Annotated in this window: 52 protein-coding genes and 6 pseudogenes (1 of these 58 cut by a window edge); 38 read left to right on the forward strand and 20 right to left on the reverse strand. The window is 68.8% G+C overall.

The window, feature by feature from the left end:
* Positions 1 to 131: 131 nt before the first annotated feature.
* Positions 132 to 1005: pseudogene (locus ACFU5F_RS28915) on the forward strand (IS5 family transposase).
* Here the strand turns inward: ACFU5F_RS28915 and ACFU5F_RS28920 are convergent.
* Entirely contained in the window at positions 989 to 2707 is a 1719-nt protein-coding gene (locus ACFU5F_RS28920; RefSeq protein ID WP_383893290.1) for an HAD-IC family P-type ATPase, read from the reverse strand. The pseudogene ACFU5F_RS28915 and the gene ACFU5F_RS28920 overlap by 17 nt on opposite strands.
* A 310-nt stretch (positions 2708 to 3017) precedes the next feature.
* Here ACFU5F_RS28920 and ACFU5F_RS28925 point away from each other — a divergent pair, with 310 nt between their 5' ends.
* Positions 3018 to 3923, forward strand: a complete 906-nt coding sequence (locus tag ACFU5F_RS28925) for a universal stress protein (protein ID WP_383893293.1) — start codon at positions 3018 to 3020, stop codon at positions 3921 to 3923.
* Positions 3924 to 4476: 553 nt separating this feature from the next.
* Here the strand turns inward: ACFU5F_RS28925 and ACFU5F_RS28930 are convergent.
* The 3 genes from ACFU5F_RS28930 to ACFU5F_RS28940 all read right to left on the reverse strand — a co-directional run bounded on the left by ACFU5F_RS28930 (position 4477) and on the right by ACFU5F_RS28940 (position 7951).
* The gene (locus ACFU5F_RS28930; RefSeq protein WP_383893296.1) at positions 4477 to 5829 is read right to left on the reverse strand and encodes a hypothetical protein; all 1353 of its coding nucleotides are present in this window, start codon (positions 5827 to 5829) and stop codon (positions 4477 to 4479) included.
* 509 nt (positions 5830 to 6338) lie between these two features.
* On the reverse strand, positions 6339 to 6998 hold the full coding sequence (locus ACFU5F_RS28935) for a response regulator (RefSeq protein ID WP_383893299.1): 660 nt from the start codon (positions 6996 to 6998) through the stop codon (positions 6339 to 6341).
* Complete coding sequence (locus tag ACFU5F_RS28940) at positions 6995 to 7951, reverse strand: histidine kinase (RefSeq protein WP_383893301.1); 957 nt, start codon at positions 7949 to 7951, stop codon at positions 6995 to 6997. Before ACFU5F_RS28940 ends, ACFU5F_RS28935 begins: the two co-directional genes overlap by 4 nt.
* A gap of 1017 nt (positions 7952 to 8968) precedes the next feature.
* Here ACFU5F_RS28940 and ACFU5F_RS28945 point away from each other — a divergent pair.
* From ACFU5F_RS28945 to ACFU5F_RS28955, 3 genes are all read left to right on the forward strand, one after another.
* Complete coding sequence (locus tag ACFU5F_RS28945) at positions 8969 to 9856, forward strand: universal stress protein (protein ID WP_383893304.1); 888 nt, start codon at positions 8969 to 8971, stop codon at positions 9854 to 9856.
* Positions 9857 to 9955: 99 nt separating this feature from the next.
* Positions 9956 to 12523 carry a cation-translocating P-type ATPase gene (locus ACFU5F_RS28950; protein ID WP_383893307.1) on the forward strand — a complete coding sequence of 856 codons (2568 nt, stop codon included), beginning with the start codon at positions 9956 to 9958 and terminating at the stop codon, positions 12521 to 12523.
* 491 nt (positions 12524 to 13014) lie between these two features.
* Entirely contained in the window at positions 13015 to 13488 is a 474-nt protein-coding gene (locus tag ACFU5F_RS28955; protein ID WP_383893310.1) for a universal stress protein, read from the forward strand.
* A gap of 13 nt (positions 13489 to 13501) precedes the next feature.
* Here the strand turns inward: ACFU5F_RS28955 and ACFU5F_RS28960 are convergent.
* The 3 genes and pseudogenes from ACFU5F_RS28960 to ACFU5F_RS28970 all read right to left on the reverse strand — a co-directional run.
* A pseudogene (locus ACFU5F_RS28960) lies at positions 13502 to 13720 on the reverse strand (IS5/IS1182 family transposase); the annotation flags it as partial.
* A 43-nt stretch (positions 13721 to 13763) separates the two neighbouring features.
* Positions 13764 to 15422 carry a cation:proton antiporter gene (locus ACFU5F_RS28965; protein ID WP_383893313.1) on the reverse strand — a complete coding sequence of 553 codons (1659 nt, stop codon included), beginning with the start codon at positions 15420 to 15422 and terminating at the stop codon, positions 13764 to 13766.
* Between the two features lie 73 nt (positions 15423 to 15495).
* Positions 15496 to 16368 (reverse strand): universal stress protein, encoded by an 873-nt coding sequence (locus ACFU5F_RS28970; RefSeq protein ID WP_383893316.1) that lies wholly within the window; start codon positions 16366 to 16368, stop codon positions 15496 to 15498.
* A 562-nt stretch (positions 16369 to 16930) separates the two neighbouring features.
* On the opposite strand from ACFU5F_RS28970, the gene ACFU5F_RS28975 reads away from it, so the two are divergent.
* The 20 genes and pseudogenes from ACFU5F_RS28975 to ACFU5F_RS29070 form a co-directional block, all read left to right on the forward strand.
* Positions 16931 to 18085: a calcium/sodium antiporter gene (locus ACFU5F_RS28975; RefSeq protein ID WP_383893319.1), complete on the forward strand. Its 1155-nt coding sequence runs from the start codon at positions 16931 to 16933 to the stop codon at positions 18083 to 18085.
* A gap of 319 nt (positions 18086 to 18404) precedes the next feature.
* Positions 18405 to 19514, forward strand: coding sequence for an AI-2E family transporter (locus ACFU5F_RS28980; RefSeq protein WP_383893321.1), 1110 nt, complete (start codon positions 18405 to 18407; stop codon positions 19512 to 19514).
* 132 nt (positions 19515 to 19646) lie between these two features.
* Positions 19647 to 20522, forward strand: a complete 876-nt coding sequence (locus tag ACFU5F_RS28985; protein ID WP_383893324.1) for a universal stress protein — start codon at positions 19647 to 19649, stop codon at positions 20520 to 20522.
* A 193-nt stretch (positions 20523 to 20715) separates the two neighbouring features.
* A complete protein-coding gene (locus ACFU5F_RS28990) occupies positions 20716 to 21570 on the forward strand; it encodes a DMT family transporter (RefSeq protein ID WP_383893327.1) in 855 nt (284 codons plus the stop codon).
* Positions 21571 to 21923: 353 nt separating this feature from the next.
* The gene (locus ACFU5F_RS28995) at positions 21924 to 22070 is read left to right on the forward strand and encodes a hypothetical protein (RefSeq protein ID WP_383893330.1); all 147 of its coding nucleotides are present in this window, start codon (positions 21924 to 21926) and stop codon (positions 22068 to 22070) included.
* The gene (gene mbhE, locus ACFU5F_RS29000) at positions 22067 to 24790 is read left to right on the forward strand and encodes a hydrogen gas-evolving membrane-bound hydrogenase subunit E (RefSeq protein ID WP_383893333.1); all 2724 of its coding nucleotides are present in this window, start codon (positions 22067 to 22069) and stop codon (positions 24788 to 24790) included. Before ACFU5F_RS28995 ends, mbhE begins: the two co-directional genes overlap by 4 nt.
* Positions 24784 to 25125, forward strand: coding sequence for a sodium:proton antiporter (locus tag ACFU5F_RS29005; protein WP_383893336.1), 342 nt, complete (start codon positions 24784 to 24786; stop codon positions 25123 to 25125). Before mbhE ends, ACFU5F_RS29005 begins: the two co-directional genes overlap by 7 nt.
* The gene (locus ACFU5F_RS29010) at positions 25122 to 26606 is read left to right on the forward strand and encodes a monovalent cation/H+ antiporter subunit D family protein (RefSeq protein ID WP_383893339.1); all 1485 of its coding nucleotides are present in this window, start codon (positions 25122 to 25124) and stop codon (positions 26604 to 26606) included. The genes ACFU5F_RS29005 and ACFU5F_RS29010 overlap by 4 nt, the downstream gene beginning before the upstream one ends.
* Entirely contained in the window at positions 26603 to 26983 is a 381-nt protein-coding gene (locus tag ACFU5F_RS29015; RefSeq protein WP_383893342.1) for a Na+/H+ antiporter subunit E, read from the forward strand. Before ACFU5F_RS29010 ends, ACFU5F_RS29015 begins: the two co-directional genes overlap by 4 nt.
* Complete coding sequence (locus ACFU5F_RS29020; protein WP_383893344.1) at positions 26980 to 27240, forward strand: monovalent cation/H+ antiporter complex subunit F; 261 nt, start codon at positions 26980 to 26982, stop codon at positions 27238 to 27240. Before ACFU5F_RS29015 ends, ACFU5F_RS29020 begins: the two co-directional genes overlap by 4 nt.
* Entirely contained in the window at positions 27237 to 27569 is a 333-nt protein-coding gene (locus tag ACFU5F_RS29025; protein WP_383893347.1) for a cation:proton antiporter, read from the forward strand. Before ACFU5F_RS29020 ends, ACFU5F_RS29025 begins: the two co-directional genes overlap by 4 nt.
* A 63-nt stretch (positions 27570 to 27632) precedes the next feature.
* The gene (locus ACFU5F_RS29030) at positions 27633 to 28259 is read left to right on the forward strand and encodes a universal stress protein (RefSeq protein ID WP_383893350.1); all 627 of its coding nucleotides are present in this window, start codon (positions 27633 to 27635) and stop codon (positions 28257 to 28259) included.
* A gap of 671 nt (positions 28260 to 28930) precedes the next feature.
* Positions 28931 to 30303: pseudogene (locus tag ACFU5F_RS29035) on the forward strand (transposase domain-containing protein).
* 319 nt (positions 30304 to 30622) lie between these two features.
* Positions 30623 to 31972 (forward strand): nodulation protein NfeD, encoded by a 1350-nt coding sequence (locus ACFU5F_RS29040; protein ID WP_383893353.1) that lies wholly within the window; start codon positions 30623 to 30625, stop codon positions 31970 to 31972.
* Positions 31969 to 32763, forward strand: coding sequence for a slipin family protein (locus ACFU5F_RS29045; protein ID WP_383893355.1), 795 nt, complete (start codon positions 31969 to 31971; stop codon positions 32761 to 32763). Before ACFU5F_RS29040 ends, ACFU5F_RS29045 begins: the two co-directional genes overlap by 4 nt.
* Before the next feature lie 22 nt (positions 32764 to 32785).
* A complete protein-coding gene (locus ACFU5F_RS29050; RefSeq protein ID WP_383893358.1) occupies positions 32786 to 33241 on the forward strand; it encodes a DUF3040 domain-containing protein in 456 nt (151 codons plus the stop codon).
* A 127-nt stretch (positions 33242 to 33368) separates the two neighbouring features.
* Complete coding sequence (locus ACFU5F_RS29055; protein ID WP_383893361.1) at positions 33369 to 33554, forward strand: IS3 family transposase; 186 nt, start codon at positions 33369 to 33371, stop codon at positions 33552 to 33554.
* 88 nt (positions 33555 to 33642) lie between these two features.
* A pseudogene (locus ACFU5F_RS29060) lies at positions 33643 to 33987 on the forward strand (IS5 family transposase); the annotation flags it as partial.
* A 1088-nt stretch (positions 33988 to 35075) separates the two neighbouring features.
* Positions 35076 to 35336 (forward strand): hypothetical protein, encoded by a 261-nt coding sequence (locus tag ACFU5F_RS29065; RefSeq protein ID WP_383893364.1) that lies wholly within the window; start codon positions 35076 to 35078, stop codon positions 35334 to 35336.
* Positions 35337 to 35560: 224 nt separating this feature from the next.
* Positions 35561 to 35662 (forward strand): annotated as a pseudogene (locus ACFU5F_RS29070) (IS481 family transposase); the annotation flags it as partial.
* A 28-nt stretch (positions 35663 to 35690) separates the two neighbouring features.
* Here ACFU5F_RS29070 and ACFU5F_RS29075 read toward each other — a convergent pair.
* From ACFU5F_RS29075 to ACFU5F_RS29085, 3 genes are all read right to left on the reverse strand, one after another.
* Positions 35691 to 36011 (reverse strand): IS3 family transposase, encoded by a 321-nt coding sequence (locus ACFU5F_RS29075; RefSeq protein WP_383893367.1) that lies wholly within the window; start codon positions 36009 to 36011, stop codon positions 35691 to 35693.
* The gene (locus tag ACFU5F_RS29080; protein WP_383893370.1) at positions 36008 to 36316 is read right to left on the reverse strand and encodes a transposase; all 309 of its coding nucleotides are present in this window, start codon (positions 36314 to 36316) and stop codon (positions 36008 to 36010) included. The genes ACFU5F_RS29075 and ACFU5F_RS29080 overlap by 4 nt, the downstream gene beginning before the upstream one ends.
* 66 nt (positions 36317 to 36382) lie before the next feature.
* Positions 36383 to 36505, reverse strand: a complete 123-nt coding sequence (locus ACFU5F_RS29085) for a hypothetical protein (RefSeq protein ID WP_383893374.1) — start codon at positions 36503 to 36505, stop codon at positions 36383 to 36385.
* Positions 36506 to 36905: 400 nt separating this feature from the next.
* Between ACFU5F_RS29085 and ACFU5F_RS29090 the strand changes: the two genes are divergently transcribed.
* Together ACFU5F_RS29090 and ACFU5F_RS29095 are read left to right on the forward strand one after the other, a co-directional pair.
* Positions 36906 to 37376: a universal stress protein gene (locus tag ACFU5F_RS29090; RefSeq protein ID WP_383893376.1), complete on the forward strand. Its 471-nt coding sequence runs from the start codon at positions 36906 to 36908 to the stop codon at positions 37374 to 37376.
* A gap of 581 nt (positions 37377 to 37957) precedes the next feature.
* Positions 37958 to 38116 (forward strand): hypothetical protein, encoded by a 159-nt coding sequence (locus tag ACFU5F_RS29095; protein WP_383893379.1) that lies wholly within the window; start codon positions 37958 to 37960, stop codon positions 38114 to 38116.
* A gap of 638 nt (positions 38117 to 38754) precedes the next feature.
* On the opposite strand, the gene ACFU5F_RS29100 is transcribed toward ACFU5F_RS29095, so the two are convergent.
* The 3 genes from ACFU5F_RS29100 to ACFU5F_RS29110 all read right to left on the reverse strand — a co-directional run bounded on the left by ACFU5F_RS29100 (position 38755) and on the right by ACFU5F_RS29110 (position 40962).
* Positions 38755 to 39810, reverse strand: coding sequence for a universal stress protein (locus ACFU5F_RS29100; protein WP_383893382.1), 1056 nt, complete (start codon positions 39808 to 39810; stop codon positions 38755 to 38757).
* 128 nt (positions 39811 to 39938) lie between these two features.
* Positions 39939 to 40490 (reverse strand): retropepsin-like aspartic protease, encoded by a 552-nt coding sequence (locus ACFU5F_RS29105; protein WP_383893385.1) that lies wholly within the window; start codon positions 40488 to 40490, stop codon positions 39939 to 39941.
* A gap of 22 nt (positions 40491 to 40512) precedes the next feature.
* Positions 40513 to 40962: a transposase gene (locus tag ACFU5F_RS29110; protein ID WP_383893388.1), complete on the reverse strand. Its 450-nt coding sequence runs from the start codon at positions 40960 to 40962 to the stop codon at positions 40513 to 40515.
* A 185-nt stretch (positions 40963 to 41147) separates the two neighbouring features.
* On the opposite strand from ACFU5F_RS29110, the gene ACFU5F_RS29115 reads away from it, so the two are divergent.
* Positions 41148 to 41834, forward strand: a complete 687-nt coding sequence (locus tag ACFU5F_RS29115) for a hypothetical protein (protein ID WP_383893391.1) — start codon at positions 41148 to 41150, stop codon at positions 41832 to 41834.
* Positions 41835 to 41889: 55 nt separating this feature from the next.
* On the opposite strand, the gene ACFU5F_RS29120 is transcribed toward ACFU5F_RS29115, so the two are convergent.
* Positions 41890 to 43218 carry a hypothetical protein gene (locus tag ACFU5F_RS29120; RefSeq protein ID WP_383893394.1) on the reverse strand — a complete coding sequence of 443 codons (1329 nt, stop codon included), beginning with the start codon at positions 43216 to 43218 and terminating at the stop codon, positions 41890 to 41892.
* A 169-nt stretch (positions 43219 to 43387) separates the two neighbouring features.
* Here ACFU5F_RS29120 and ACFU5F_RS29125 point away from each other — a divergent pair, with 169 nt between their 5' ends.
* The 5 genes from ACFU5F_RS29125 to ACFU5F_RS29145 are packed head-to-tail and all read left to right on the forward strand — an operon-like array spanning position 43388 to position 46040.
* On the forward strand, positions 43388 to 43537 hold the full coding sequence (locus ACFU5F_RS29125; RefSeq protein WP_167358666.1) for a hypothetical protein: 150 nt from the start codon (positions 43388 to 43390) through the stop codon (positions 43535 to 43537).
* 20 nt (positions 43538 to 43557) lie between these two features.
* Positions 43558 to 44088: a JmjC domain-containing protein gene (locus ACFU5F_RS29130; RefSeq protein WP_383893397.1), complete on the forward strand. Its 531-nt coding sequence runs from the start codon at positions 43558 to 43560 to the stop codon at positions 44086 to 44088.
* 14 nt (positions 44089 to 44102) lie between these two features.
* The gene (locus ACFU5F_RS29135; RefSeq protein ID WP_383893400.1) at positions 44103 to 44321 is read left to right on the forward strand and encodes a winged helix domain-containing protein; all 219 of its coding nucleotides are present in this window, start codon (positions 44103 to 44105) and stop codon (positions 44319 to 44321) included.
* Positions 44318 to 45226 (forward strand): aldo/keto reductase, encoded by a 909-nt coding sequence (locus ACFU5F_RS29140; RefSeq protein ID WP_383893403.1) that lies wholly within the window; start codon positions 44318 to 44320, stop codon positions 45224 to 45226. The genes ACFU5F_RS29135 and ACFU5F_RS29140 overlap by 4 nt, the downstream gene beginning before the upstream one ends.
* Before the next feature lie 19 nt (positions 45227 to 45245).
* Positions 45246 to 46040: a hypothetical protein gene (locus tag ACFU5F_RS29145; RefSeq protein ID WP_383893406.1), complete on the forward strand. Its 795-nt coding sequence runs from the start codon at positions 45246 to 45248 to the stop codon at positions 46038 to 46040.
* Between the two features lie 138 nt (positions 46041 to 46178).
* Here ACFU5F_RS29145 and ACFU5F_RS29150 read toward each other — a convergent pair whose 3' ends face one another.
* The gene (locus ACFU5F_RS29150) at positions 46179 to 46547 is read right to left on the reverse strand and encodes a hypothetical protein (protein ID WP_383893408.1); all 369 of its coding nucleotides are present in this window, start codon (positions 46545 to 46547) and stop codon (positions 46179 to 46181) included.
* A 21-nt stretch (positions 46548 to 46568) separates the two neighbouring features.
* Positions 46569 to 47231 (reverse strand): hypothetical protein, encoded by a 663-nt coding sequence (locus ACFU5F_RS29155; protein ID WP_383893410.1) that lies wholly within the window; start codon positions 47229 to 47231, stop codon positions 46569 to 46571.
* Positions 47232 to 48274: 1043 nt separating this feature from the next.
* Here ACFU5F_RS29155 and ACFU5F_RS29160 point away from each other — a divergent pair.
* A complete protein-coding gene (locus tag ACFU5F_RS29160) occupies positions 48275 to 49465 on the forward strand; it encodes an RICIN domain-containing protein (protein ID WP_383893413.1) in 1191 nt (396 codons plus the stop codon).
* 51 nt (positions 49466 to 49516) lie between these two features.
* On the opposite strand, the gene ACFU5F_RS29165 is transcribed toward ACFU5F_RS29160, so the two are convergent.
* Both ACFU5F_RS29165 and ACFU5F_RS29170 read right to left on the reverse strand, forming a co-directional pair.
* A complete protein-coding gene (locus tag ACFU5F_RS29165) occupies positions 49517 to 50068 on the reverse strand; it encodes a hypothetical protein (protein WP_383893416.1) in 552 nt (183 codons plus the stop codon).
* A gap of 43 nt (positions 50069 to 50111) precedes the next feature.
* Positions 50112 to 51203, reverse strand: a complete 1092-nt coding sequence (locus tag ACFU5F_RS29170; RefSeq protein WP_383893419.1) for a hypothetical protein — start codon at positions 51201 to 51203, stop codon at positions 50112 to 50114.
* Positions 51204 to 51606: 403 nt separating this feature from the next.
* Between ACFU5F_RS29170 and ACFU5F_RS29175 the strand changes: the two genes are divergently transcribed.
* From ACFU5F_RS29175 to ACFU5F_RS29185, 3 genes are all read left to right on the forward strand, one after another.
* Positions 51607 to 52326 (forward strand): hypothetical protein, encoded by a 720-nt coding sequence (locus ACFU5F_RS29175; protein WP_383893421.1) that lies wholly within the window; start codon positions 51607 to 51609, stop codon positions 52324 to 52326.
* Positions 52327 to 52377: 51 nt separating this feature from the next.
* Positions 52378 to 54027: an FG-GAP-like repeat-containing protein gene (locus ACFU5F_RS29180; protein ID WP_383893423.1), complete on the forward strand. Its 1650-nt coding sequence runs from the start codon at positions 52378 to 52380 to the stop codon at positions 54025 to 54027.
* A 406-nt stretch (positions 54028 to 54433) separates the two neighbouring features.
* The gene (locus ACFU5F_RS29185) at positions 54434 to 55093 is read left to right on the forward strand and encodes an HNH endonuclease family protein (RefSeq protein WP_383893426.1); all 660 of its coding nucleotides are present in this window, start codon (positions 54434 to 54436) and stop codon (positions 55091 to 55093) included.
* 242 nt (positions 55094 to 55335) lie between these two features.
* Here ACFU5F_RS29185 and ACFU5F_RS29190 read toward each other — a convergent pair whose 3' ends face one another.
* Both ACFU5F_RS29190 and ACFU5F_RS29195 read right to left on the reverse strand, forming a co-directional pair.
* Positions 55336 to 55749 (reverse strand): hypothetical protein, encoded by a 414-nt coding sequence (locus ACFU5F_RS29190; RefSeq protein WP_383893431.1) that lies wholly within the window; start codon positions 55747 to 55749, stop codon positions 55336 to 55338.
* Positions 55738 to 56073 (reverse strand): annotated as a pseudogene (locus ACFU5F_RS29195) (ATP-dependent DNA ligase); the annotation flags it as partial. The pseudogene ACFU5F_RS29195 and the gene ACFU5F_RS29190, both read right to left, overlap by 12 nt.
* A gap of 267 nt (positions 56074 to 56340) precedes the next feature.
* On the opposite strand from ACFU5F_RS29195, the gene ACFU5F_RS29200 reads away from it, so the two are divergent.
* Positions 56341 to 56395 carry the 5' end (the start) of a hypothetical protein gene (locus ACFU5F_RS29200; RefSeq protein ID WP_383893429.1) on the forward strand. 1154 nt of this gene lie beyond the right edge of the window, so the window shows 55 of its 1209 coding nt (coding positions 1-55); the start codon lies at positions 56341 to 56343; the stop codon falls past the right edge of the window.

Raw genomic sequence — 56395 nt, forward strand, 5'->3', positions numbered from 1 at the left:
GACCCATTCGCCCATCGCCACATGACGAGTCTGGCCCTGCCGCTGACGCGGCAGGGCCAGAACCCAAGATCTTCATGAGCCTTCTAGGGTCTGTTGCGAAAGTGGATCTTGTTCGTTGATGATCATGTCCTGTGGGACGTGGGGATCTGACGAACGGCCAGTGGGCCCGGCTGGAGCCGTTGTTGCCGCTGGGCATCAAGCCGGGTCGTCCGCAGGTGTGGACGCGGCGGCAGCTCATAGATGGCATACGGTGGCGGACCCGGACCGGGGCTCCCTGGCGCGACGTGCCGGAACGCTATGGGCCGTGGGACCGGGTCTATGACCTGTTCCGGCGCTGGCAGCGGGACGGGACCTGGGCGAGGATCCTCACTCAGCTTCAGGCCAAGGCGGACGCCAAGGGCCTGATCACCTGGGACGTGAACGTCGACTCCACCTCTGCCGGGCCCACCAGCACGCCGCCGGAGCGGCGAAAAGGGGGACCTCCAGAAGGAACCGCCCGGCGGCGTCTTCGTCGAGCCGGCCGACCACGCCCTCGGACGATCCCGCGGCGGACTGACTAGCAAGATCCACCTCGCGGTCGAGCAGGGGCAAAAGCCCTTGTCCGTCCTGATCACGGCCGGGCAGCGGGGTGATTCCCCGCAGTTCGAAGCGGTCCTGGAAGCCATCCGGGTCCCGAGGCTGGGGCTCGGCAGGCCGCGCAGGCGTCCGGACCGGGTCCGGGCCGACAAGGCGTACGACTCTCACGGCAACCGCTCCTACCTGCGCAGACGCCGGATCAAGGCCACCATCCCGGTTCCGGCGGACCGTGTCCGCAACCGCCTCAAGCGCGGATCGCGCGGTGGGCGGCCGCCGACGTTCGACAAGGACGACTACAAGCAGCGGCACGCGGTCGAGTGCGGGATCAACCGCCTCAAGCGCCACCGGGCCGTCGCCACTCGCTACGACAAACTCGCCGTCCGCTTCGAAGCGACCGTGCTGGTCGCAGCCATTAACGAGTGGCTGTGACCAGCACTTTCGCAACAGACCCTAGTGCGAGGATCCTCAGCCATGCCGGCCAGCCGATAGGAGCGGTGCGGAAAAGGCTGTTCATGGTCGGCAGGTAGGTCAGGGCGAGCTGACCGGCCGTCTGGGCGACCACCCCGCCGGCGATCCATCGGTTGCTGAAGACTCCGATGCGCCATGCGGGACGGGTGAGCGGGCGGCAGCTGAACAGGTAGAACAGTTCGACGGCGACGACCAGGTTCACTGCCGCGGTCCGCGCCTCGGCGATCTGGGCGCCCATCGCCTGCTCCCATGCGAACAGCCACCATGCGCCGCCGACGATCAGGGCGGAGACCAGCAGGATGCGGACGGCGAGGGTTCCGGTCAGCAGCGGCCTGCCGGGGTCTCGGGGTGGCCGGTGCATGATCCCGGCCTCCTTCGGTTCGAAGGCGAGGGTTGGGCCGAGCAGCACGGCGGTGGTCATGTTGATCCACAGGATCTGGGTGGGCAGGATCGGCAGCGCGGTGCCGAACAGGATGACCAGGCCCTGCCCAAGACTCGTGGGCAGCACCCACACGATGAACTTGGTGAGGTTGTCGAAGACTCCGCGGCCCTCCTCGACGGCGGCTTCGATGGTGGCGAAATCATCGTCGGTGAGCACCATGTCGGCGGCTTCCTTAGCCACCTCGGTGCCGCCCCGGCCCATGGCGATCCGGATGTTGGCTTGACGCAGCGCCGGGGCGTCGTTGACGCCGTCGCCGGTCATGGCCACCACCTGGCCCCGCGCCTGGAGCGCCTCGACGAGCCGGAGTTTCTGCTCGGGCGAGACCCGTGCCAGCACCCTGGCTCGATCTACCGTCTCCGGATACTCCTCGACGGGCAGCGCCTCCAGGTGCGCGCCGGTGAGCACGTTCCCCCTCCGCCGGTCCTCGAGAAGGCCGAGTCGGTAGGCGATGGCCGTGGCCGTGCCCACATGGTCGCCAGTGATCATTTTGACCGTGACACCGGCGGTGTGGCAGGCGTGCACCGCGTCGGCGGCTGCGGCACGGGGCGGGTCGAGCATCGCCTGCATCCCGGTCAGCACCAAGGAGTCGGACAGTTCCTGCTCACCGAAAGGGACCGGGTCAGTCGCGGAGCGCATGGCGGTGGCCAGGACACGTAGCCCTTGGACCGCGAGATTTTCGGCAACACGCAGAGCGGCGTCCCGGTCCACAGGAGCGAGGGTGCCATCGGCGCTCATCTGGCCGGTACACAGTCCGACGACCCGTTCGGCAGCCCCCTTGACCAGCGTCAGGTGCTCACCGCTCTCCCGTGCACGGTGGAGGGTTGCCATGGACTGGCGCTCCGAACCGAAGGGGACCGCGTCGACGCGCGGGTACAAGGCGGCGAGGTCTTCCGTGTCGAGACCAGCCTTGGCAGCGGATACCAGCAGGGCCGCCTCCGTAGGGTCACCGACCACCTGCCACCGGCCGTCCTCCTGGGTGAGCGCGGCATCACTGCACAACGCACCGCCCGACAAGCACCAGAAAAGCGCCTGACTCGCACGGTCGCCGACTGTGACCACGGTGCCGTCGCCGGCGTGCAGTTCACCCTCGGGGACGTAGCTCGAGCCGCTCACGGTGAAGCCATCCTGCGGGGTCCACACCGCTTGTACGGTCATCTGGTTCTCGGTCAGCGTGCCGGTCTTGTCCGAGCAGATGACCGTGGTGCTGCCCGCCCAGGACACAGCGCCCGGCACCTGCCGGGGCCGACAAGTCGTGTCCTGCCGCACGCACCGCGGGGAACAAGTGCCTACGGCCGCGCCTTGCCGCAGACGTCCGCGTACAACTTCCATCATCATGGCCGCGCGGCCGCCCGGCCAATCGGTCTCCCCTCACAGCACGACACCACAGCGTTGACGGCCGCCTTGGTGGCCGCGCAGTCGTCCCCCCCTGGGCGACGGGACCAGGCGTCGAACGGCAGTCGGCTTGCAAGGTGCCTGCGGCTGAGAAACCGTGGTGGGAAAGGATTCCGAACCTGTACAGAGGGTGAAGCGGATGACGCCTGCCCGCCCGCCGGACTGCGTCAGGCTCGTCATGGCAGGGGCCGACGGCTCACCGTCGAGCCTCGAGGCTGTTGAGACCGCGGCCCATGAAGCGGAGCTGCGCAGGTGCGCGCTGCGGTTGGTGCACGCCTTCTTCTGGCCGGCCATGCACCCGCCGCCCGGCCCGTCGCCGCTGGGGCCGCCCGACGGTGGACTGCGTGAGATGGTGGGACGGGTCGTTGCCGAGGCCGTGCAGCGCGCGCGCACGGCAGCGCCTGACGTGGAGACCACCAATGCCGTGATCGCCGGTGAGCCGTTGTCGGTGCTGGAGCGCCAGTCACGAACCGCGGAACTGATCGTGGTCGGCAGCCGCGGCCTGGGCGGCTTCGCCGGGCTGCTGCTGGGCTCGACAGCCGTGCACCTGGCCGCTCACAGCCACTGCCCTGTCATGGTGGTCCGCGGCCGGAAGGATCCCGCGGGCGACGTCCTGCTCGGCGCCGACGGCTCCCCGGCCGGCAGAGCGGCAGTCGGCTTCGCCTTCGCCGAGGCGTCCCTGCGGCGCGCGCACCTGATCGCCGTCCACGCCTGGCCCCCGAAGACTGAGCGGGCCCTCGGCCCGCAGGACCCGCTGGCCTCGGTCTTCGACGAGGACCGTCTGCACGATGGGGCCGCGCGGCAACTGTCCGAGGCGCTGGCAGGCTGGCAGGAGAAGTACCCCGACGTTCTCGTGCATCGCCGCCTGGTGAAGGCCGGTCCACGCGAGGCGCTGATCAGGGCCAGTGGCAGTGCCCAGCTCGTGGTGGTCGGGGCACGCGGCCGAGGCGGGGTCTCCGGCCTGCTGCTGGGCTCGGTAAGCCAGGCACTCCTGCACCATGCGCAGTGCCCGGTCACGGTCGTCCGGGGAACCGGTGAGCAGTGAGGGTGTCAGCGGACGGTCCGCCGCGACGGGCGGCAGCGGCGAGATACAGCGAGTTGGCCGCGGTCTACTCCACATCGGCGGCTGCAGGGAGGCGGAACAGAAGGAGTCCCAGTGTCAGCAGCAGGAGGCCACGGTGGGGGAGTAGTACCGCTGGCCGGACAGCACGGTCACGCGTAGCGGGGCCAGCTGGCTTTGTCCGCGAGATTGAGATTGGACAGCAGTTGTTCAGCACTTCGGACAGCACCGGGGTGGGCTCTCGATTCGAACAGCGAGCAGTTGCAACGAGCGCCGTAAGAGCATCGGGTCAATCGCCAGGTTGCTCGGTGCTCCCTTGGTGCCTTCACACCCGACTTGCGCGAACTGCGCGCTGGCCGCATCCCCGGAACAGCTGCTGGCCGGTACGCCGTGTTCCCTCGGCCCTCACCGCACCAAGGGCGGCGCACTCCAGCTCGGTTCCCGTGCCGCCGGATGGGGTTACAGCCACCAGTGGACCGGCGCGGGTGGCGCCACCCGCCGACCGGGGATCAGTGCCGGTCGGCGGGAGTGCGAGTGATCAGCTAGCGTCTTCCTCGGCGGCGATCTGTGCCTGCGCTTCGGCGCTGTCGGTGCCGGCGGCGCGGTTGCCGTAGCCGCGGTGGATGACCATGAGTTGGTCTTGCGTGCCGTTCTTGTCGCGGTAGACGACGACCGCTGGTCCGGCGCCGCTGGTGTGGCCGGGGAACTTCTGGTCGTCGGTCCAGGGGCCGCTGCCGGGCTTGTAGCTGGTCCACCACAGGTTCTGGTCCCCGTTGCCGTGGCCGCGGTGGACGCAGTAGAGCCTGTTGTCGAAGACTGCCAGGCCGGGCCCTTCCAGGCTGGAGTGGGCGCGGAACTTGTTGTCCGAGCCCCAGCCCCCGGCGCTCGTGTAGGTGGTGTGCCACAGGGAGGTGTCGTTGCCGCTGCCTCGGTGGACCATGTGGAGCGTGCTGCCATACACCGCCAGTGCAGGGTTCGAGGCTGTGGAGTGGCGGGGGAGCGGGGTGTCTTGGGTCCAGCCTCCGGCGCTGGTGAAGGTGGTGTGCCACAGCGTGCTGTCAGAGGTGGCGCCCTTGTGGACGCAGTGCAGCTTCTCGTCGTACACCGCCAGGGCCGGGCCGACAGAGCTGGAATGGGCGCCGAGCGGCCTGTCTGCGGACCAGCCACGGCCGTCGAAGGTGGTGTGCCACAACTTGGTGTCGCTGCCGTGCCCGCGGTGAACGCAGTGCAGCTTCCCGTCGTACACCGCCAGGGCCGGGCCGGCGGCGCTGGAGTGGGCGCCGAACTCCGTGTCCACAGACCAGCCGTTGTCGGGGTCGAACGAGGTCCACCACAGCTGCTGGTCGTCGAAGCCGCGGTGGACGAGGATCAGACGGCCGTTGAACACCGCCGCCGCCGGGTTCGCGGCGCTGGCATGGGCCGGGAACATGGTGTCCTCGTTCCACTGAAAGTGACCGGTATCCGCGCTCCGACCGAACACCGTCCACCACAAGTTGGGGTCCTCGGAGGGATTGATACCGATCGGGATGAGCATCGTCGGCGAGATCCACGGCGAGACCAGCTTGCAGCCATACCCCCTCGACACCGCCTGCACCCAGACCTTCTGCGCCATGGCCGCCAGAGTGACCAGCGTCGACAGGGGCTCCTTGAGAGCTTCGCCGAGGATGTCCGCGAGGAGGTCCTTGATCTCCAGGTACGCGTCCACCGCCGCCTGGTTCAGGTGAACCTCAAACCCCCACCACTTCGCCTCGAACCGAACGGTGGCGCCCAGCGCCTCCAGCTCCTTGCGTGCGTGCTCCGCCCTTTCCACCAGCTCCGGCGGTGGCGTGTCGTAGAGCCCGCTGTTCTGCGGCGCGCTGTCCTGGGACTCGGTGGACTGGTCAATGGCCATGGTTTCCCTCTCCATTGGCGAGTGTCGTACCGGCCTGCCCGGGCTCGTGACTCGAGGATCCGGGCGGAGATCAGGATGCACACATAGCGCAGTGCAATGACTGCATAGAGTCACTGATTGGCCTCAGGGCTACTCAATCTGGCGGAAAACAGCCACGACCAGCCATACGGTGAAAACCGAGCCGGCTGTCACCAGGCGCGGACGGGAGCGACGGCGCACGCGCCCGCCCACGGCGGTGTCCTACCTGGCCTTGAGCCCCGGCACCGCGCCGAGCCACGGCCTTTCCTGCCAGGCAGTCCGCTTCCACTGGCTGTTCCCGACTGCCCCGGCCCTGCCCTCAAATCGAACGCCGACAGGGCTGAGCGCTGTCCGAAGTGCTGAACAATTGCTGTCCAAACTCAACTCGTAGACAAGGCCAGCCAGCGGCCTGGCGACGCGCAGTCCGGCCGGTGGGGGCGTTCCGACGCGTCCCGGCTGGGGCCGGAAGACGCCGGGAAGGTGGGTGCGGGTCACGGTTCGATGAGTCCGGCACGGATGGCGTAGCGGGTGAGTTCCAGGCGATCTTTGAGGCCGAGTTTGTTGAGCAGGTTGGCGCGGTGACGCTCTACCGTCTTGACACTGATCACGAGGAGGTCGGCGATCTGCTGCGAGGTATGGCCCTCGGCGACGAGTTTGAGGACCTCCTCCTCGCGGTCGGTGATGGCCCTGGCGGGCGGGGGGCGTCCTTGCCTGGCGTGGTCGAGGTAGTCGCGGATGAGGGCATTGACGGCGCCGGGATAGAGGAAGGGTTCGCCGCGTATGGTCGCGCGGCAGGCTTCGACGAGGTCGCGGTCGGCGACCGACTTCAGAACGTAGCCGGAGGCGCCGGCGGCCAGGGCTTCGAAGAAGTACTGCTCGTTGTCGTACATGGTCAGGATGAGGATGCGCACATCCGGCCGGGTGCGGGAAAGTTCACGGGCGGCTTGCAGGCCAGTCAGGCGGGGCATGGCGATGTCGAGGACGGCCAGATCGGGGTGGTGATTGCGGGCGGCTTCGAGGGCTTCGGCGCCGTCGCCTGCTTCGGCGACCACGGTCAGGTCGGGCTCGGCGTCGAGGATGAGACGGACTCCGCGGCGGACCAACTGGTGGTCGTCGGCGAGCAGGATGCGGATGGGCGTCGCCTCGGTCATAGTCGGTTACTCCGATGGGGCATGGGGATGGTCAGGTGTATCTCGGTGCCGCCGTCAGGGCCGGGTCGGAGGGCGAGGTCGGCGCCGATGAGCAGGGCGCGTTCGCGCATGCCGCGGATGCCGGCGCCTTCGGTGAGGCCATCGAGGCCGCGGCCGTCGTCCCGCACACGCAGCTCAATCCCGGCGGGACCCTGTTGGAGGGTGAGGTCGACGATGCGGGCGCCGGAGTGGCGGGCGGCGTTGGTCAGGCTTTCCTGAGCGACGCGGTAGACGACGAGTTCGGTGTCGTGGTCCAGGGCCGGAAGGTTGGCGTCGATGTGGTGACGTACGGTGATCGTGGGGCCGGTGAACTCGGCGGCAAGGGATTTGAGGGCGCTGATCAGCCCGAGTTCTTCCAGGACGCCCGGGCGCAGCCGACGGGCGACGCGGCGGATCTCGTCCAGGCTGGCGCGGGTGGTCTCCTGTGCTTGGTGCAGCTGCTCGCGCAGGGGTTCGGGGGACTGGTCGGCGACGTGTTTGAGGCTGAGTAGCACGGCGGTGAGGCTCTGGCCGATCTCATCGTGGAGTTCCTGGGCGATGCGGTGGCGTTCGGCTTCCTGCGCTGACAGGGCGCGGCCGCTGCTGGCGGCTCGTTCGGCTTCCAGACGGCCGATCATGGCGTTGAAGGCTGTGACCAGTTCTGCGATCTCGCCGTACCCTGAGGCGGTCGGCCTGGGGCGGGGACGCAGTAGGTCGACGGTGGCCATACTGTGAGCCAGCCGCCGCAGGGGGGCCAGTCCGAGGCGCAGCAGGAAGGCGTTGGCGATCAGCATCACGGCCAGTCCTGCCCCCAGGATGGCCGCCTCGGCCAGCAGTACCGGGGCGGAGACGGTTAGGGGCCCGAGGAGCAGCAGAGTCAACGCGGCGAGCAGGACCACCGCGTTGAGCATGAAAATTCGCCAGAACAGTGACACAGTGCGTCACCTCCCTGGTGCGGTGTTCGCCTCGCCCGCACTGTTGCGTACGACGCCCTGGCGGCCCGCCGCGTCGGCCTCTACTGCCAGCGTCTACGCCCGGGCGGGCAGTGTCCATCGGGTCTGTCACCCATGAGGGACGAGCGGCGCGTCGGTGAGAGGGGCCATCTACAGCGTGCACCTCTGCGGGGGCTTCGCGGCCGGTGAGGAAGAGCGGACGGCGAGGGCGGCCGGCTATGAGCCGGGCGTTGCCGGACTGCCAGTGGATCCACGCGGTGGCGCCGCCCGCTGAGACGACCCGGCCGCTCCGGGCAAAGGATCTCCTCGGCCCGTGCGGCACTTTCGTAGTGGAGCTTCCAGAACTGTACGACCCGATGGTAGCGGGCGGCGCTCGATCCCGATCCGGCCTTGGCACCCAGCTGATTGCCTTGCGCGCGCGATGGACGGTTCGCAGTCGACGGTGCCGACGTCCATCGCTTCCGCCCGCGCTGCGGCGAGTTCGGCCAGCGGCATGACCTGGACAGGCTACCCGCACGCGCCCGGTTCTCCGGCACGGCCGCCCGTTCGATCCGCCCCCTCCGACTCTGCCGCCCACAAGTGCGTACACCTCGCCCCTGCCACGCGTGATCACGCTCCGTCGAACATGCGAGACCGTCGGCGAGGTGCAGGGGAGACCGCATCGGCGCACCACAACGGCATCTCTTGCGGAGCCGTCTGAGAGCGAGTCACTCAGTGCTGGCAGCAGGTTCAGCGAGCCATTGATCGTTTGCCTGCTGCACATGAGCAGAGCCCGGGCAGTTGAGCAGGGCTCCGGCCAGGAGGACCACCGACGACGGCCGCGCGGCCCATTGGCGTCACGGGGAAAGTGGAGCAACCGTGGTAGTAGGAGGCCGGGTGGATGATGACGGTGCAGTTCCACAGCTTCGTGCGGTGGCCCGGCACGAGTGAGGGCCGCAGGCCAGTCGGCCATGCCCATGCGTGGCGTGTCGGATGCGCCCCGGGGATCGGGGGACTGGGGTGAACGCGCCGGTCGTGGTGGGTGTGGACGGTTCGTCGTCGAGTCTGGACGCGGTCGATCTTGCGGCACGTGAGGCGAAGGTGCGCGGGTGCGGGTTGACAGTGGTGCACGCACTCAGCTGGCCGAAGAAACATGCGCCGCCCGGCACATCGCCGCTGGGCCAGCCCGAGGGCGGGTTGCGCGACATGATCGGCCGGATGGTGGCCGAGGCGGTGGAGCGTGCGCGTTCCGCAGAACCAGAGGTGCAGGTCACCAATGCTGTGGTCACAGGTGAGCCGCTGACGGTGCTGCAGGGCCAGTCAAGTAAGGCCGCACTGGTCGTGGTCGGCAGCCGGGGGCTGGGAGGTTTCGCGGGGCTGCTTTTGGGGTCGACCGCGGTGCATCTGGCAGCGCACAGCCACTGCCCGGTCCTCGTGGTGCGGGAACAGCCGCGCACCGCGCGTCAAATCCTGCTGGGTGTCGACGGCTCGCCCGTCGGCGATGCTGCGGTCGAGTTCGCGTTCGCGGAAGCCGCGCTGCGGGGATCGCCGTTGAGGGCGCTCCACGCCTGGACCATGTGGAGTGCATCCATGCCCGCATTGCAGGACGATTCGATGCCGTACACGAACCCAGCGGGCGAGCTGGAGGATGCCGAGGAGCGTCTGATGGCAGAGGCGCTTGCCGGCCGCAGCGAGAAGTATCCGGGCGTTGCGGTCGAGCACACAGTGGTGCGGGGCGGTGCTCGTGAGGCGCTCATTGAGGCGAGCAGGGATGCCGGACTGCTCGTCGTTGGTGCCCGTGGCCGGGGCGGATTCGCCGGCTTGCTGCTGGGCTCGGTCAGCCAGGCCCTCCTGCAACACGCGCACTGCCCCGTCGCGGTAGTCCGGGGCTCCGATGCGCACCGGTGAGGCCACTCGCCCGCGCGGCGAGCGAGACGCGGACGACGGGGAGTGGGCGTGGTGAAGGAGTCACCGCATCGGCCTGGTTCCCCGCCCGGGCACCGTCGGGTGCGGGGCACCCGGTGGCAGGTCGATGATCCCTACACGCTTACGGCAGCGGAAGTGCTCAGGCAACTGGACGTCGACGCTGAGCTGGGGCTGGACACCGTGGAGGTCACGCGGCGCCGCTCGCTCGTGGGCCGAAACGCGCTCGCGGGGCGCAGGAAAGTGTCGGCTTGGGCCATCCTTGTCGACCAGGTCCGCAGCGCCGTCGTGGTGCTGCTGGCCGTGGCGGCGGTGGCCGCGCTGGTGATCGGTGAAGTGGTGGAGGCTGCGGCGGTCGCCGTGGTGCTCGTCATCAACACCATCGTCGGGTTCGCCACCGAGCTGCGCGCGGTGCGTTCCATGGAGGCACTGCGCCGGCTCGCCGCCACCGTCGCCGATGTCGAGCGTGATGACCGCCGTGACGAGCTCGACGCGGTCGAGCTCGTGCCGGGCGACATCATCTCGGTCGAGGGCGGTGATCGCGTTCCCGCGGACGCGCGTCTAATCGAGGCCAGCGACCTCACCGTCGACGAAGCGGCGCTGACCGGGGAAAGCGAGCCTGTTGCCAAGACGGTGGACGCCGTGGCCGCCGACGCCCCGCTGGCCGAGCGCGCAGGCATGCTCTACCTCGGTACCATCGTGCGCACCGGCCGCGGCCGGGCGGTCGTGGTGGCCACCGGCACCGCAACCGAAGTCGGCCGCATCGCCGAGCTGGCCGCCTCGACCGAGACGATGCAGGCACCGCTGCAGGCAGGGCTGGAGCGGCTGGGCCGCACGCTGTCCCTGGTCGTCGTCGGCGTGGCCGGCGCACTGGCCGGACTCGCCCTGCTGCGCGGCCTCGATGTCCACGAGATCATCGAGGTGTCGATCGCGCTGGCCGTCGCCATCGTCCCCGAGGGCCTGCCCGCCGTCGCCACCCTCACCCTCACGGTCGGCATGCGGCGCATGGCCCGTCATCGAGCCCTGGTGCGCCGGCTGCCCACCGTGGAGACCCTCGGCAGCACCACCGTGATCGCTTCCGACAAGACCGGCACGCTCACCGCCAACCGCATGGAAGTCGTCGATGTCACCGTGGCCGAGGGCGCCGACGAGCGGCGGCTGTGGGAGAGCGCAGCCCTGTGCAACGACGCTGACATCGCCCCCGACGGCGAACCGGTGGGCGACCCCACCGAGGTCGCCCTGCTCCGTGCTGCCCAGGATGCGGGCACCGACTGGCGGCACCTGAGGGAGCGGCACCCGCGCCGCGACGAGGTCCCCTTCGATCCCGCGACCAAACGCATGGCGGTGGTCACCGACTCCCAGGTACACACCAAGGGCGCCCCCGAAGTCCTCCTCGACCCGCACCGCCGTGGCGAACTCCTCGCCGCCGCCGACGACATGGGCGGCCGGGCCCTGCGCACCCTCGCCATCGCCACCGGTCCCGCCCCCGCCGCCCCCGCCGACGACAATGAGCTGTTCGCCGCCGCCGCCGACGTGCTCGGGATCGTGGGTCTCGCCGACCCGCCCCGCCCGGCCGCCATCGAGGCCGTCGCCGTCTGTCACCGGGCGGGCATCCGGGTCATCATGATCACCGGTGACCAGCCCCGAACCGCTGCGGCCGTCGCCGACCAGCTCGGACTCCGCGCCCAGCCGGCCGTCACCGGTGCCGAACTCGACCGCCTCGACGACACCGCACTGGCCCGCGTCATCGACCAGACCGACGTGTACGCCCGGGTCGCACCCGAGCACAAGCTCCGCCTCGTCCAGGCTCTCCAGGCAGCCGGCCACACCGTCGCCGTCACCGGCGACGGCGTGAACGACACCCCTGCCCTGCGTCAGGCCGACGTCGGCATCGCCATGGGCCGCACCGGCACCGATGCCGCCCGTGAAGCCGCCGACATCGTGCTCACCACCGACGACTTCGGCACCATCGAACACGCCGTCGTGGAAGGCCGCCGGGTCTTCGACAACATCCGCCGCTTCGGGCAGTACCTGTTCTCCTGGCACCTCTCCGTCGTCCTCGTCGTGACCGCCGCCATCGCGCTCGGCTGGCCCGCGCCCCTGGCCGGCCTCATGATCCTGTGGAACAACATCATCATCGATGTCATCCCGTCCTTCGCCCTCGCGCTCGAACCCAGCAACGACGACGCCATGCGCCACCCGCCCCGCCCGAAGAACGAACCCGTCCTCGGCGCCGCCACTCTGCGACGGATCCTCACGCAGGGCGCCCTCGTCGGGAGCGTCGGCCTGACCAGCTACCTCCTGGCCACCACCACCATGAACCTCGACCTCGACACCGCGAGAACCATGACCTTCGTGACCCTCACCACCGCACAGCTTCTCGCCGTCTTCAACGCCCGCACCGACACCGGCTCCGGCTTCCGCGGCGCCACCGCCAACCCCTACCTGTGGGCGGCACTCGCCCTCACCACCGCCCTGGAAGCCCTCGCCCTCACCGTCCCCGGACTCCGCGACCTCCTCGGTCTCACCACACTCGGCGCCGCTTCCTGGACCACAGCCATCGCACTCGCCACCCTCCCCCTCCTCCTCACCCAGTCGACACGGGTCCTGCGCGCCACCCGAGGAAGGGAAGCCGTCCGACAGCACACCTAAGTTCTAGCTAGATGTGGTCGGCTGGGACGAGGGTGCAGTTGCCGTCGGCGCGGTCGAGGCCGATGGCCGGCTCGACCGGACCAGACTCTCGGGCGTCGTGTTGAGCAGAGTGCCGGTCAGTCGGTTCACACCATGCGCCGTCAGCGGCCAGTTTATGGATCTGATCCACGGGTGGACACCAGAACGCATCCGACCGGTGAGCGTGCACGGGGGTGTGCTGGTCGCCGAACTGGCTCGAGGTCTCGCCAGAGATCCCATACACACCACCCCAGCGGGCCGGTGAGGCCGCCACCGGCGCTGCGCCGCACCAGGTCCGACCGCCGCCGTGTTCATCTGGACGCCTTCTTGCCGCCGGTTCGCCCATGTGCTGCCGGACGGAGGGCACGTGTCATCGATGTGAAGCGGCAGCAGGCGACGTGAGCGACGCCGACCGGGATGGCAGATGATTGCTTTCTAGCCTGGAAAGGCTGACTCTCGCGAAGAGCCCAGGCATGAAGAGACCGCGGCCACCCCGCCGCATCGTCGTCGGAGTGGATGGCTCCCCAGCCTCATACGAGGCCCTGCGGTGGGCGGTGCAGCAGGCACAACTGACCGGCGCGAGGCTGGAAGCCTGGGGCGTCTACGACGTGCCCGGAGCAGCGGGCTGGTCCGGGCACGTCGTGGATGCCACTTATGACGCGGTGCAGGCCAGACAGGCGCTGTCCGACGAGATTCGCGCCGTACTCGCCCGGGCGGATGATGTGCCTCTGGAAGAACACGTGTCCCCAGGAAACCCGGCCAGGGTACTGACCGAGGCATCGGAGGGCGCGGACTTGCTGGTCGTGGGCAGCAGGGGCAGGGGAGGGTTCGCGAGCCTCCTGCTGGGCTCCGTCAGTCAGCAGTGCGCCATGCACGCCGCCTGCCCGGTTGTCATCGTCCGCTCCGCCACCTTCGACGCGGAATCGGGAACGGAGAGCGACTCCTGACGCTCGTATCGGCTCATGTGCCCACTGCTGAGTTCTTGCGGGTGGAGGTCATGCAGTGGGCGGGCCGGAGGAAGGCGGCGGGCATGTCAGCACCGAGTCTCCCAGCCAGCGAGGACCGTGCGGCCAGGCGATGGCGGACTCAGCGGCCCACCCGACCTTGCCCAGTCCCGATGCCGCGCGGCTGACTGCGCCGGGCTATCGTCGGGACGATGCCGCGCTCGTGCAGGCGGCGATACTGGGAAGATCCCTGACGCGGCAAGCAGCAAGGGTCCCGTTCACGCCTGCGCGTCGGTATCTCCGTCGTCGCTTGGCCGCAGGAGCTGGTCGAGGACCTCGGCGGTTGCCCTGGCTGCCAAAGGATACGGCTCCAGGACGACGTCAGCACCTGCGCGCTCGAGCTGCTCGGCGTCGCGCGGGGAGCGGGCGGTGAGCACCACTTTCCCCCGGTAGCCGTGGTGCCGCAGACCGTGGACGAGAGCCTTGCCGGTCTCCGGCAGAGGCATGGTACTGATGACGCAGCGCGCCTGGGAGAGGGGCAGAGATTCGAGGAAGTGCATGTCCTCCGCGCTGCCGAACACAGCGGTGACACCTTCCCGGGCACTGCTGGCGACACGGTGGGGGTCGTAGTCCACGGCCAGAACACGGTGGCCGGCCCGGCCGAGCCGGTCGGCGATGGCCCCGCCGAAGCGGCCCAGACCGTAGAGGATGACGTCGATCTCCCTCTCGTGCCGTTCGAGGTCCCTCTTCCGGGCCCCAGTCCGTTCCAGCACGGTCAGCCACCGTTCGAGTCGAGCGTAGATCTGCTGGCTGTAGAGGATCAGATAGGTGGATCCGCCGATGGTGATCAGACCGACCACGGTGATGAGGCTGAGCGTGGCCCCGGTGATGTGACCGAGGCTGAGGCCCAGGGCGGTGAGGATGAGGGAGAACTCGGAGATCTGGGCCACCGTGAGCCCGGCCAGGAAGCCCACACGCACCGGGTAGCGCATGGCTGACATGATCAGCAGGACGATCAGAGGGTTGCCGACGAGGACGAAAACGGAGAACACGGCCGCGACGGCGAGCTGCCGAGTGGCGTCGGTGAACTCCAGCCGGGCGCCCAGTTCGAGGAAAAAGAACAGCAGCAGGAAGTCACGCAGACTGACCAGCCGTGCGCCCAGGGCGTCCCGGTACGGCGTGGTGGCGAGCGAGACCCCCGCGAGGAACGCCCCGACCTCCGTGCTGAACTCCAGCCAGTCGCTCAGCGTGGCCACCGACACCGCGTAGGCCACGCCGAACAGGACGAGCAGTTCCTGGGAGCGGGCCACCTGGTGCAGCACCTTCGGCAGCACATAGCGCGTGAGCAGGGCCACGCCAGCCATAAGTCCCAGACCCTTGGCGAAGACCAGGGCCATGTCCATGGCCAGGTTGGCGCCGGCCCGGCGGCCGAACGCAGTCAGGGCGATCATCACCAGGACCACGACGATGTCCTGGACGATGAGGAAGCCGACCGCGATGCGCCCGTGAAGCTGCTCCAGCTCCCGTTTGTCCGACAGCAGCTTCACGATGATGATCGTGGACGAGAAGGTCAGCGCCACCGCCACGTACAGGGCCGTCACCATGTCCATGCTGAGCCCGATGGCGATCAGATAGCCGACGACCGAGGTGAACAGGACCTGGCCGAGACCGGTCGCCAGGGCGATCGGCCCGGTAGTACGGATCAGGTGCAGGTCGAGCCGGAGTCCGACCAGGAACAGCAGGATCGCGATCCCCATACGCGCCAGCAACTCGATCGTGCCGTCCGCCCCCACCCAACCGAAGCCGGTCGGGCCGACCAGGATGCCCACGGCGATGAACCCGACAATCAGCGGCTGACGCAGCCGGACGGCCAGCAGCCCGACCATCGCGGAGACCGCCAGGACGACGGCGATCAGAGCGAACCCGTTCAGCTCCATGGCTCCCGTCCGTTCACGGCGAGACGCGGGCGCGGCCGGTTCCAGCGAAGCACGAGGGCTCCTGACAGCTCAGTCACCCTCCTGGCCCTCGAACGACCAGAACATCGCACAGCACCCGCCGCATCACATGCTGCGCGACACTGCCGAGGAGGGCGTGCTCCAGCTTCGAGCGTGCCCCCGTCCCGACCACGACCAGGTCGGCCTCGTGGAGGCCGGCGAGGTCTGGGATGGTGCGTGCGGGATCCCCCGAGGTGACCAGCGGACGCACTCCTGCCGGAAGCGGCAGAGCCCTCACCATGCGCTCGATACGCGGCCGGACCTCATCCAGACACTCCTGACGCAAGCGCGTCAGCTCCTGTTCGCTCACCCCGTTCATCCGCAGCATGTGCTCGCCCGGTGCGACACAGGTATGCACTGCCCAGTGCTCCGCACCGGGGCTTAGCGCGATCCCGCATCGCGCCGCCGCAAGAGAGAACTCGTGCGTGTCCACCGCGAGCAGAACCCTGCGGTAATCCTCATCAGGCGACCCTCTGACCACGAGCACCGGGGCCCTGCTCGCGCGGACCAGGTTCTCCGGCGTGGTGCCGAGCAGCGCGTCGGCCAGCCGGTCCACGCCATGCGCACCCACGACCAGAAGATCAGCACCCCGGCGCTCCACCTCCAGCACGAGCGTGGGGCTCACCCTCCCGGAACGCACTACCACCTCCACGCGCTCCGCACCCGCGTACTGACGCGCATGCCCCGCCAGCCGGGTCCGAACGTCCTCCACGAGATCGGTGTCGAGGCGAGGCGACACAACGCACACAGACGTGACTCGCGCCCCGTGCAGCCGACCGAGCCGTACCGCCCGGCCCACGGCGCGGCTCCCGTAAAGGGACAGGTCAGTAGCCGCCACCACCTGACGGAGCCACGACACGCCCATAGGGCATCGCCCTCCAACCGCCATACGCCGCCATTGCCACGTCCAGGTCGCACACCCGGGCACTTGCGCCTGACCGGCTCACCGAACCCACGGACCCGTCGCGCCCTACTCGAACACCAACATTCCGCAGGCCGGTGCGCCTCGCCAGCCGAGGGATGGGCCCCATCCAGGCCGACTTTGGCCTGGCGGCGAGAGAGGGACCTGCCGCGATCGTGGGAGCAAAGGGCGGGGAGCATGCTCGCATCCCGTGACCCCCTTCGGGCTTGTCTGGGCGATGCCCCACGCCGAGCGGACAGCTCGCGGTGGTCGGGCGGGTGCTCGTAGCCGGACCGGTACCGGCGACCGCACGGCCCACCTCGGTCTCCTCCTGCCTGGCGCCCTTCCGAAGCAATCTCCCCGTTTGCTGACATAAGCGACATAAGATCCGGCTAGATGCCCAGATCCCCCGGCCAATGGGACTCGCAGCCATGCCCTCACCGTCAGCCCCTGCTCTGTTGCACCCTTCCCTGTCATCCCTTGACGCCTGGCGTGGCCCGCGTCGTCGGTGTGCAGGGCCTGAAGGATCACGTGGGCGAGAGTGAACGCGATGGCGGTCCTCATCCTGGTGGTGGGCCTTGTACTTCTGGCAGCCGGAGGGGAGTCGCTCGTCCGGGGAGCCAGCTCGCTGGCCCGAACCATCGGGATGTCCTCGTTGATGGTGGGTCTGACCGTGGTGTCTTTCGCCACGTCGGCACCGGAGCTGGCAGTCAGTGCCGGCGCGGTGTTCAGCGGCCATCCCAGTCTTGCCGTGGGGAACGTCCTGGGCAGCAACATCGCCAACGTCCTACTCGTCCTTGGGTTGTCGGCGCTGTTCACGCCGCTGATCGTGCGGTCTCGCATCGTCCGCACCGACATCCCGGTGATGGTGGCACTGTCGACAGGACTGCTCCTCGTCGTACTCGACGGCACCCTCAGCCGGTTCGACGGCGCTTTGCTGCTCATGGCTCTGCTGGCCTACGTCACCGTCACAGTGATCGTCACCCGGCGTGATCCGGGAGTCTCCGTTCCCGCGCCTGCAACTGCCGACAGTCCGGTGGGGGCCAAGACGGAGCCGGTCCACGGTGCTGGGGCGCGGCCGGGGCGGCTTGTCATCGCCCTCGTCCTCGTGGCCCTCGGCGTGGCCCTGCTGGTGGTGGGCGCGCGGTTGCTGGTCGACGCCGCTGGCGAGATCGCGGCGGCGCTGGGCGTGAGCGATCTGGTCATCGGGCTGACCGTGGTGGCCGTAGGGACCTCTCTTCCCGAGCTGGCGACCAGCGTCGTGGCGGTGATCAGAGGCGAGCGTGACCTCGCCGTGGGCAACATCGTCGGCAGCAACATGTTCAACATCGGGTTCGTCCTCGGGGCGACCTCCATCGTCGCGCCCCAGGGGATCGACGTGGCACCGGCGGTCATCCGCTTCGATCTGCCCATCATGCTCGCCGTGTCGCTGGCACTGCTGCCGGTCGCCTTCACCGGGCTGACCGTAGCCCGCTGGGAAGGCGCGCTGTTCGTCGGCTACTACGGCGCCTATATCGGCTACCTGGCCCTCGAAGCCACGGGGCACGACGCGCTCCAGCCGTACAGCGCGGCGATGCTGTGGTTCGTCGTTCCCCTCACCGCGCTGTGGCTCACCCTGTTGGCTACCCATGAACTCAGCCTCGGCAGCAGTCGACGCGAGGGCGGCCGGCCAGAACCCGAACGGCCGGGTGCAGGTGAGCGGTGACTGACGAGGCGGTCGCCTGAGAGATGTCGTCACCCGTCGCACAACATCACCCGTCTGCCGGGGACACGCGCACCGAAGGCAGCGAGTCGGCCCGCCTACGCTGTTCGTCCACGGAACGCTCGCTGCCCTCTCAGGACGACCTCCGCATCCATCCCAGCGACGCGGAGAACCCGCTGCTCACGGTGATGCGGCCGACCGAAGGCGACAAGCTGTGACAGTTACGGATTTTCAGCTCGGAGCCGAGGCGGCGGGTCGCGCCGACCATCAGACCGGTGCCACGTCCCACCACGGCGAGCAGCGCCGCAGCGAGCGCTGAGCCATGGCGCCGCGACCTCGCCCCGCCCGGCCGCACCGTCCCCCGTCGGCCCGACGGCCCTCGGCCGAGCGCTCCGCACCCCCCTGGGGCCGCACCGCGCTGCGCGTCTGGACGGCGATCGGTGCGTTCGCCCTGGCCTGGCTGCTGCTGCGCGTCCTGCGGCCACTGGCCCCGCTGCTGTGGCCACTGGCGGTGGCCGGAGTGATCTCATACTTTCTCGCTCCGCTGGTCGCCTCGCTGGAACGCAGGCGGATCCGCCGAGGACTGGCCGCAGTCCTGGTGACGGCCGGGCTCGCGGCGGCCGTCTTCGGTCTCGGCTTTCTGCTCGTACCCCCGCTCATCGACCAGATCTCCGAGGCCACCGCCGGCCTGCCCGCCTCCGCGGAAGATGCCGAACGGCAGCTCAACGTCCTGGCCCGTCGGCTCGGGCTGGACGTGAGGGCCCGTCTCGACGGCGCGGCCATCGCGAGCTGGCTGGAACAGGAAGAGAGCCGAGACGCCCTGGCCAGGGTCCTGTCCGGCCTCGGTACCATCACACGAATCGTCGCCCTCGGCCTGCTCTTGACCCTCGCGGGCCTAGTGATCGGGTTCTATCTGCTGGCCGACCTGCCCCGCGTCGCGCGCTGTACGGCCGCCCTGCTGCCGGAACGCCGGCGCGCCGAGGTGGGCGACGTGGCACGTCAGTGCCTGGCTGCTGCCGGTGCCTATCTGCGCGGACAGCTTCTGGTCTCGCTGTTCGTGGGCACTGCTTCCGCACTGGCGTTGTGGGCTATCGGGCTGCGCTACTGGCTATTCGTGGGTGTCGTCGCCGGGGTAACCAACCTGGTCCCCTTCGTCGGGCCTCTCGTGGGAGGCGTACTCGCGGTCGCCATCGCCCTGCTGACGGGCAGCCTCCTGCAGGCCGTGGGTGCCGCTGCGGTCATCCTGGTGGTGCAGCAGGTGGAGAGTCACGTCGTCTCGCCGCTGGTCCTGGGCCGGGTGGTGCGGCTGCCTCCGGTCGTCGTGGTGGTGGTCGTGCTCATCGGAGCGGCCTATGCCGGAGTGATCGGCATGTTGGTCGCCGTACCGGTGACCGCCTGCGCCCGAATCGTGATGCGGCACCTGCACAGGTGAGCGAGACGTGCTTGTGCCTGAGTGGTCGGGCAAGTCGGCCCGTGACAGCCTGAACGTGGCACATCCTGGTGCTCAGCACACGGCAGGAACTTCCAGGGCCGGCACGTCGTCCGGCTGAGGGAGGTGGTCTCTGTGTCACGCCATGTGACCGTCGGCGTGGACGGGGCGCCCGAGAGCGGCGCCGCTGCCGATTGGGCGGCGCGGGAGGCACTGGTACGCAAGGTGCCGCTGCGCATCGTGCACGCGTACGAGTGGTCGGGCGCGGGGACCAATCTGGCCGGTCCTGATGAGCCGCGCCGCTGGGCAGACGAGCTCCTGGCCGAGGTTGCGGAGGAGCTCCAGCGCGGCCACCCCTCCCTGGAGATCAGCACCCGGCTGCTGTCCGGGCAGCCCGCCGCCGCCCTGGCCGCCGAGGCGGACGAGGCCGACCTGCTGGTGCTCGGCTCGCGGGGGCTGAGCGGCGTGATGGGCTTCCTCCTCGGATCCGTCGGCAGGCAGACGATCAGCATGACGGAGCAGCCTGTCGTACTCGTACGGATGCCGGGACAGGCGGCCGCGCCGCAGGTGACGGCCCCACCCCGGCCCGCTCGCGACGTGGTCGTCGGCGTGGATATCAACCAGCTCGGCGACCCGCTTCTCGCCTTCGGCTTCGAAGAGTCCGCACGGCATCGCGACCGCTTGCTGGCGCTGTACGGATGGTCGATTCCACCGGTGGTCCGCGACTCCGCTGCACTCCTGGCGGCCCAGCGGGAGGTGAGCGAGGACGTCGCCCGGCGCCTCACCGAGATCCTGGCGCCTTGGCGGCGCAAGTTCCCCTCGGTCCAGGTCGTCGAGCGATCACCTGTTGGCTCGCCCTCTCAACTGCTGGTCGACGCGGCGGCCGATGCGGATCTCGTGGTAGTCGGCCGATGCGTCCGCAAGGCGATCCTCGGTACGCGCATCGGGTCCGTCGCCCAGGCCGTGATACACCACTGCGCCGCGCCCGTCGTCGTCGTCGCCTATCGCTGACCGTCCGACAGCAGGTGTGCTGTGGCCGGCACGGCGTCGGCAGTGACCAGACGGTGCAACGGCCGTAGCCCTCGCCGTAGCGCACACCTGACTGAGCGTCGGCGTGCTCCCGAAAGCGCCGGGCTGCGCTCAGGCCGCCCGGTCCCCGCGTGTCGGACGCGGCTTCTGACACCCGTGCGAGGATCCTTGCCCCATGAACACCGCCGTCGCGGTGCCGACCGCCCTGCTGTCCGCCATCTGCTTCGGGGTCGGGTCAGTGCTTCAGCAACAGGCGGCGCGCCAGGCATCGCAGCAGAAGTCGTTGCAGCTCCGGCTCCTGCTGGATTTGGCCCGTCGGCCGATGTGGCTGACAGGGATGGGCCTGGTCCTCTCCTCATTTGCGCTGCTGGGCATCGCACTGGCCTTCGGCCCGCTGATCCTGGTCCTGCCGTTGGCGGCCACCGATCTCGTCTTCGCCCTGCCGCTGCTGGCCTGGCGTCGCAAGATGCCCCTGACTCGTCTCGAGGCGACCGGGATCGCGTGCACGGCGGGGGGCGTGTCCATGTTTCTGACGGTGCTGCCGCCGGTCCCCGAGGGGACGGCGGTTCCGGCGCTCGTTGACTGGGTGCCGGTGCTGGTGGCCATCGGTGGCGTGGTGGCACTGCTGGTACCGATCGGGGCGAGGCGCCAGGGGCGGACATCGGCCGCCATGTACGCCACCTGTGCGGCAGTGTTGTTCGCACTTCTCGACAGCCTGACCAAGAGCGTGGCCGGCCGGCTCCGGACCGACGGCTTCAGTGTGTTCTGGCACTGGGAGCTGTATGCGCTGATCGTCGCCGGTGTGATGGGCCTGACCCTGTCGCAAAGTGCTTACCAGGTCGGCCCTCTGGCCGTCAGCCTGCCGATCATCGACACCGTGGAGCCGATCGGTGCAGTGGCGATCGGCGTCGCTGTCTTCGGCGAGCAACTCGCCTCGTCCACTGGGGGAGCCGCCGTGCAAGCGCTGGGCGCGGCCACAGCCGTGGCAGGCATCGTGCTCCTGGACCGGTCTCCGCTGGCACGGGGCTGATGTGAGCAGTCCGCCGACCTGGCACCACGCCCGCGCCCCTGCTCCGGACGCCGTGGCGTTAAGTCCCCGATAAAGACGGTCGTCTGCCTTAGCATCGAACCCCACCATAGGGGGTGAATGTGAATAATTCTGCTCTCGTTCTCATCGTGTTCTCAGCCTCAGCCTGGGGTGCTCTCGCCCTGGTCACGGCGCTGTTGACGGCCCGGCGCGGGCATCGCAGCCCTGGCCAGCCGTTTGGGAGCGCGGGGCTCGAACCCGTACTCACCTGCCCTGCTTCGGACCGCGACGGCCGCCCGTACATCACCGAACATGCTGTGCTCGCGGGTGCATCGGCCGAGGCTCTCGGGCGGCACATGAGGGAGACCGACGGAGACGTCCTCGGGCGCCACGGACAGGATCTGCCCGAGACGCTGACGGTCAGGGCGCCGTGGTGGCCGCTTCGGCAGGGGAAGATCTCCGTGCTCATGACCGGTGAGACCGACGCGGTCACCGCGCGGTGACGATCCACGCGGCGGCGCTCACCGCCACTCTGGCCTCCATGGGGGCGCTGGCCGCCGCGGCCCCCGTACTCGAACGACGGCTGGGGCGGGATGCGGGGTATGTGCTCGCGGCGGGGTTCGTCGCGTTGGCCGTGCTGCTGGGACTGGCGGCCCGGGCTCCGCTGGCAGGGGATCCGGTCACGGTGTCCTGGCAGTGGATGCCTTCACTCCAAGTGGTTTTCACTCTGCGCCTGGACGGCCTGTCCTGGCTCTTCTGCATCCTCGTCCTCGCCGTCGGTGCGCTCATCCTCGCCTACAGCGCACGGTATCTGCCCGAGGAGGGGCGGCACGGGCGGCTCTACACCCTCCTCACCGCCTTCGGAACCGCCATGCTCGGCCTGGTCCTTGCCGGCGACCTCGTCCTGCTCTTCGTGTTCTGGGAACTCACCACGATCCTGTCGTTCCTGCTGATCGGGACGACCGGACCGCATGCCGCCCGCCCCGCGCTACGCGCCCTGCTGGTCACGGCGCTCGGCGGGCTGGCCCTACTCGTCGCCGTCGTCCTGCTGGCGGTCACGGTGGGAACCACCGACCTCGCAACGGTCCTCGCGGCCCGCGAGGAGATCCTGGAGTCCCCGGTCGCGCCGGCCGTGGGGGCACTGCTGATCCTCGCGGCCGCCACGAAGTCCGCCCAGTTCCCGTTCCACTTCTGGTTGCCGGGTGCCATGGTCGCCATCACACCGGTCAGTGCCTATCTCCACGCCGCCACCATGGTCAAAGCCGGTATCTACCTGCTTCTCCGCTTCTCCGCCCTGTACGCCGGACAGCCGGGGTGGTCCCTCACTCTCACCATGGTGGGGCTCGTCACGGCCGTGCTGGGCGCGGTCCAGGCACTGCGTGAGCACGATCTCAAGGCCCTGCTCGCCTACTCCACGGTCAGCCAGCTCGGTCTGCTCACCGCGGCGATCGGTGTCGGCACGACGGTGGCCCTGGCCGCAGCCGTGCTGCACACCTTCGCGCACGCGCTGTTCAAGGCCACGCTCTTCATGCTGGTGGGCATCATCGACAAGCAAGCGGGAAGCCGGGACATCCGTAAATTGTCCGGCCTGCGGCGTGTCATGCCGGTGACGGCGACGCTGACCGGACTTGCCAGTCTCTCCCTGGCGGGTGTGGCTCCGCTGATCGGCTTCGTCAGCAAGGAGTCGCTGTTCCAGGGCTTCGCCGGCGCCGACATGTTCCCAGGCGCCAGCCTCGTCGCAGGCACCCTGGCGGTCACCGCCTCCGCCCTGACCTTCGCCTACGCCACGCGCATCTTCTACGACGCGTTCGCCGGGCCGACCACGCAGCGCCGCCTGTACGAGCCGGCCTGGTCCTTTCTCGCGCCCGCCGCGGTCGCGGCTGCCGCCGGGCTGATCCTCGGACCGGCCGTGACCGTGCTGAACCCGCTGATGAGCCGGGCCGTCCTGGAGGCCGAGCCCTGGGGTGTTCCTCCCTATTTCTCGTTCTGGCACGGGATGAGCCTGGAACTGGGGATGTCCGCCGTCACCATGGTGTTAGGTCTGGCGCTGTTCGTTCTTCGGGCCAGAACCGAGGTCCTGCTGGGGCGGCTGCCCCACCTGGGTGGCACCGCCTCCTTCGACCGCACGTACAGCGGAGTTCTGCGTCTGGGGAAACTGGTGGGGCGTCCCGATCTGCAGGCGACGCCCGGGCCGTTCCTTGTCCGTCCAGTGCTGGCCGTCATCGCGCTGGGGGTTGCGGGAGCCGTGCTCCTCGGTGTTCCCGCCGCCGCTCCCACCGACCGTGCCGCCGACGGCCCGCTGGAATGGGGAGTGCTGCTACTGCTCGCGGCGGTGGTGGCAGGACTGATCACGGCCGACTCATCCGTGGCGACCGTCGCGTTTCTCGGTGCAACGGGTCTGATCGTGACCGTGTGGTTCCTGCTGGCCGGGGCGCCGGACGTCGCCCTCACCCTGCTTCTGGTGGAGGTCCTGACCGCAGTGGCGGCCGCCTTCGTCCTGCGCGACCTCCGCCCGTACGCCCGTCGGCCGGACCGCCGCAGGGGTACACCGGCCGCCTGGTGCGCGGCGGTGCTGGCGGGGTGTGCCGCAACCGGAGGCACCCTCGCCCTCATCGGGCACCGGGAACTCTCCCCGGCGGGCGACTACTTCCTCAACAACGCCAAACCGCAGACCGGGGGAAGCAACGTGGTCAACACGATTCTGGTGGACTTCCGTGGACTGGACACCCTCGGCGAGTCCGTGGTGCTGGCGGCGGTGGCCCTCGGCCTGGTGCTCCTCCTGCCCAGGGCACCCGGTTCCACCGGCGCCCGGGACCTCTCGCCGGCGGCGTACGCCACCGTTCTGGGCCCGGCGTACCGTGTGCTCGCGCCGGCCATGGCCCTCCTGTCCGCCTACCTGTTCCTGCGCGGTCACAACGAGCCGGGAGGCGGTTTCATCGCCGCCCTCACCGCGGGAATCGCCGTGGCCCTCGCCCAGCTCTCGGGTGTCGCCCTTCCCCGGTGGGTGCGAAGCGGGCCACTCGTCGCGGTCGGGCTCCTGCTGGCCCTGACCGCCGGGCTGGCCGCCACCCTGACCGGCCGTCCGTTCCTGACACCCCTGAAACCGCTGGGCGACGGCCCCGGTACAGCTCTGTTGTTCGATGCCGGCGTGTACGTCGTGGTCCTGGGGCTGATGGCCGGCTTCGTTGACCGGCTCACAAGTCCCCGGAGCGAGGCATGCTGACCGCCGCGCTCGCCGTCGGCGTCCTGACAGCCGGGGGTGTCTTCCTGCTGCTACGGCCCGGCCTGCTCCGGATCACGTTCGGCTTCATCCTCCTGGGGCACGCCGTGAACCTGCTGCTCCTGACGGCAGGCGGACCGGCTCGTAGGGAGCCACCCCTGATCGGCCACGGTGACCCCGCGCGGATGGCCGACCCGCTGCCACAGGCATTCGTCCTGACCGCCATCGTCATCACCTTCGGTATCACCGTGTACCTCCTCGGCCTGGTGCTCTCCGAGGCCGACGGAACCGCGCACGGGCACACACAGCCCGGCGGCCGTCAGGAAGGCTCCTCGTGACCAGCACGGTCCTCGCCCTCCCCGTGGCCCTTCCGCTACTGGCGAGCGGGCTTCTCGTGCTCGTCCCCTGCGGGCCTCGACTGCGCCGGTGGACCGCCGCTGCCGTATCCGCGGCGGTGCTCGCTCTCGGCGCGGCCCTCGTGGCCGCCACCTCGGACGGTTCGATCGTCCGCCAGGCCGTCGGCGGATGGCCTCCCGGTATCTCGATCATGTTCGCAGCCGACATGCTCAGCGCACTGATGCTGAGTGTCAGCGCGGGTCTCGTTCTCATTTCTCTCGCTTTCGCCGCCGCGGTCCGCGACGACCAGGACCGCCGGTTCGTCCCGCTCGCGCTGATCCTCTCGGCCGGCGTGTACGGTGCGTTCCTCACGGCCGACCTGTTCAACCTCTTCGTGTGCGTCGAAGTTATGCTCGTCCCCTCCTATGCCCTGCTCACCATGGCCGGTCGACGGGAGAGAGGCGCCGCGGGCCGGGTGTACGTCACCGTCAGTCTGCTGGCCTCGACGATCCTGCTCGCCGGAGTCGGCTTGCTCTACGGCGTCACCGGCACCGTGAACCTGGGCGAACTGGCGGGGGCCGCGAGCCGCGACACGGGCGCCGCCCTGGCCGGCGGTGTGGTGCTGCTCGCCCTGGCGGCCAAAGCGGCTGTGGTTCCCCTGCACGGATGGCTGCCCCGCTGCTATCCGGCGGCACCATCGGCAGTGACCGTCCTCTTCTCCGGCCTGCTCACCAAGGTAGGCGTCTACGGAATCATCAGGATCTACGCGGTCGTCTTCGACGGCACCGGGCTCTCGTCCGTCATCATGCCGGTTGCCCTCCTGACGATGACGGTCGGCGTGCTGGGAGCCGTCGGACAGGGCGACATGCGGAGCATCCTGTCCTTTCACATGGTCAGCCAGATCGGCTATCTGCTCTTGGCAGTGGCGCTGTTCACCTCGGCCGCCCTCACCGCAGGAGTCTTCTTCCTGGTCCAGTACGTCCTGGTCAAGGCAGCCCTCCTGGCCTGCGCCGGCGCGGTGGAGAACACGCACGGCACCGATCGTCTGGACCGACTCGACGACCTGGCCCGTACGGCCCCCCTGCTGGCGGCGTCCTTCCTGGTCTCCGCGTTCTCTCTGGCGGGGATGCCTCCCATGTCCGGGTTCACCGCGAAACTGGCCTTGATCAGGGCCGCAGCCGCCCAGGAGGAGTATCTGGCTTTGGGTGTGGCGACTGTCGTGAGCCTGCTCACCCTGACATCCATGATCAAGATCTGGAATGCCGCCTTCTGGAGCGACCCCGTCTCCTCTTGGCCTTCGCGCAAGGCCCTCCGGCCCAGGGCGACGGGGACGGTCCGACCGGCCCTGACGGCGCCGGCGATGGCGCTGGCCGCGCCCTCGCTCGTCCTGGGTGTACTCGCCCAGCCGCTGCTCACCGCAGCGTCCACAGCGGCGGGCGGCCTGCTCGACCCCTCCACCTACGTACAGGCGGTGACCCCATGACGCCGCTCGTCCCCAGCCCGCTCTCGGAAGCAGTCGTCCGTTGCGGCCGAGTCCTGTCCTTCCTCTTCTACTACAGCCGCCGCTTCCTGCACGCCAACGCCGTCGTGGCCTGGGAGATCGCCACCCCCGGCAGCGGGATCGCGCCCGCCATCGTCAAAATGCCCCTCCGCAGCACGTCCACCCTGGAGATCGTCGCCTTGGCCCACCTGATCACCCTGACCCCCGGGACGCTCGTCCTGGAAGTCCAGCAGGACCCGCCCACTCTGTACGTCCACGGCATGCACGCGGCCGACCCCCAGCGCTTCCTCACCACGCTCCGTGACCTGGAGGATCGGCTGCTGGGCGTGCTGCGACCGCGAGAGAGGAGCGCGGCATGACGGCCGTCGACGTCATGCTGGGCGTCCTCGCCGCCGCGATGAGCGTGGTGATCTGGCGCCTGGCTATCGGCCCCGGCGACGCCGACCGTGTCGTGGCAGTGGACCTCGCGTTCGTGGTGTTCGTGGCGGCGGTGGCGCTCCTCGCCATCTGGCTGCGGACCTCCGCCGTGCTCATCCTGGTACTCGTCGCGACCCTCGAGGGTTTCCTCGCCACCGTCGCGCTGGCTCACCTCCTGGAACGCAGGAAGCGGCCATGACCGTACTTTCCCTGATCGGGTACACACTGACAGGAATCGGAACGGCCTTGATCGGCATCGCGGCCGTTGGGCTCATCCGCCTCCCCGACGCCTACAACCGAGCCAACGCCGTGGCCAAAGCGGCAGCGCTCGGCGTCGTAGGCATTCTGCTCGGCGTCCTCGCCCTCAGCCCCACCCCTTTCAATGGCGTCATGCTCGTCGGCGGGGCCATCATGCAACTGTTGACGACCCCGTTCGCCGCCTACGCCCTAGGCCGGGCGGCACACCGCTCCGGGGCCCCGAGAGCTCCGTCGACCCATCACGACGATCTGCTCGACCACCACACGTGACACCCGCCCGGAGTGCTACTCCACGAGATGCATAGAACATCGAATTGCATAAACTGTCATAATATGACTGATTTGGCGCTCATTCTTATCGGCGTGGGGGTCTGGATCGCCATCGGGCTCCTCACCGCTTGGTGGATGGCACGCCGGGGCCACCGCCACTGGTGGTGGCTGGTCATGGGCGCCATATTCGGACCGGTCCTGGCCGTCGTCGCGGGGGAGCGTGTCCAGCAGCACCCCGAGCGGCTCTCCCGGGTAGAAGCCGGTGCGCGCGGTCCCGGCGCCCTGCGGGTACTGGTGGGCGTGGACGGCTCCAAGGAGTCGCAGGCTGCGCTGGAACTCGCCGTCGAGCTTCTGGGGCCGTACGTGGAATCGCTCGTAGCCGCCGAGGTAGTGGGATACGACGCGGCCGAGGACGACTGGGATCCGAGCGTCACTGCGGCGAAGAGCCGCTTGGGAACCGCCGCCGAGGGCAGCGGGGGCCGGGTGACGGAATGCGACGTCTTGTCCGGGCCGCCGGCTCAGGCGTTGGTGAGCCACGCGAAGGAGCAGGACATCGATCTCATCGTCGTCGGCGCGCACGGACGGGGGCTGTCTCGTCGGCTGCTTGGCAACGTCGCCCAAGAACTGGTCCGTCAGAACGCTGTACCGGTCCTCGTGGCCGGTGGACGCCCACGTGTGTCCCGCTGGTGAAGCCCATTCCTGCTCCGTCCCTGGCGGCGAGTTGCACGTGGATTCATCAGCTTCTACGACAGGAGGCCCTGGATGTTCAGGCTGCTGGTTTTGAACTTGTCCGCATCAACTGCATTGGCGAGGCGATTTGCCAGCACCGCGAAGATATCCAGCAGTGGGCGATGCCGCCGATGCGGCTTGGCATAGCGGAAGCTCCGGAGAGTTTGATGGATCAGATGTAGTTGTCCGCCCTGAATGATCCAGGGTGAGAACTTCCCTGTCGCGGTCGTTGTAGATCAGGGCGGAGGCGTTGGCCGTATCCGGTTCGGTCTCCGGCGTGAGCTTGAGCAGCTTCTCGCGCCCGGGAGGGGGAGGTCACCCTGTCCACGGGCCGCCACTCGATGCCGCCGACCTCTTCTTCCTGCGGCATCACCGGCGCCTCGGTCGCGGTGTGCAGGCGGAAGAGGTGGAAGACGAACTGCGCATACGGCTGCAACCAGCATGAACCGGGGCAGCAGCGAAAGCCGTTTTTCGTAACAGAACTATGTAAACACCCTCTAAGGCCACGGAGTTAGAGCGGATCCGCGGTTGTCAACGGGATCGAGGGTTTTCGGGGAAGCCCAGGTCATGGCAACGGGGCTCCTGGTAGAGCGAAGAAGCCGTCCAAGGTCTTCCCGCTCGAAGGAGCCCCGTTGCCCGCTCAGTGTTCCTCCGCCACGCTCACGTCGTCCATCACCGTCGCCGACGGCCTCTTCGCTCCGGGACATCTCGGCGAGCTGACCCGGCAGTTACCCTTCGAACTCGTCGATGACGTGCTGGAACGCGTTGGCGGCGGCCAGCGCAGGGTGCGGCTGCTGCCATCGAGGGTGGGCGTGTACTTCGTGCTGGCGCTGGCACTCTTCCCGCAACTGGGGTACGTGCGCGTGTGGGACAAGCTCACCGCCGGGCTGCACGGGCTTCTTCACTGGCGTCCTTCGGAGAAGGCGCTGCGGGAGATTCGCCGGCGGCTGGTCGTCGCGCCGCTTCGGTCACTGTTCGAGATACTGGCCGGTCCCGCGGCACAGCCGATCACACCCGGGGTGCGATACCGGTGCTGGCGCACGGTCGCCTTCGACGGGTGCAGCTCTACCAAGGCCCCTGACCGGCCGCGAGTTTGTGCCTGGCTGGGCAAGCACAAACACCGCTACGGCACCGACGGATATCCGATGCTGAAGATCATGATGCTGTGCGAGACCGGGACCCGCGCGTTGCTCGGCGCAGTCTTCGGACCGACGCCAAGGGCTGCGGCTGGAAGGTCACTACCGGCTGGCCACCACGTTGACCGATCAGCGACGCCACCCCGCCGCCGAACTGGTGGAGCTCTACCACGAACGATGGGAGATCGAGTCGGCGTTCTACTCGCTCCGGCACACCCTGCAACGCGGTATGGTACTGCGCTCTCAGGACGCGACCGGGATCCAGCAGGAGCTTTGGGCTCACTTGACCGTCTACCAGGCGCTGCGCCGGGCGATGGTTGAGGCCGTCGAGGCGCTCCCCGGCACGGATCCAGACCGCGCGTCTTTCACCATAGCCCTGGAGACCGCCAAGGATCAGCTCATCGCCGCCGCCGATGTGCTGCCCGATGCCGGCCCGGGGCAAATCGCATCGGCCCTGCTGCACAATCTGCTTCCGCCCCGCCGGGCCCGCGCGTCAACCCGCGGCGCGTCAAGTGCCCGATCTCCCGCTATGCCGCACCACCTGACCAGGCACAAGTCCTGGGTGCCTCCAGGATCACCAGCATCAAAGTCACCGTGCACTCGTCCGCCGACCCCGGCCCCGACGGGCGTCGCGACCGCACGCTGCAACTTTTGCGCACCGCCCCTCTCCGCACCTGGCGCGCATGTGAAATCGCTCGCGGCATCGGACTGGACGACGCCCAAGGACTACGTGCGGAACTGGGGCGCTGGGTTTGCGAGGGCATCCTTCGCCGCACCGGGCCAGGCATCTACATCCTCGAACCCGAGTGGCTCACACCCGACCTCCAAGACCCGTCAACCCACCCTTGACAACGCCGGATCGCCCTTAACCCCGTGGTCTTGGGGTACTTCCTCGGGGCAGGCATCGTCTGGCTCCTCTCCTGTCACCTTTCCCCGCATCTCGGGGGGAACCTCAGGCACACCCATGGCCGTGGAACGGGACACAGCCCAAACCGGAGCAGGCGAGCCGACACACTCCCGCGCGGCTGCTGCGTCCCTCTCGTTGCGGGGACTCGGCAGGGAAGCCATGCCCGCGATGCGCATTTCCGGCATTCCGTAGGCCTCGCTCGCCATAGAGGGGTACTCGGGTACGGCGAGGAACCGGAAGATTGTGTTCCGTTAAGCGGTCGTCGGGAGGGAGTAGACGCGGTGGCTGACTGCAGACCTCGGACGATGGCCGGGATCTTCGCCCGGGCGCTCCTGGTGTCCCTGGCGTGCCTGCTCGGGCTTCCTGCCGCCGGCGCGGCGCAAGACTCACGCGTGCTGGTGACGCAGGTGGACGGCACGATCACGCCCGTCATCGCGGACCACTTGGAGGAGGGGCTGCGCACCGCGGAACGGGACGGCTACGCCGCGTACGTGGTGGAGATCGACACTCCGGGCGGGCTGTTAGTGTCCACCAGGGAGATCGTTCAGGACTTCCTGTCCTCAAGTGTGCCGGTCGTCGTTTATGTGACACCTTCGGGCGCGGGGGCGGCGTCGGCCGGGGTCTACATCACGATGTCCGCGCACATCGCCGCGATGGCACCTGGCACACATATAGGCGCGGGAACACCGGTGACCGGGGAGGGCGAGGAGGCGAGCGACAAGGTCGTCAACGACTCGGCCGCTTTCGCCGTGTCGATCGCGGAGCGCCGCGACCGGAACACCCAGTTCGCTGAGAGCATGGTACGTGACGGAACATCGATCGCCGACCAGCAGGCTTTGCGGGACAACGTCGTCGACCTTGTGACGCCCTCCACGGATGCCCTGCTCGACGATCTCGACGGGCGCACGGTCGTCGTGGGACCGCACGACGCCACCCGCGAAGTGGAGCTGCACACCGCGAACGCCCGGGTCGTCCAGCACGACCTAGGATTCTTCGGCGACCTGCGGCAGTGGCTGGCGAGCCCGGAGCTGGCGTTCCTGTTCCTGTCGATCGGAACCCTGGCCGTGCTCTACGAGCTGGCCGCTCCCGGAGTCGGCTTCGCCGGCGTCGTCGGCGGCATCCTGCTGGTCCTCGGCTTCGTGGCGTTGAGCGTGCTGCCGTTCAACGTCGGCGGGCTGCTGCTGCTCCTGCTGGCCGCCGGACTGTTCGCCGGTGAAGTTCTCACGCCGGGAGTCGGCGTGTTCGCCGCAGGGGGAACCGCATCGTTGGTGATGGCCGGGATCCTGCTGTTCCGTGGGGAACTCCGCGTCGATCCGGCCGTCCTGTGGCCCATCTCACTGGTCGTCGGAGGCGGCGTCCTCATCGCGGGCCACCTCGCCTGGCGGGCACGCCGCGCTCCCACGCTGGGCGACGAGGACGAACTGGTGGGGCGCGAGGCAGTGGTCACGCGCATCGAGGGCGGTGCCGGTCAGGTGCGGCTCGATGGAGTGTGGTGGACGGTACGCGGACGCGATGCCCCAGTGGTTGAAGGGAGGCGCGTGCGCGTGGTGGCCCGCGAGGGACTCGATCTCATCGTCGAAGACGCACCCCACCCCGGCGAGGACCGGGGTCCCACGGAGGAGGAAACATGAACGATGCGCTGACCGGCATCATCGTCGCGGCGGGCGTCGCGCTGCTGCTCGTGCTCATGGCCGTCAAGATCGTTCCCGAGTACGAACGCGGAGTGATCTTCCGCCTCGGCCGCATCATCGGAGCGAAGGGGCCCGGCCTCTTCGTGATCATTCCCTTCGTCGACCGCATGGTGCGTGTCTCCCTGCGGACGGTCACCATGGACATCCCGCCCCAGGACGTCATCACCAAGGACAACGTCACCGTACGGGTCAACGCCGTCACCTATTTCAACGTCGTCGACCCCAACCGCTCGGTAGTCGCCATCGAGGACCACATCAAGGGAACCTCGCAGATCGCCCAGACCACGCTACGCAGCATTCTCGGCCAGGTCGACCTCGACGAACTTCTGATCAACCGGGACGAGATCAACCAGCGGCTCCAGCAGATCATCGACCGCGTCACCAACCCCTGGGGGGTCAAGGTCACCCTCGTCGAGGTCAAGGACGTCGAACTGCCCCAGCCTATGCGCCGTGCCATGGCCAGCCAGGCCGAGGCCGAACGCGACCGGCGAGCCAAGGTCATCCACGCCAAGGGCGAATACGAGGCCGCCGAAACCCTGGCCGACGCCGCCGACCGCCTTGAGGGACACCCGGCAGCCATGCATCTGCGGATCCTGTCCACGATGGCCGAGATCTCCGAGGAACGGAACTCCACACTCATCTTCCCGCTCCCCATGGAGGTGCTTCGCCTCGTCGACATGCTTCGCCCGCCGTCCGACCAGACCCCCGCCGCCCCCACGAAATCACCATGATCACGCCCCATGAGGTGGGCAGATGGGCCTATGGCTCCACGCACTGAACACCGAGGTCGCCGATATGAGCTTCGCGATGAACGAAAAGCACGCGTTCGCCCGGATCGAACGGAGTCTCGCGCGTGAAGATCCCGAGCTAGCACGACGCATGAGCGCCATAAACAGCCAGTTCACCGACCTGGCCGACGAACGGGTCACGGCACAAGCCCGCGAGCGGTGCATGGATCCCGCCGACAGTCGGGCTATGGACCAGGCCGTCGAGGAGGACGCTGCCGATCGACCCAGAGGCGACGGCGACGGGCGTTCATGGACAGCAGTGATCGCGGTGGTACTCGTCGCCGTGGCCATCCTCGGGCTGCTACTCGCCGTGACTTTTTCGTCACCCAACGGTAAGCAGGAGCCGTCGCAGCCACATGGGCTGGCTCCGCCGGCGGTCTCCGCACCCCTCGGAGAATGGCCTTCACTAGGTGTGCCGTAATCGCCCGACCGGAGCTGCGTCGTTCACCTCCGACTGAAGGCACTTCAGTCGCGTTCGAGAAGACGGCCCGCCGCGCAGCCCATCCGGGAAGCGGTCACGCCTTGCACCCCTGGCGGAGAACCTGTGGATGCTGATCAAGGCCGAGTGCATCCGCGGCCGCGTCTTCGCGACCAGGGCCGAGGCGAGTCTCGCGCTCTTCGAGTACATCGACGGCTTCTATGACCCCCGCCGCATCCAGAAGCGGCTCGGCTACCTCAGCCCATCGAGTTCGAGGAGAAGCACTACGCCGACCAGGCAGCGGCCGAACCAGTGAACCTGAAACCACGTCAACCCGCCCTGGCCTGCTAGGATTTGCCCGGATGATCACGTGACTACTCCGCGCCGCGGTAGTTGATGTGTACATGGGGCGGGGAGATCTGACAGACGCCGAGTGGGAACGGTTGCGGCCATTCCTGCCAGTCAGCACGGCCGTTGTGGCCGGTGGCGGAATCACCGGCAGGTGATCGACGGGATTCTGCACCGGGTGCGGACCGGTGTTCAGTGGCGCGACCTGCCCGAACGTTCGGGCCGTGGAAGACGGTCTGCGAACGCCACCGGCTGTGGTCGGCCGACGGGACGTGGGAGCGCCTGCTCCAGCAGGTTCAGGCCGCCACCGACGCGGCCGGGAGATCGACTGGGACATCGCGGTCGACTCCACCATCGTGTGCGCTCATCAGCATGCGGCCGGTGCCCGCGCCGATCCGCCGCTGGCTCCCGCGTCAAAGGGGGCCGAAGCGTCAGAACACCAGGGCGAAACCGCGTGGCAGAGCTTCCTCGCCCGCCTGGTGGGGGTGGCGCTGGAGGTGTCTTCGGCCCAGTCGATTCCGCAGGTCACCTGCATGCACGCCTCTTTTCGACACGTCGCTGTCCGCCGGCGTCGAGCCGCGGCAGGACCACTCGGCGACCTAATAGAAGCGCTCGCCGGCGCACCACCCCATCAGCCGTCCGTGGTCCCAGCTGTTCTCAGGGGCCTCGCTCTCGTGAAGAGCTCCACGACTCCGGCTGATCAAGAGGTGGCCCTGCAAACGGCTCGAGTCACGGCACGCTACGGCGGTCGAGTCCCAAGCGGCAGGGGTCGCGCCAGCGTCGCTCTTGTCGAAGCACTCAAAGCGCGGCATACAGCAAGACGTCTCGCTCGACCCCTGCCTAGAGCTGATCCAACTCCCAGCTCTCAACGCCTATTAGGCGTACAGCAACGGGCCTTGCCGCCGGTATCTGCGACGACGCGGCATCCGGCACACCATCCCGGAGAAGACTGACAGCCAGGCCGCCCGCCTGCGCAAAGGCTCACGTGGTGGACGGCCACCCGGCTTCGACGAAGAGCGGTACAAGAAGCGCAACACCGTTGAACGGGCGATCAACCGCTTGAAGCAGCACCGCGCGGTAGCCCACTCGCTATGACAAGCGCGGCTACGTCTTCCTCGGCACCGCGACCGTCGCAGCACTCGTCATCTGGCTACGGACATGATCGACCGGATAGGACCAGCAGAAGCAGCGACTGGGGCTTGCTGCCGCCCGACGCAGTCATACTGCGATTCATGATCCTGGAAGATGTGCGTGTTCACCACCGCACTGGGCAATGGTGTTCCGGTGTGCGAACCCGTGACAACATCGTGGCCTACGACATGGAGATCCTTCCCCCGTGGCAGGTTCCCGGCCGACCCACGACCGATCGCTGCTTCGTAATCGCCGACGAAGGGATACAGATCACCAGGCCAGTCACCTTCGTCGACGCGCTCGAAGGCGGTTGGTACATCGATCTGGTCGAACTGGAGGAAGTGGGCCCGAAGCGGCTGTGGTCCATGACCTCTACCTGGACATCATCGTCCCCCCGGCCAGTCGGCGCTATGAAGTGCTGGACCTTGACGAGCTCGCTGACGGGCTCCAGGACGGTGCCATCGATGCCGCCACCACGGTCAGGGTCTTGCGCAATGCTCAGCAATTCATCGACAAGCACCTGCGCAATCTGGACCAAGACGCGCCGAACTCGTGGCCGGACTTCCCGCCGGCAGCCATTGTGAGCCTGACTGAGATGCCGCCCTTCGATATCGGATGAGGCTGAATCAAGGGTTCCTGAGTTGTCCGGGCGATTTCCGACTGCTCCGTTGGCTCCGCACATGATCGTCCGGACAAGTCCTAGTTGTTCTGTCCCGGGAGGTTGTGGACGGGTGAGCCAGGTCTCGGCTGAGGGATCTTGAACAGGTGAGGGCCTTCCGGGTTCGGTGTGGATTGCGACGTCTACACCAACCAGAAAGGCCCTCGTGCCCCACCGTAATGCACCCCTGGTGGCTGCACACCTACAATCACCACCGCGGACACACCGCGCTGAAAGGGCAACCACCCGCCAGCCGCGTCCCCAACCTCACGGGTCAGTACAGCTAGTCAGCCACTCCCGCGCAGCGGGGGAACCTCAGTCCCGGCGCGTGAAGCCCTTGCGACGTGGGCTGATGCCCGCGATGTCGGCCTCGCGCATCAGGCGCTCGACCCGCTTGCGGCCCACATGGACGCCCTCGCGCTTGAGCACGGCGTGCACGCGCGGCGAGCCGTAGATCCCGCCCGAGTCGGCGTGGATCTCCTTGATCTGCTCGGTGAGATCCGCATCCCGGCGCATGCGTTCGCACGGCTCGCGCTTGGCACGACGCCAGCGGTAGTACGTCGAGGAGGCGATGGACAGTTCCCGGAGTACGCACTCGACCGCCAGGTGCGGGTGCTCGTCAACGAGCGCCGTCACCTGGGCCGGGTCGGGTCGAGCTGCGCCGCGAAAAAAGCCGAGGCCGTCCGCAGCACCTCGTTCGCCCGCTTGAGCTGGCCGTTCTCCTTGCGCAGCGCGGCGAGCTCCGCCCGCTCGTCGGTGTTCAGCCGGTCATCCCGCTCGCCGGCGTCCGCCTCGGCCTGGCGGATCCAGCCGCGCAGGGCCTCCGGATGCACGCCGAGATCGACGGCGAGCTTCTTGATCTGCGGCTTCGACTCGGAGGTGCGGTACATCCGCACCGCACGCTCGCGCAACTCCAGCGAGTACTTTCTGGGGGCAGCCATGGTCGATGTTCCTCTCATGAGTGCCATCTGACCCTCTGTCAACTCACTCCGCATCTCGGGGGAAGCTCAGGCCGGCAGGCCCTCGACATACACGTCGTGCGTGACCCAGTCCGCGGCGGCCAGCTTGGACGACGGAGCCAGGGCCCGGTTCACAACCAGGGAGAACAGCACCCGCTCGGTCATCGACATGTCCCGGCGCCGGCCCCGTTTGGGCTGCCCGACCTGCCCGACGATCCTCAGCCGCCGCCAGAGATGATCGAGGACATAGGTGCCGCCGAACGGGACCGACGAGACGAACTCCAGGTCACCCGCCGCCGTCGACGCCAGTGCCTCACCCGGCTCCAGCAGCCTCGATAGAGACGCGACTCCAGACCCTAAGGAACAACTCCAGGTCAGCGCAGGCGAATCCGCAGAATCGCGTCTCTAGGCGAATCTGCCCGCGTCACCAGCCTCCAGCCCACTGACCTGTACCTTCAGCCCAGCAGGGACTCCAGAACCCCCGAATTACGCGGAACGCAGGCGGTTGTATGGCGGACAACCCCCGTGTCGCGCAGTGTGAACTTACATGAGAGCAGAAGGGACAAACCTCATGGAGAAGCGGGACTCGGTCTTGCACGTCGTGGTGGGCGTCGACGCCTCGCCTTCCTCGCATGCCGCGCTTCGGTGGGCTGTCCAGTATGCCGAACTGATCGGCGGTGATGTGGTGGCAGTTGCTGCCTGGGAGCCGCCCTGGGCGTACGGGTGGTCTGCGCCCGCTGTGGACCCCACTTTTGACAGAACCATCGCCGAGCGGGGCTTCGTCAACCAGGTGCGCCAGGTTCTTGGCGAGTCCGACGCTGCCCAGGTGCGAAAGCGCCTGGTAAAGGGCCATCCCGTCGAAGTGCTGCTCAGTGAGGCGAAGGGCGCCGCGGCCCTCGTTGTGGGCAGCCGAGGCATGGGCGGGTTTCGTCGAACGCTGCTGGGCTCCGTGAGTCAGCAGTGTGCGCTGCACGCCACGTGTCCGGTCGTCATCGTTCGTGCGACCGTCGAGGTGCCAGATTCCGGTACATACGCCGAGTGAGTCGAGGCCCCGCCGTCGGCACCTTGGCGGCCACTCCCGCGGCGCACACTCCGTGCTCTTTGGCGTACGCCTCCACTCTACGAGTTGCACGACCATCGACGATTACGGGGTGATGCGCAGGGGTCGTGCCCCCCGCCGTGGTGTGGGGGATCAACGTGGAAATCTACAAGGCCATCCCGTGACTTACCGATCGGCGAGCGTCAAGGTCTGACACGCCGCGCCCGGCATGTGTCAGGACGCTCGTGGGCGTGACTCAGGACGCAGGAGCCCGACGGCGTCGGCCCAGGTATCGCCGCGAGCTGACACACGTCACCGATCTCGTGCCCCAGCAGCATCGGCAATAACTGCCCCTTCTCGCCTGGATCCATTACATCAAGTGGCGGGACGCCATCCGCGCATGAGGCCGCCGTCCCTCATCTCCCGGCATACGCGGCCGAGCACGCTATATCAGCGCACGTCCGAGAGCTGTGCCGCCGACCCGGATGGCAGTGCGTTGGATGGGCATCAACCGGAAGCAAGGGGGAAATCGTGACATAGGCTCATCAGCTTTGGCGTGGGTGGTATTGCGGAAGGTGATCAAGATGGCTCTGTTGCTGTTCCTTATTCTCGTGGCAGCGGCCTTGGGTCTCATCGGTGCTGTGGTCGAAGGATTGCTGTACCTGCTCGCGATCGGCGCGGTTGTCTTCGTCTGTGCACTCGCCTATGCAGCGCTACGGTTTCGCCGGGGAGGCCGCCGGTAGCGCTGAACGCCCATAGGGCGCCCCTGACCATCAGGGCGCCGACTTCGTCTCGGTCGACAGGCTGCCGTGTCCCACGTCCGGAAACGTCGGCGCCGCCGCGGGGGGTGCCGGCCGGGTTCGCATTGGTCATGGCAGGTGTCCAATCGGTTATGCGAAGCACGTGGTGCACTCCACGAGTCTGGTCTGGAGCACACCAAGATCGAGGCCGTCTCTCCTGAGTGACTACCCCAAAAGGGGAGAATCATCACATCGCGCTCCAGGGTTGTGCCAGCCCGGGATTCTGAGGCGACTCCGAAGCCGGGCGGGATTCGCTCACCCTCCTGCCTCGCCCTGGTTGCCCGGGCAGCCTGGCCCGAGGAGACACGATGGCACGGCTTGGTGTTCCGCAGCCGGCGCATTGTGGCGGCCGTTGCCGCGATCGCCCTGGCCGTGACAGCGAGCGGATGCGGCGCGGATGACGGCTTCTCCCTGCCGCTCCGCGATGGACCGCGTCTGGCCACGACTACAGCGAGGGACTGGGCGGCGATACCGCCGACGGCGTTGCCGTAGGCCGCCCAGCAGGACGGCGCAGAGGCCTCCCGGCAGGGACCGTGCTCCGCGGAACGACCGCGTCTCTGGACGGGCTTCACATCAGGACATCAGGGGCGGAGCGCACCACAGTGACCGACGACTGCGACGGGGCAGCGGGCCGTGTGCAGGACTTCGCCGCTCACCGTTCCAAGGAGAAGCCTGCGCACGCCCGCCCGGCCGCGTGAGCCGACCACCAGGAGGTCGGCCGTCTCGGACAACTCCGTCAGGTACGTCGCCGGGCGCGACCAGTCCAGACGCAGTTCGACCGCTGTGCCCGGATACTGTCCTCGGTGCTCGGCGATCCGATCCTCAAGCAGGCGTCGGGCGCTGTCCTCGGTCTCCCGCATACGGGGTTCCCCCGTGGTGCCGCTGGCCGGGAGCGGCAGCAGCGCAGGCCGGTGCAGAGCATGCACGACCTGCAGCCAGGTTGCCCTGCGCTCAGCCTCGGCGAAGGCGAACTCCACCGCCTTCGGTGAGTGGTGCACGAGGTCGGCGCCAACGACGACGGGGCCGCCTCGGTGCTCGGCTGGGGCACCCGGGCGGGTCACCAGCACCGGGCACCGGGCGTGTGTGGCCACTTGAAGGCTCACCGAACCCAACGGCAGACGCGGAAATCCGCCCGCGCCGCGATGGCCCAGCACGATGAGGGACGCCTCCGGCGAACGTCTCACCAGCGTCCCGGCGGGGTCGCCGAGGGGAAGTTCTCCCGCGACGGTCAGGCGGGGGTAGGCGGCCCGGGCCACTTCCTCGAACCGGTCCACCACAGCCGCACCTCGCCGCGAGGACGCCCTCGCCTCGGCGTCCTTGTCTTCCCGGTTCCCGAAGGGCCAGGGCAGTTGGATGGCGTGGGCGACATGCAGGGGAACAACACGCAGGGTGGCTTGATGGGCTGCGTATCGCACGAGGCCGTCCTGATCGTCAGAGTCGTCGACTCCGACAATGACGGGTCTCACGTCGACCATCTCCGCCTCCCAGAAGCGCCTCAAGACAGGCGGAGCCGTGACGGCGAATGCCGCCACGATCCTGACCGACCACGAGTGCTCCTTGCCGCCGTCACCGAGGACCTGACCGATGATCTCCGCCGCGTTGCCGGGACGGTGACCGAGCGTGGGTGCCGTACTCACGGTCTCTCGGGGACCGGGCCACCGCAACCGCGCTGGGACGCCTCGCCGACGCGTCGGCGGTGAGCCGGGGGAGCAGACCGGGTATCGGGCTAGGCTCGCCCCGATGCCGACGTATCGCGGGCCGGTCGTCATGGGGCGGGGATCTTGAGGATGCCGCCGTCGTAGTCGACGGTGATCGAGCCGTAGTCGCTGAGCACGTCCGATCCGAGTAGCCCCTGAATGCCGCCGCCGCCCCGGGGAGGCCCGAGATCGATGACCGTGACCTCACCCGGGTCGATGGGAACTTCTCCGACTTCCCACTGGTCGACCTGGGCCACGGGAACCTGCCCTGTGCCGAGGATTCCGCTGACCGAGCGGCGTTCGCCGGTACGGTCCAAGCCCACCCGGTCGGCGACATCCTCGTCGACGACGCTGGTGGAGGCACCGGTGTCCAGAGCGAACATGAAGGGCCCCTCCCCCTCGATGCTCACCGGGACGAACGCCAACGTCCGGCCGTTCTGCTCCACGACCCTCAGCGGCACCTCGCGCACCACTCCCGGCGAAGTCTCCGCACCGTCCGGGTCGTCGCCGTCCTCGTACAAGACACAACCGGTGAGCAACAGCGGGGCCAGGGTTGCCGCGGCGAGTCGTCTCGCTGACCGAGGCCACGAGGCGGGCGCACTGCGGTCCAGCTTGGCCATGAGGCCCGGGTTGCCAGCCGTGTCACGCGTAAACACCGGGTGACGACGCCTCCCACGACAGACCGCACGTCACGGCTGCGGTCGCCTTCGAGCGGTGCAGGGTCAGGAGCGGCCCTGTCTCACATTCGGTGGTGACGGAGCGTGCTGTTATCCGAGGAGGATGCGGTGCCGGAGCAGGGTGAAGCCTGCTCGCGCGGACCGCCTCGGTGACCAGCTCCAGGCGGGTCAGGTCGCGCACCGCGGCCAGGACGTGGGTGGAGTCGGTGCGCTGCGTGGTGTGCTCGCGCACCAGTCCGGCCTCCGTGAGGCGGGCCAGCACGAGGTCGAGGAGGCGATCAGCGCGGTCGCCTTCGGCGAGACGGTCGCGGAAGGCGGCCAGCACGCTGTGGTGGAACCCGGGGTCGTCCAGTGCCATCGCCATGGCGTACTTGAAGTCGATGCGACAGCGGACCGCCTCGGCGGGCGCTGTCACGTTGTTGGGTGGCTGTCTGTCTGATGGTGCGTCGTGGCGTGGTGGAGCCCGGTTCGGTCTGTGTGCTCACGGCGCGGTGGGCCAGCTGGCCGACGCCGGTGATCTGCTCCCAGATGGCGAAGCGGACGGTCATCTCGGCTCGGTAGTCGTGGGCGGGCATCAGACGGCGGCGGGCGGATCTGGTGGTGCGGGCGCCAGCCTCGGGAGTGCCGGTCATCCTGCTGGAAATCGACCGCCGCAGCGAGGACGCCCACGACCTGGTGCACAAGCTGCGCCGGTACTGGCAGTGGGGCCGGCTGCTGCCGCCGGACGCGGACAAGCACACCGTGGACCTGGCCCGCTCCCGGCCGGACGCGATCGAGCACATCGACCACGACAAGCGGCTGTGGCGCCGCCTCTACCCGCCGACCGGCCGGGAGGGCCTGGCGCCGGTGGCGTTCGTGTTCGCGGACACCACGGACACGAAGGTCGCCAACACGGTCGCCGTGCTGGAGCAGGCCGGCCGACCCTACTGGGCACCACGCCGGTACGACACCTACCACCGGGGCCTCACCGCCCTCGACTACGGCCAGGCCGTTCCCGTCCTCGTCACCACCCTGGAACAGCTCCAGGAACACGGCGCGGACGCGGCCGTGTGGCGGCGGCTGGGACGCGAGGGCGAGCAGACGCTGACGGCCTCCCTCGACAACCCCGACGGCGACGCCCTCTACCGCCGCCAGGCCGCCCGCGCTCGTGCCCGACGTCGCGCTGGAGGTCATGATCGGCGTGCGGCAGGAACTGCCGCTGCACATCCCCCACGTGGCAGGCCTCACCCGGCTCCTGCGGGACGCCGTCGGCACCATCGACGCGGGCAGTGCTCCCGGAGAGGGTGAATGCTGTCACTGCGGCGGGACCGGCCGGGCCCGCCCGCTGTGGAAGCGGTCGTTGTCAGCCGGCCACGACGTCGCGTAGTTCCCGTACGGCGCGTTCGCGGTGGTGCTGGGCGGGGATCGCCTCGTACAGGTCCAGGGCACGGCGGCGGACCAGGCCGGTGCGGTAGCCCACGGGCAGTGCGGTCAGGGCGGCGACCGTACGACTGCACGCCTGCTCGGTGTTGCCGTCGTGATGGGCGCAGGCGGCGCGGTCGATGTTCAGCAGAGTGCGCGTCATGGCGCTGGTCGGCGCGGACAGCTCCAGGGCGCGCTGTTGGCTCTCGTTCGCGCGGCGGGTGTCCCCGAGGGTGGTGAAGGCGTGGCTGAGGTGGACGTGGTGCTTCTGCTCGCCGTACGTCAGCCAGGTGTCCGACCGCTCGCTCTCGGGGAGCCGGTCCATGAGGGCGTCGGCGGCGGCGAGCGCGGCGCGGGCCTGCTCGCTCTGGTGGTTGAGGGCGTAGGCGCGGGCGGCGACGGCCGCCGCCAGCACCGCGGCGGCGGTCGGCCGGGTGCCGGCGGCAAGCCGGGCCCGGGCGGCGAGGTCGGCCGCTGCCTTCGGGGCGCCGTAGTTGAGCGGGACCATCGCCTCTCGGGCCAGCACCCAGGCGTGCAGCTGGTCGTCGCCGGATTCGGTGGCGGCCCGGGCGGCGGTGCCGAACCAGGCGCGGGACTCGCGGCGGCTGCCCAGGTCGTGCAGGACGATCGCGGTCATCCCGGCCATCTGCCCGGCTGTCCGGCACAGCCTGGCTCGTACGGGGGCGGGCTGCGGGACGGTGAGCAGCGGGCGCAGGGTGGTGAAGTCCGTGACCAGGTCGGCGAGCACGCGGGTGGGCTGCTGTCCGTGGTAGCCGTACCCGTAGCTCTCGGCAGCGGCTTCCAGGTCGGCAAGGTCCTGGGGAGCGTCGGGGGAGAGGGTCTGGTCGACGTCGGTCCGGGCGGCGGTGAGTGCGGCGAGGGCCGGAGCGGTGAGGCCGGCGGCCAGTGCGCCGCGCAGCAGGTTGCGGCGCTTCATCGCATCTTCTCCATGGTCGGACTCCGTGCTGTGGGCGGCGGTGTATTCCCAGGGTTGCGCAGCAAGCCCCAGTAGGGCACCGGGAATGCGTAGTCCGCCGGCGATTCGCTCGACAGTCGTGAGGGCGGTGACAGATGTGGTGCCCCGGGCGATCTGGCTGACCCGCTCGGCTTTGAGCGCACACGCTTCGGCGATCCGGTTGAAGGAGATCCCCACGTCGTGGGCCATGGCGAACACCGTGGTGAAGTCCCGCTCGCGCAGGGCCCGGACGAACACCGGGTCGGCCAGCAGATGGCGCGGCACTTGGGCGGGTGACGGCGGTAAGTCGTCCACAAGTCCCCCAGAAATCTCGTGGAATGACGAAGCGTCAGCCCAACGACCATACCCACCGTGGGGGCCCCGTCACGGGGTTATCGCCAGGGTCCGCCGTGGCTGTACTGGGGGTGTTCGCGGCCGCGGCTGTCCAGGGCCGGCCCGGCTACCAACCACGCAGGAGGATTCCATGCAGAGTCCCGCCACGCCCCCGCCCGCCACGTCCGGGCCGTCGACCGGCGGCCTCGTCCGCTCCCGCCGGGCGATCGTCGCCGCCCGGGGCCGCAACGCCATCCCCTCGGACGGCGGCGGCACCGGCAAGAGCGACGGCAACGACTGACGGACCGGGAGCCCTACGCGATGACGCACACGTCCATCGCGGCGTGCCTGGGCGAGGACTTCCTCGCCCAGGCACTGCACCGCGAATACCGCCACGTACCCGGCGCCCTCGATGTCGCCGGGATCATGACCTGGGACGACCTCAACCAGATCCTGGCCGCACACCGCCTGGAGCCGCCGCGCATGCGGCTGTCCCGCGACGGCGAGACGCTGCTGGTCGGCGGGTACACCACGCCGGTGGCCACGCGCCGCCACACCGTGTGGCACCGCCTCCACCCGGCCGAACTGCACACCCGCCTGAAGGAGGGCGCCTCTCTCGCCCTGGACAGCGTCGACGAACTCCACCCGCCCATCGCCCGCCTCTGCGAAGCGATCGAGCGCGACCTCCGCACCCGCGTCCAGGCGAACCTGTACGCCTCGTGGACCAGCACCGAGGGGTTCGGCGTTCACTGGGACGACCACGACACCGTCATCGTCCAGCTGGACGACGCGAAGCGGTGGCGGATCTACGGCACCACCCGACCGTTCCCGCTGGTCTGCGGGCGAGGCTGACGACCGCCCGCGCGGTGTTGGAGGTCGGTGAGGATGCGGTGGCGCTGTCCGCCGCTGGGAGCACGTTCGAGTTTGCGCCCGAGGCGGAGGCGGTGCTGCGCCCGCTGGTCGACGGTCGCACCGTGTACCTGGCCGCGCTCGCGGAAACAGATGGCCTTGATGTGGAGGACGTCGCCGGGCTGGTCCAGGAGCCCGTTGCCGGGCAGGCCGCGACGGTGGGGAGCCTGCTGTGACAGTGGAGCTCGCTCTGGGCACCTACTGGTGCCGGGCGATCCCGGAGGCGGCCGTCCGTGCGGCCGCCTCCGGCGCGCAGTGGATCGACACCGCCCCCAACTACGCCACCGGCCGCGCTCATGACTTGCTGGCCCCGGCCCTGACCGCCCACCCGTCCCTGCGTATCGCGACGAAGGCCGGCTACTTCACCGCGGCCACCGGCGCCGATGCCGTGAACGCCGGTGTCCTCACCGAGGACCAGGCCGGGGTGGGGCACAGCCTCACCCCGGACTATGTGCGCTGGCAGATGGGCCGCAACCGTGAGCAGCTCGGACGCGAGCGGCTGGACCTGGTCCTGCTGCACAACCCGGAGCGCGCCCATCCCGGCGACCGCCTGGCCCTGCACCGCGCGATGCGGGAGGCGTTCGTCGTCCTCGAGGAAGCCGTGGCAGCCGGGCACGTGGCCGGGTACGGCATCGCCACGTGGGCGGGCCTGGAAGAGGAAGCGTTCACGGTGGGGGAGCTGCTCGCCCTGGCCGCCGAAGCCGCGGGCGGCCGGCACCACCTGGTCGCGGTCCAGATGCCGGTGAGCCTGGTGATGATGACGCCGATCGCGCAGGCACTTGACGGCCGGGGGCCGCTCCCGGCCGCAGCCGGGGCGGGGCTGCGGGTTATGGCCTCCGCTCCGCTGCACGGCGGTGAGCTCCCCGGCATGGTCGACCAGGAGCTCGCCGACCTCATCCGGCCGGACCTGACCCCCGCACAGGCGTGCATCCTCGCGGTCGCGTCATGCCCAGGAGTGACGGACGTCCTTCTGGCCGCCTCCGGTGCGTCACACTGGAGTCAGGCGGCCGACGCCGTCGCCCAACCCCTGCTGACCGCCGCCAAGTTGCGGGAGATCACTGGTGTACTCGCCTCCCCCTGACCCGGACACCGAACAGCGCATGCGCGCCCGTCACGCCCGCGCCGCCAAGGCCCTGGACGTACGGACCGAGCCGGGCGGGGAGTTCTGGGGGTGGGCCGGGCGCACCCTGGGAGCCCCGGCCCGCACCGCCGCCGGGCAACCGGCGTGGCTGCGGCTCGTGTCCTCCCCGCAGGACAAGGCGTCGGGGAAGCTGTGGGACGGCGCCCTCGACGCCCAGCACGTCTTCGGGGACCTCGACAGGCGCCGGCCCGCCCTCCTGGCTGTCCACGACGCCGTCGACGACACCACCGCCTACCGGGTGGAGCTGTCGGCCCGCGTCGACCAGCCGGTCCTGTCCGACGACCCGGTCCTCCAGCGCGACCTTCAGCTGCCGGACTCCTGGTGGGAGGAACTCGCCGGGACGCTGGAGAAGGTGGCGGCCGTCGACACCGACCGCGTCGCCGTACGCCAGCAGTACATGGACCGGGCGATCCCCGAGTTCGTGGGCATCCCGGCCCCGGCCGTGACCTGCTGGACCGTCGCCCACTCCGACCTGCACTGGGCCAACGTCACCGCGCCGCTGAGGATTCTCGACTGGGAGGGGTGGGGGCGAGCTCCGGAGGGCTTCGACGCCGCCACGCTCTACGCCTACACGCTGCTCCAGGAGGACGTTTCCGCCCGCGTCCGCGACGCCTTTCCCGTGCTCGGCAGCCCGGCAGGCCTCGCCGCCGAAGCGACCGTGTGCGCCCAACTGCTCCAGACCGTGGCCCGCGGCGACAACCTCACCCTCGAAGACCAGCTCCGGAACTGGGCCGGGGAAATCCGCCACCGCTGACCGAGCTCCTCGGTGCCCTCACACGTGCCGAGTTGATCAGTCCGCCCACCCGATGTCACTGACCTCGATCGCATACGTCAGATCCGGCGGCCGGTACGCGCCGACGGGCCGGGGCTGCATCGGCTTGGGGAAGCTGTGTCAGGGGGACACCGCATAGCCCGGCGCGGACTGGCCGAACCGCTGGGCGATGTACCAGACCGCGTGGTCCGAGCCGTGGAAGAACACGTGCAGGCGTCCGTGGCCGTCGGCCTCGACGACGGGTTCGCCGCCGATGTTCTGCGCGATCCGCTCGTGGGCGCTCCAGGCGGCGCCGTTGATGATGTTCTGCTCGCAGGCCCACAGGTGACCGCCGCCCCAGTGGAAGGCGGCGAGCCGGCCGTCGGCGGCCTGGGCGGCGGCCGGGTTTCCGGTGAGGGTACCGCCGAGGCTGGTCAGGGTGGCCCACCCGTCGTAGTCGTCGGTCTGGGGCAGGTGCCACAGGGCGTTGTCGGTGCCGCGGAAGAACACTTCCAGGCGCCCGTCGGCGTTCTAGGCGACGACCGGGTCGCCGCCGATGTTCTGCACGATGCTCACGGGGCTGTCCCAGCCGCTGCTGTTGGCGTCCCGCTGGCGGGCGACCCACAGATGACCGTCGGTGCCGCGGAAGAACACCTGAAGGCGGCCGCGGGCGTCTGTCGCCACTGCCGGGTCTCCGGCAGGGGAGCCGCCCAGGCTGCCCGGGTCGGTCCAGCCGCCGTAGCCGGACTTGGTGGTCTCCCACACATGCCACAGGGCGCCGTCGGTGCCCCGGAAGAACGCCTCCGGGCGCCCGTCGGCGTTCAGCCCGGGGACCGGGTCGCCCCCGATATGGGTCACCAGCGTCTTCCCCGGGCCGTAGGTGCCGTTGATGACCGTCTGCCAGGGATGCTCGAGGTGGCCCTGGTCGTTGCGGAAGAACACCCCGATGCGCCGTGCTGCCGTCCGCAGGGCGGAGGGATCGCCGGACAGGGTGCCGCTGCCCAGCTTCTCCCAGTCGGACCAGCCGCCCCATGTCTGCTGATGGCTGGTCGACGCCGCGTTGTCGGCGCGGTGCCTGATGAACACCTCCAGGCGGCCGTCCGACGAGGGCGCCACCGCCGGATTGCCCGTCAGCTGCCCGCCGAGCGAAGCCACGTCGCCCCAGGTCATGCCCGGAGTCGAAGGAATCGTCATGTTCTTCCCCTCCCGTTCGCCCCCGGCTCTTCAACCGGGAGCCGTCACCACATGCATACGGTCAATTATCCTTCGTAATCACGCGGTAGGCTCGGCAACCTCTTCATGACGGATCGTCAGCATCCGTCGGGCGCCGACGGCACCCCTCAACGCGCCTCTGTACAGCGCCCCTCACCGCCCCCCAGGGCGGCGAGGGCACCGCTCGCCAAAGTGCACTGGGTTGCAGCTTCGCGCCCGCGGCCGTGCCCGGTTGGCGCGCTCTTCGCGCTGGAGGTTGCTGCCGAACGCCCGACGCGCCATGTGCGGGCCTGTCCCGCGTCTTGGTAAGCCCGCAGTGAAGTGGAACACCTTCCCCGCCGTCGGCGTGTGCCCCGAGCGGCTGGTCACGAGCGCGAAGTCGCTGCTTTCCACCCCAACTTCGCCAAGCGCTCAGCGAAGTACTGGTCGAAACACTGCGCCACCAGGAGGTCGAGCGGCTGCGCCCGAGCCCGCTTCGACTTCGGCCACGCCCCGTTCACGCTTAAGCGGCGCCCTCCACCGCAGCGCGAGATGGGGTAACCCATGTGGGCGAGTTCCTTCAGGTCATTCGGTGGACCGGCGGACCGCGTTGGAGGCAAGGAGGGAGCGCGCCGCTCCAACACCAAACGTCTGCTTTGGGACTGAGTCGTCGGTTTGGATGATGCTTGCGCTGTTTGCCTGACCTGTTGAACTGCCAGCATCTCTCTTGCAGGGAGTCTTCTCGCAGGGGAGATCGCGGCATGGAAGGGCGGAAGGGAGCTGCCCGCTTTCTTCAAGCTCGGTGATGGCGTGCCGTGGCTGCCACCAGGCTCCCGGAGCCCGCCGGTCTGATCCGAGCCGCCGCCGAGCGGTTTCACGTCGGGGCGTTAGCGGGGGCGACTGCTGATCCGGTGCAAGGTCTCATGAACCGCCCCACAGGGATCACCCCGAAAGCGGTCTCGTCGGCCGGACGACCTTGTGACTTTCTGCAATCCAGCTGGACCGCCCTGTGGTGGGCGGTCGGTGAACGGTGAATGGGGATGACGATGAACCCTTCTAACGCGGCAGCCACAGGTGGCGAGAACTCCGCCCCTCCAATCAGCACGGTCGCCGGCACGGGCGCCGGGAACTTCGGCGGTGACGGCGGCCTCGCCACCGCCGCCCAGCTGAAGCACCCATTGGGTGTGGCGGTGGACAGCACCGGCACCGTCTACATCGCCGACCAGCACAACCACCGGGTCCGGAAGATCACCGCTGACGGGAAGATCAGCACGGTCGCTGGTACGGGTGCCGGGAGCTTCGGCGGTGACGGCGGCCCTGCCACCGCAGCCCAGCTGCAATACCCGGCGGGTGTGGCGGTGGACAGCACCGGCACCGTCTACATCGCCGACCAGTACAACCACCGGATCCGGAGGATCACGGCCGATGGGAAGATCAGCACGGTCGCCGGTACGGGTGCCGGGAGCTTCGGCGGTGACGGCGGCCTCGCCACCGCAGCCCAGTTGCTATACCCGGCGGGTGTGGCGGTGGACAGCACCGGCACCGTCTACATCGCCGACGCCAACAACCACCGGGTTCGGAAGATCACCGCTGACGGGAAGATCAGCACGGTCGCCGGCACGGGCGCCGGGACCTTCGGCGGTGACGGCGGCCCCGCCACCGCAGCCCAGTTGAACAGCCCGCACGGGCTCGCTGTGGACTGCGTCGACACCCTCTACATCGCCGATCTGGGCAACCACCGGGTTCGGAGGGTCGTGTCGGCGAGGATGGCCGGGCTGCCCGATTCGGGCACGGTCGTCTTCTGGACCAACGTCCGCAGCAAATTGCGGATGGGGGTCGTGCGTGAGTCCACCAAGGACGGGGCCGAGATCCACCAGTTGCTCGCCGCCTCCAGGGATCACCAGCGGTGGCGGCTGGTCGCGGCCGACCAGGACGACGGCGACATCCTCTACAGGATCGAGAACGTAGGCAGCGGCAAGGTTCTGGAGGTCGTCGGGGCGGGGGAGGCGCCCGGGGCGGTGGTCGCGCAGCGCGCCTACGAGGGCGGCGACGCACACCACCAGCACTGGAGGCTGATCCCGGTGGGCTCGGTGAACGGCGCCCCGCGGGTGTATGAGATCGCGAACCGCAACAGCGGTCTGCTCCTGGGCGTCGACACCAACGCCCGCACGGTGATCAAGCAGTACGAGGCGGCGGGCGCCCCCCGGGACCGTCAGTGGCAGCTGCTCCCGGTATGACACATGAGGGGGCAGGGGCGGTCATGCCCCTGCCCCCTCGTGACGTGCGTGCTACTGGGAACCGGACGGTTCCTCGGTGGTTGTCTCGGTCGTCTCGGTCTTCCCCAGCTTCTGCGGAGTCTCGGCGGCCGCTTGGGGCGCCTTGGGGGGCTCTGCGGCCTTGGGTGCCTCCGGAACCTTGGGAACCTTGGCGTATGCCTCCTTGTCCGGCTTGTCCTGGAGGTCCTCGTTCTTTTGCAGGCCGTCTTCCCTCTTCACCGTCTCACTCGCCTTTGACATGCCGGCGGACGCTGTGCCGGAGACCGAGTCGGCGTGGGCGTGCTGGGACTGCGTACGGGCCGATGCCTGGGTGGTCTGGATGAAGGAGCCGAGGAAGCCCAGGACGGCCCGTGCTTCGGGCGATTGCTCCTGTACGACTTTCGCCCGGGAGGATGCCCCGTGGATCGAATGGACGAACAGGCTCGTGTTCTTGTCGTCGTATGTGTCGTCCTCGGCGTCCTCGAAGTCGACGTCCGCACCCGGCTGCGACTCGGCTGCGCCGGCCTGCACTGAGAAGAGTTTCGCGCTGTTCTGCGCGAAACCGAAAATGTTGTCGAACACCATGGTCATCACCCCTGGTCGTCGTGGTGGCGGTGCTGCCGGCCGGTCAAGGCCCCTTGTACAGGGCTCGTGGGCTGAAGGTCAGGCTCTCGGCTTCGAACATCGTGTGGTGGACGTCCAGGGCGGAGACGACCTCCATCCGCCCCTTCATGCGGTATCCGCCGCCGGCCAGGTTGATGTCGGCGATGTCCCGGGCGACTACCTGGGCGAGGCCGGGGAAGGCCCCGGGCTGCGGGGGAGAAAGGACCGGAACCGGCACGGCGTATCTCACCGCGAGGAACCCGGCGAAGGTCACCGGGATCTCGTACTCGTAATGCCTGTGGGCACGCCGCTGCGTGGCGATGGTCTCCACACGGGAGTCCTTCGGGACCTTGCCGGAGATCTGGGATTTCGAGGTCCAGCTCGTCGTCAGGGAGCCGCCGACGGTGGCCGCGAGGCCCAGTGCCAGCTGCGCGTTGAGCGAAGCGCTGCCGGTGGCGCTGCCCTGCGTCGTGAACGCCACCGAATTCGTCAGCGAGTTCGACGCGGAGTTGCCCGTCGAGTTCGTCGTGGCCGTTTCGTTGGCGTTGGCGTTGTCGACCCCGACGCTGTCCTTGCTGTTCTTGTTGGTCACCGTGTTGGCGTTCTTGTTCGCCATGTCGTTCCGCAGCTGCGTCCCGAACTGGGCCTGGAGGTCCATCTTGAGCTGGTTCTGCAGCTGCAATTGCAGCTGTGCGCCGATGCTGCCGCCGAAGGTGAGCTTGGCGTCCCCGTGGAGCGACCAGGTCACTCCGTTCGACACGGTGAATTCGATCGAGTCGGTGAAGGTCATTTCGTGCGTGTCGCTGCGGTTGACGTAGGCGCGTGAGGAGAACGTGTCCGGCGGGGGCGGAGTGATGTCGCCCCGCTCCTCGATCAGCGGTTCCCCGAGATTCATGTAGGCGATCCAGCCCAGATCGAACGCGGAGCCGGCGAAAGTGCCGGAGCTCGACTTGTTGATGGAGATGCCGACGGGCTTGTGCTGCACGCCGTTGTTGTCGGTGTAGACCAGGTTGGGGTGGTTCAGGAGGGACGGCAGGTAGATGCTGAGTTCCCGCAGGTTCTTTTTCGTCAGCGGATGGCGCTTGAACCGTTCCAGGTTGTAAGCAGTGGAAGGCATTCCCCGTCCTCGGCTGATTCTCTCCGAAACGCGCTCGATGGAACCGAACAGGCATCTGCGCGCTTTCCGAAGTTCGAAGCTACCAGCGGCCTCATTTTCTGGGAAGAAGCCTCCATGTGTCACGCTCAATCGAGTGAAAGGCATTCACCGACCATTCCCAAGTCGCCGAGAATTACGGTAAGTTGAAGCGCTGTCGGCCGCTCGATCGGCGGCTTCGAAAGGTCTTGCACGTAATTGTTGCAGCCGTGATTTATGTGGCGGTGGGGGTGTTTGATTCGGCCGTCCATAAAGGCCAGGTTATTTCGATCCATGGCGGTTAAAGCCTTCGCTAATGCCGCGCGGCAAAGCGCTGCACTGTGGCTGGCTTATTGTTCTCCACTTCAAGAACAGGTGAGGTTCCGCGATGTACACCCAAGAACGCACGGTGATGTCGAACCTGGTGGTCGGCGGCCCGGTGGCGGTGAACAGCTACGACAACGCGATCGTGGCCGCGCTGGTCGAGAACCGGCCGGTCATGCTCGTCCACGCCTTCAACGGCGGCTTCCTGCGGCCCGTCGAGCTGAAGGACAGCGTCCACGACAAGGGAGTCAAGCTGTCCACCGCGCTCGACTCGGCCACCAAGGAAGCGCAGGGCCACCTGTGGTACATCACCCCCGCCGGCTTCTTCGGACAGCGGCCGCTGTACTTCATCGAGAGCGCCGCGGGCCAGGTGACACCCAAGCCTACCGGCGCCGGCCAGGCCGATGCCGGGCGCGGCGACGACGGCGCGCCCAAACCGCAGCGCCGGCGCATCACCGTCCATCAGAAAGCCCCCGAGGCAACGGCCGACACCGTCCAGGTGGGCCTCCCCGACAAGGTCGGTGACCTGTGGCGCGGGAAGAACGGCGCGCCCGAGGACACCCAGCTGTGGGTCGTGACGCTGACGCCGTGGGGCGGGATCACGTTCGTGCCGATCACCCACCCCGACGCCATCCTCGGATTCAAGGACCACGCGGTGGCAGCCGACAGCGAGGTGCGCCTGACCTACAACTGGGGCGGGGACTTCACCGGCACGGTCATCAACACCTTCTACCCGCGGTTGCCCAACGAGTGGAGCGTCCCCTACCACCACGTCTTCACGTGATCCGCGGCCACCGCCGCGTCACACCCGCCCCCGTCTGGAAGAGGCACCACGATGCCCGTGCCCACGCAAGAACTGAAACTGGAGATCGTCAACGCCGCCACGGGGAGGACCCTCGGCACAAAAGCCACGCCGAGTGCGGACGGGGCGCTTGTCGTCCGTGACTTCCCCGAGGGCGGCCCCAGTCCGGAGCAGTGGCAGCTCACTCCCGTGCCGGCCGCACAGGAGGACCAGACATATGTGGTCCGCAACGCGGCCGGCGGTAAGGTGCTCGACAACCCCGCCGCCGCGGACCGAGGTGTCCGTCAGTGGGACGCCGCAGCCGGCAAGAAGGGCCAGCAGTGGCATGTCGTCCCCGTTGACGGCGAAGCGGGCCTCTACTTCATCGAGGCCGCGACCAACAGCGGCGTTCTCGACCTCGCCGACCCCGACGAGGAGGAAACCCGGGTCGTCCTGCGCGACTACGACGACAGCGCGGCAAGCCAGCGGTGGCGGTTCGTCCCGGCCGAGCCCGAGCGCATCAGCGACCCCGTGCTGCCCTGGGCGTCACTGAGCCACTGGAACGGCCGCCAATCCTGGCGGCTGGCCCGCCCGACCGCGCTGCGCCCGGCACCCGACGCGACACCCTCCTTCAGCGACATGCTGCTGGTCCTCAAGGGGTTCGGAAGCGACCAGGACGCCGGCGGATGGAAGCGCGACGGAGCCAACCGCCCTCCCCGCGGGCAACCAACCTGGTGGGCCGGGCTCGGCGACCGGTTCCTCGCCGACACCAAGGGAACAGGGCAGGCGGACATCGTCGGGCTCAAACCCGCGAAAGGCGCGGTGACGTCCTCCAGCAAAGGCGACGGCACGTTCGACGACGAGCGCGTCCTGCACCAGGTAGCGCCCTCCTCGAGCCCCGCGGACCTGTGGACCCTCGTCGACACGACGGGCGACGGCAAGCCCGACGTCGTCGTGCTTGCCACCGACGGCGTCCGGGTGTCCACGCAAGACGAAGCCGGGACGTTCACGCCCGCGGGCGGCAAGCTGGTCCTCAAAGCGTTCGGACACGGCCAGCAGGCCGGCGGCTGGCTTGCCGACAAGCACCCCCGCTTCCTCGCCGACACCACCGGTAACGGCAGGCTCGACATCGTCGGCTGCCACGACGACGGCGTCTGGGTATCCCTCCAGGACGACGAAGGCACCTTCGCCGACCCTCTGTACATCCTCGACGACTTCGGAACCGACCAGGGGTGGAACTCGGTCGAGGAGCACCCCCGGTTCCTGCTCAGCACCACCGATGGCGGCGCACTGGACATCGTCGGGTTCGGCCCTCAGGGCGTCACCGTCGCATGCGGACGCGGCGACGGCACATTCGAACCGTCCCAGCTCGTCCTGAACGACTTCGGGCACGCACAGGGGTGGACCAGCAAGAAGCACCTTCGCCTCCTCGCCGACGTCACCGGCGACGGCAACCCCGACATCGTCGGCTTCGGCGACCACGGAGTCTGGGTATCGCACAACCGCGGCAACGGACAGTTCAAGCAGGCCCAGCTGGTATGCCGCGGCTTCGGATACAACGAGGACGCCGGCGGCTGGCGGGTCGACCGCCACCGGCGCTTCCTTGCCGACATCACCGGTGACGGACGCGTCGACATCGTCGGATTCGGCGGCCCGGGCGTGTACGTGGCCCGAAACCTGTACCGCCGCTTCCGAACCCGATAACCCTCCTGCCACCTCGACCCGACGTGCGGCCCTCGCCTGCGAGGTCGCACGTCGAGCAACCGCAGTAACGGGCTACCGCGCCGACAGCAGACGCCCCGGTCGCAGCGCGGCACCGCCCGGCCTGAAGACTCCCGGCCGTGCAGGGAGCCAACGCGATACCCGCCCTCGTGAGGCCGGTCAGCGGCGACGCGCCAGCCAACTGCCACCTCCGTCGAAGGGCCGGGCAGTGCAGAAGGCGGCAGAGTTCTGTATCAGGCCCGGGCTGTGCCCGGGGTGCGCGTGCGCCGCCTGCGAGGCGCGCAGGAGAGTGCTGAGCACTCGGTCCGGTATGACCATTGCACCCACACGGGCGGCGCACTGGGAAAACAGGTGATCGCGCCTGTCGCACGGCCGCTATCAACAGCACATGCTCAAAGCTGTGCTACGCGGCCTGACCGCCGCCTCCCTCACTGTCCTGCCCCTCACCGTCTCAGCGCCCGCCCACGCGGCAGAGACGCTTCCCCTGACCGAAGCCGTCGCCAGCCTGCCCATGGGGACGGAGTCCCGGGACGGCTACGACCGCAACGCCTTCCGCCACTGGAACGCCGGCGCCAACCCCACCGACGGCTGCAACACCCGCGCCGAAGTACTGATCTCCGAGGCCGCCGAACCCCCTGCGGTCGGACCCAACTGCCGTTTGATGGGCGGGAGTTGGTTGTCGTACTACGACCAGGTGTGGGTGACGTCAGCCTCCGGCCTGGACATCGACCACATGGTGCCTCTGGCAGAAAGCTGGGACAGCGGTGCGTCCGCGTGGACGGCGCAGCGCCGCGAGGCGTACGCCAACGACCAGGGTGCCACCGCCAGCCTGGTCGCCGTCACGGCCCGCTCCAACAGGTCCAAGGCTGATCAGGATCCCGCCCAGTGGCTGCCGCCTGCCTCCGACGTGCACTGCCGGTACGTCGCCGAGTGGGTCGCAACGAAGCTCCGCTGGAGTCTTGCGGCCGATGAAGCCGAGGCGGCGGCCCTGCGCGAGGTGGCGGCCGGTTGCCCGGAGCAGACCGTGACGTACGAGCCAGTCGCATAACGGACCTGCTCAACTGCCGCCTCCAAACCGCCCCGGACGGCACCGCCACGGGAGGCTCTCCATACACGCTTGCTGCACCGATCCGACTGGGCACCCTCGGCAGCCTGGAAGCCTTCAACCACCGCCAAGGCTCGCTGCTGGGATAGGCACCGCATCTTGAGGGAGGGCGGGCTGGGCGGCGCGGGACGCAGCCGGGGATCGGGCGGGCTCACTGGTCGGCGGGCCGCCGCGCCCGGCTGCCGTCAGCGCGGCGGCGACGTCATGTGGGGGACGTCGGCGGGGGAGAGATCGGGGCGGGCACGGTGCAGGACTGCGGGGTGGCGCCACCGGCCGGAGGCATCACGGGCGACGTCGATGCCGACTTCCACCACCAGTTCGGGCTCCACCAGCGTGACGTTCAGCGTTCCCCGGCTGCCCCACCCGGCGGAGAACGACCAGCCCCTCCATGGATGACCGCGCTGAGCTGGGGCGAGCAGCTCGGCGACCCTGCTGCTCACTGTCTGGGCGAGGGTGGTGGTGCGGCCGGTGTACTGAAGGCAGCCGTCGTTGTCGTATCTGCCGAGCAGCAGACTGCTGGGGGCGGCCAGAGAGCCGGTGACCGCGCCAACGATCGCCTCGGTGGTCTCGCGCACCTTGTACTTCCGCCACCCGCGCACCGAAGGCTCGTACGCACTGTCCAGCCGCTTGAAGAGCACGCCCTCCATTCCGACCGACTTCCACGTCAGCCACTCGCGCACGGTGTCCGGGTCGGTGGTCGACGGGCACAGCACCCACGGCGCCGACAGCTGGCGCGCGGCGAACAAGGACTCGAGCGCGGCCCTGCGCCGCCGATACGGCCATCCGATCGTGTCCGTCCCGGACAGCCGCAGGAGATCGAACGCGACGAAGTGGGCCGGCCACTCGTCAGCCGCCCGGGCCGCCCCGGCACCGCGCCGCTGAAGCCGGTTCTGCAGCTGCTCGAAGGCGAGCCGGCCTGCGGCGTCCCATACGACTAGGACCTGTCCGGACGATCATGTGACTGCTCCTGTCGGCGTACTCGTCTCACGTTCACTTGTACGCCGACATCCGAGGCATTTTGCACGGTCTTCTCGTCCAGGCCCATGGCCTTGTCGTCCGTAGCGGTGCGTCTCCACGTGCACGCCGCACGGCGTCCCCGAAGCCGCAGAACAATCCACCGAGCGGTTGACCGCCCCTCGGGCCGGCCTTCACAGGGATGCGAGTTCCGTCCGCCGTGGGAGTGACGCAGGATGCAGTGGTTCGTTGTGCCAGCCATGATCAGAAGAATCCTTAGAACGGCTGTCC

Source organism: Streptomyces sp. NPDC057438, assembly GCF_042802995.1.
GTDB lineage: Bacteria > Actinomycetota > Actinomycetes > Streptomycetales > Streptomycetaceae > Streptomyces.

Coding starts and splice junctions, on each gene's coding strand:
- ACFU5F_RS29050 (WP_383893358.1), top strand. CDS start 32,786: ATGGGCCTATGGCTCCACGCACTGAACACCGAGGTCGCCGATATGAGC.
- ACFU5F_RS29045 (WP_383893355.1), top strand. CDS start 31,969: ATGAACGATGCGCTGACCGGCATCATCGTCGCGGCGGGCGTCGCGCTG.
- ACFU5F_RS29080 (WP_383893370.1), bottom strand. CDS start 36,316: ATGGCTGCCCCCAGAAAGTACTCGCTGGAGTTGCGCGAGCGTGCGGTG.
- ACFU5F_RS29055 (WP_383893361.1), top strand. CDS start 33,369: ATGCTGATCAAGGCCGAGTGCATCCGCGGCCGCGTCTTCGCGACCAGG.
- ACFU5F_RS29160 (WP_383893413.1), top strand. CDS start 48,275: ATGAACCCTTCTAACGCGGCAGCCACAGGTGGCGAGAACTCCGCCCCT.
- ACFU5F_RS28970 (WP_383893316.1), bottom strand. CDS start 16,368: ATGGCGGTTGGAGGGCGATGCCCTATGGGCGTGTCGTGGCTCCGTCAG.
- ACFU5F_RS29180 (WP_383893423.1), top strand. CDS start 52,378: ATGCCCGTGCCCACGCAAGAACTGAAACTGGAGATCGTCAACGCCGCC.
- ACFU5F_RS29165 (WP_383893416.1), bottom strand. CDS start 50,068: ATGGTGTTCGACAACATTTTCGGTTTCGCGCAGAACAGCGCGAAACTC.
- ACFU5F_RS29155 (WP_383893410.1), bottom strand. CDS start 47,231: ATGACGATTCCTTCGACTCCGGGCATGACCTGGGGCGACGTGGCTTCG.
- ACFU5F_RS28925 (WP_383893293.1), top strand. CDS start 3,018: ATGACGCCTGCCCGCCCGCCGGACTGCGTCAGGCTCGTCATGGCAGGG.
- ACFU5F_RS29145 (WP_383893406.1), top strand. CDS start 45,246: ATGCGCGCCCGTCACGCCCGCGCCGCCAAGGCCCTGGACGTACGGACC.
- ACFU5F_RS29015 (WP_383893342.1), top strand. CDS start 26,603: ATGACGCCGCTCGTCCCCAGCCCGCTCTCGGAAGCAGTCGTCCGTTGC.
- ACFU5F_RS28980 (WP_383893321.1), top strand. CDS start 18,405: ATGGCGCCGCGACCTCGCCCCGCCCGGCCGCACCGTCCCCCGTCGGCC.
- ACFU5F_RS28995 (WP_383893330.1), top strand. CDS start 21,924: ATGAGGGAGACCGACGGAGACGTCCTCGGGCGCCACGGACAGGATCTG.
- ACFU5F_RS29125 (WP_167358666.1), top strand. CDS start 43,388: ATGCAGAGTCCCGCCACGCCCCCGCCCGCCACGTCCGGGCCGTCGACC.
- ACFU5F_RS28955 (WP_383893310.1), top strand. CDS start 13,015: ATGAAGAGACCGCGGCCACCCCGCCGCATCGTCGTCGGAGTGGATGGC.
- ACFU5F_RS28935 (WP_383893299.1), bottom strand. CDS start 6,998: ATGACCGAGGCGACGCCCATCCGCATCCTGCTCGCCGACGACCACCAG.
- ACFU5F_RS28990 (WP_383893327.1), top strand. CDS start 20,716: ATGAACACCGCCGTCGCGGTGCCGACCGCCCTGCTGTCCGCCATCTGC.
- ACFU5F_RS28975 (WP_383893319.1), top strand. CDS start 16,931: ATGGCGGTCCTCATCCTGGTGGTGGGCCTTGTACTTCTGGCAGCCGGA.
- ACFU5F_RS29090 (WP_383893376.1), top strand. CDS start 36,906: ATGGAGAAGCGGGACTCGGTCTTGCACGTCGTGGTGGGCGTCGACGCC.
- ACFU5F_RS29030 (WP_383893350.1), top strand. CDS start 27,633: ATGACTGATTTGGCGCTCATTCTTATCGGCGTGGGGGTCTGGATCGCC.
- ACFU5F_RS29025 (WP_383893347.1), top strand. CDS start 27,237: ATGACCGTACTTTCCCTGATCGGGTACACACTGACAGGAATCGGAACG.
- ACFU5F_RS29095 (WP_383893379.1), top strand. CDS start 37,958: ATGGCTCTGTTGCTGTTCCTTATTCTCGTGGCAGCGGCCTTGGGTCTC.
- ACFU5F_RS29105 (WP_383893385.1), bottom strand. CDS start 40,490: ATGGCCAAGCTGGACCGCAGTGCGCCCGCCTCGTGGCCTCGGTCAGCG.
- ACFU5F_RS29005 (WP_383893336.1), top strand. CDS start 24,784: ATGCTGACCGCCGCGCTCGCCGTCGGCGTCCTGACAGCCGGGGGTGTC.
- ACFU5F_RS29175 (WP_383893421.1), top strand. CDS start 51,607: ATGTACACCCAAGAACGCACGGTGATGTCGAACCTGGTGGTCGGCGGC.
- ACFU5F_RS29185 (WP_383893426.1), top strand. CDS start 54,434: ATGCTCAAAGCTGTGCTACGCGGCCTGACCGCCGCCTCCCTCACTGTC.
- ACFU5F_RS29085 (WP_383893374.1), bottom strand. CDS start 36,505: ATGTCGATGACCGAGCGGGTGCTGTTCTCCCTGGTTGTGAACCGGGCC.
- ACFU5F_RS29020 (WP_383893344.1), top strand. CDS start 26,980: ATGACGGCCGTCGACGTCATGCTGGGCGTCCTCGCCGCCGCGATGAGC.
- ACFU5F_RS28965 (WP_383893313.1), bottom strand. CDS start 15,422: ATGGAGCTGAACGGGTTCGCTCTGATCGCCGTCGTCCTGGCGGTCTCC.
- ACFU5F_RS28930 (WP_383893296.1), bottom strand. CDS start 5,829: ATGGCCATTGACCAGTCCACCGAGTCCCAGGACAGCGCGCCGCAGAAC.
- ACFU5F_RS29170 (WP_383893419.1), bottom strand. CDS start 51,203: ATGCCTTCCACTGCTTACAACCTGGAACGGTTCAAGCGCCATCCGCTG.
- ACFU5F_RS29130 (WP_383893397.1), top strand. CDS start 43,558: ATGACGCACACGTCCATCGCGGCGTGCCTGGGCGAGGACTTCCTCGCC.